This is a genomic window from Streptomyces endocoffeicus, assembly GCF_016741935.1.
GTDB lineage: Bacteria > Actinomycetota > Actinomycetes > Streptomycetales > Streptomycetaceae > Streptomyces > Streptomyces endocoffeicus.
Genome location: NZ_JAERRG010000006.1, coordinates 343,030 through 398,282 on the forward strand (window position 1 = coordinate 343,030; position 55,253 = coordinate 398,282).

Here is a 55,253-nt window from a genome sequence, read left to right on the forward strand (position 1 = left end):
TAGTACGCGGTCCGCTCCATGTAGCCGGGCAGACAGGTGGTGCGCCGGTCGGCGAGGACACCGCGGCCGGTGGCCGGGTCGCGGGTGCGGGCCAGGGCGAGGACGCCGTGGCATATGGCGCCCACCGGGCGGTCCAGCCGCCAGAACTCCGTGATCTTCTCACGCAGGAGGCCGGAGCCGAGGTACTGGCGCATCCCGGGCGCGTGGCCGCCGGGCAGGATCAGCCCGTCGTACGCCTCGGGCCGGAGGTCCGCCCACGCCACGGGGTGGCGGAAGGCGGTCTCGCCGGTCAGCTGCTCGTAGAACTCCTTGGGCTCGCGCTCCGCGCCGAGTTGCCCGAAGAGCACTCCGGTGAGCAGCAGCGGATCGGCGGCGGGTGGACCGTCGCCGTGTTCGGTGGCGAACACCACCTCGTGGCCGAGGTCGGTCAGCAGCTTCCAGGGCACGGCCACCTCGGTGACGTCGAAGTCCCGGTCGGGCAGGGGGAGGAGGATACGCACGAGGACTGCCTACCACAGGACCGGCGCCCCTGCCCGGCGCGACGTCGTACCGGGGCAGGGGGCCAGGGTCGGCAGCTGGATTACTTCCAGATGGAGTCGACCCACTCCGGGTGGTCGATGAACGGGTTCCGGTTGTGCTGGAAGCTGTCGAAGATGACCTCGTTGCGGTTCTTCTCGAAGTCGTCGGGCGGGTCCTCGGCGCTCCACTCCTTCAGTACGGAGAGACGGCCGATGTTGGGCGCGGAGCCGTTGTCGACCTTGTCGTTGGGCTCGAGGTCGGGGAAGCCGTCGTCTCCGTCGTAGCGGACGGCCATGTAGAGGATCATCCGGGCGACATCGCCCTTGACCTGGTCACGCGGTTCGAAGGAGTCGTCGTCGGTGCGGTTGCCCGGGGCGTCGGGCACCTCCTCGCCGCCGTTGTCGAAGTCCTTGCTGCCGCGGGTGCTGTTCACCGTCACATTGGCCGGGCGCAGATGGTGCAGATCGGTGCCGGGCCCGGTGGCCGTGCCGAAGTCGCCGTGCGACTTCGCCCAGACGTGCTCACGGTTCCAGTCGTCGGGGTCGCCACCGTTTTCGTCCTTGGCCTGGGAGCGGCCGGAGTAGAGGAGGATGACGTTCGACGGGTTGTCCGGGTCCTCGTCCGTGGACTTCAGCGCGTCCCACACCTCGTCGTAGGACAGCTTGGTCTGCTCGCTGATGATCGTGTGCAGCGCCGCCTTCAGCTCCGGGCCGCTCTTGCCCGTCGCGTCCTGGTAGTAGTCGTCGGGCGCCTGCACGGCCGTGGGCCGGGTGGTGTCCGCGGTGGCCGGTGTGTTGGCGACGGCGACCGAAGGGGCGGCCACACCGGCCACGGCCACGACGGCCAGCAGAGGAAGGCGCCGTGACCGGCGCGCGCGATGAGTGGACATGATGTGGGGGGTGTCCTCTCCGAGACGAGTACCCGGGCTGCCAACTGGCGCCGCGAGTACGGACGTTCAAGGCACAAGCTCTCGGAGACTCGCATGTGTGACGCCCGAACGCGTGTACGCGATGTGCCCGTTCCGCGTGAATCCGGTGAACGCCCTGGGGCCGCGGAGAGCGCCGACCGACGGGTCTGCCGTCGGGCCGGATCGGCGGAGCTGGCAGTATCGGCGTATGGCTGAACAGATCATCGCCGCGTGTGACGGGGCATCGAAGGGAAACCCCGGGCCCGCGGCCTGGGCATGGGTCATCGCGGACACCGACGGTGAGGTGGAGCGCTGGGAGGCCGGGCCGCTGGGCACCGCGACCAACAACGTCGCCGAGCTGACCGCGTTGCGAGAGCTGCTGGAGTCCACGGACGCGGGCGTGCCGCTGGAGGTGCGCATGGACTCCCAGTACGCGATGAAGGCGGTCACCACATGGCTGCCCGGGTGGCGGAGGAAGGGGTGGAAGACCGCCTCGGGGTCGCCGGTGGCCAACCGCGAGCTCGTGGTGCGCATCGACGAGCTGCTGGACGGCCGGACGGTGGAGTTCGTCTACGTTCCGGCGCACCAGGTCGACGGCGACCCGTTCAACGCGGCCGCCGACCGGGCGGCCAGCCACACGGCCCGTACCCAGCAGCCCGCCGGCACCTCGCTCGGCTCCGCCCTGCCACCGCCCGAGGCCCAGACGGGGACGCGCTCGGCCGGTCGTGGTGGCACGGCGCGCCCGCGCACGGCGGCGGCACAGGGGCAGGGGAGGGTCACCGGCGCAAAGAAGGCCACCGGCTCAAAGGGGAGCACCGGCTCAAAGGGGTCGATCAAGGCGAAGTTCCCCGGCCGGTGCCGCTGCGGTACGCCCTACGCCAAGGGCGAGAGCATCAGCAAGAACCCCGACGGCTGGGGCCATCCGTCCTGCGCCACCTGAGCCACGGGGCGGATCAGGGCGGGGAGAAGAGCGTGGGGAAGCGAGGTGCGAGCCAGGGCTTGCGCCCCCAGGTGAGGACGCGGCCCCTGGCGACGGCGCTCCACGGTCCGAGGCGGCCCAGCGCCATGAGGAGGAAGGCCACGGGCTCGGTGAGGATGGTGCAGTCCGGGCGGCTCGGCGGGCGCGGTGTGACGGTCACCGCGCCGTCGGTGAAGGTGGCGCCGAAGCAGGCGCCACCCCTCAGGTGGATGGCGTAGCGGGCGGTGAGCCCGGCGGCGGCGCTGGTGTCGAGCACCCGTGGCATGGCCGTGGTGAGGAAGGGCAGGGTCAGCTCGACCCGGGCCCGGTCGAGCATATGCGGGCTGCCCAGCGCACGGGCGAGGTCATAGCCGTGGCCGAGCATATGGGTCAGCAGATACGACCCCAGTACCTCGAGGCTCATCGGGCCCATCGGCGTGACCAGTTCGCCGTGTGACGCGTGTGACGCGGGCCGGGCCGCCGACCGGAGGAAGGCGTCGGCCTGCTCCACGATCATGGCGGCCAGCGGCTCGGCCCGGCGCTCGGCGAACGCGGCGAGCGCGCGCTGGTTCGCCTCCGCCAGCCCCTGCGGTGTGCCGTCCCCGTAGCCGCGTTCCTTCCCGTCCGCGAGGTGTGCCATCAGCTCATTGGCCTGCGCCAGATGCGCCGCCGCCTCCCCGACCGTCCACCGCGACCCGGGCACCGGGGCCCCGGTGTCGGACGCGCCGCGCAGCGTGGTGGCGATGTCGGCCGCGGTGGCGCGTATCGCCTCGTCCAGCCCCGTGGGCCACGTGCCGCCGCCGCCCTGCCCGTTCACCGATTCCACGCGTCCTCCCTACACCTGGCCGGGAAGCTCCCCCCAGGGTAGGTACGGTGCCATGTGTCCCACGGTCGCCGGTATCGCATCGTGGGTCACGGTGTCAGCACGATCCTGCCGAACACCTCGCCGGTGTCCATCTTCCGGTGCGCCAGTACGGCTTGCTCCAACGGCAGCAGCTCGTGCACCACCGTGTGCAGTTCGCCACGGCTCGCGGCGTCGAACTGCTCGGTCCGCACGGCACGTCGATCGGACTCGGCCACGGTGTCCGAGCTGAAGGTGGCGAACGACATCGACTTCCGGAACGCCGCCATCATCGTCATGCCGAAGTCCGCCGGTGGCATACCTCCGACCGCGCCGACGGCCACCATGCGACCGTTCGGGTTGAGCTTGGCGAAGAAGGACGGCATGTCCGCACCGGCGATGATGTCGATGATGACGTCGTAGCCGGAGGGAGCGTCGTCGCCTCCCTCGCCGGAGCGGTCCAGCACATGGGTGGCGCCCAGCTTGCGCAGCCGATCGCCACGTTCGGCCGACGACGTGGTGACCGCCACCGTCCCGGCACCGCCACGCGCCGCGAGCTGGACCGTCATGATTCCGAGGCTGCCGGCCGCGCCACGCACCAGCACCGACTCGCCGGGAGCGAAGTGGGCATGGGACAGGCCGAAGTGGGCCACGATTCCGGAGTTCCCCAGCGTCACCGCGTCGACGGCGGAGAGACCCGCGGGGAGGGGGCGGATCTCCTCGACCGGGGCGATGGCCTGCTCGGCATAGCCGCCGCCCACGCCGGTGAACGCCCACACGCGCTGACCGACCCATGATGTGTCGACGCCGTCGCCGACCGCGGTCACGGTGCCCGCCACCTCACTGCCCGGGATATGGCCTTCCTGAAAGCCGTAGGTGGCGAGAGTGCCGCGCCGGATCACGGCGTCGGAGCCGCCGACACCGATCGCCTCACTGGCGATCAGCACCTGTCCGGCGGCGGGAGCCGGGACGGGGAGGTCGATCAGTGCGAGACCTTCGGGAGGTCCGAACGCCTGGATCGCGACTGCCTTCAAGGTCGTCTCCTTGCTCTGGGATGGATGGGGCGGCGGGATGGGTGAGGTCGGTGAGATCGACGGGATCGATCGGAACCGGCCTGAGGGACGCTAACGGACGCCCCCGTCCACTTCGCTAAAGTGAGAGCGGTGACCGACCCTTTGCCTCACCCCCTGCGCTCCGACGCCTCGGACAACCGGGAGCGCATCCTCGATGCGGCCCGCGCGCTCTTCGCCACCGAAGGACTGAAGGTGCCGATGCGGGAGATCGCCCGGCACGCCGGGGTCGGCCCCGCCACGCTGTACCGCCATTTCCCGACCAAGCAGATGCTGGCCACCGAGGCCTTCACGGACGAGATGCGCGCATGCCGCGCCATCGTCGACGAGGGGCAAGCCGAGCCGGATCCGTGGCGCGGCTTCTGCCTTGTGATCGAGAGGACCTGTGAGCTGCACGCCCGCAGCCGGGGCTTCACCGAAGCCTTCATGTCGACCTTTCCCGATGCGATCGACTTCGTCGCGGAGCGCGAATACGCGCTGAGGTCGATGGCCGAACTCGCCCACCGCGCCAAGGACGCCGGCCATCTGCGTCCCGACTTCGTCCTGGACGACCTGGTCATGATGATCATGGCGCACAGGGGCATCCACACCACATCGAAGGGCGCCCGGATCGCGGCTTCCCGGCGCTTCGCCGCGCTCGTGATCCAGGCGTTCCAAGCCTCGCCGCAGCACTCACCGCTGCCGCCGGTGGCACGCTTGGCACCCGCGGCACCAAGCAAGATCACGTAAAGACATGACTCAGGGCCGACCGGCCCGCGCAGTGTCCCGGCGGTCGACCGCCGGAATACCGAACAAACTGGAGGGTCGGGCATGGGCCGGTGGGACAGGGCGCTGGATGCCGCGGGGATCAGCGATCCCCAACTGCGCGAGGACTACACGCGGCAGCGGAAACTCGTCGCGGGCTACCGGCGCAGCTCCTACCTCGCCGTGCGCCTGCTGCTGCCTCCGCCATTGCTGCCGCATGTGATCGCGGCGACCGCCTTCATGCACCGCACCGACACCCTCCTCGACAGCGGCCCCGTCGCGGAGCGCGCCGGGGCCTGCGCGGAGTGGGTGAAGGAGGTACGTGACGGCCTGGCCGGTGGCGAAAGCGACCATGCCGCCGTACGGCCGCTGCTGCACACCGTCTCGGCGCACCCCGGACTGCGCGGCCGCGTCGAGGACTTCCTCGACGCGGCCGCCATGGAGCTGGAGTTCACCGGATTCGCCACCGAAGCGGACTACCAGCGCTACGTCGACGCATATGCGCTCCCGGCGTTCATGCTGATCGCGGGCCTGTTCGCCGGGGAGGACCCCGCGACGGACTACCGCGAGGCGTGCCGTATGTACATCGACGGCAGCCAGCGCCTCGACTTCGTCAACGACCTGGCCGAAGACCTCGCCGACGGGCGCCTGAATCTGGTGCGGGAGACGCTCGACACTCACAGTGTCACCCGCGCCGACCTGGAGAACGCCCGGGACACCCCCGGGATCCAGAGCCTTCTGGCGCACCTGCTCGGCGAGGCCCGCGAGTGCCTGTCCACCAGCCGAGGCCTGGTCGGCCTCGCACCGCCCGAGGGCCGCCCGCTGTTCCGCGCCATGATCGAGATCGAGCTGCTCACGACCACGGCAGCCGCCACCAAGGGCCCCGGCCTCCTCCGCGCCCCCGCCCGTCCGCCCCTACCGGCCACCGCGCGGGTGCTGCTCCGGGAGCGACGCGGCGCCCGTCACCTGCGTTGAACACCGCCCCTCGTCATCCGCGGCGGCTCAGGAAGCGCGCGCCTCGCCAGGCTCGCCCGCATCGGAGGCGGCATCGGAGGCCGCGTCCGTGGCGACAGCCGAATAGAAAACGGACCTCTTCTGCTTGATGCGGTGTGCTTGCCCCTTGGCGACAAGCGATTCGAGAGTGCCGCGCACGACCGTGGGCTTGATCTCGCGCTCCGGAAGAGCCTGGCTCAGCGCGCCGGTCACCTCGGCCGCGGAGCGGGGCTCGCCATGCTGGGCGAGGTCATCACGCACAAGCTCCCGAAGCGTGGGAACCCCCGCTTCCCGCACCCGCTGACGACGCGGACGGCTCCCGCCCGAGTCCGCCCCCTTCCGCTTGCCACCGGCCGCGTCGGCCTTCTTCCTCGCCTTGCGCGTGGCGGACAGCGTCGCGACCTCTCGCCTCGCGGACGAACCATCCCCGGAGCTACTGACGCCACCGTTCTCCGTCGCGCCACCGGCGGCATCGCCACCAAGGGTCTGCCGCATGCTGAGCAGAAGCGCCCGGTTGTTCTCGAGCATCGCCAACCGCTCCCGCAGCGCCGCGATTTCGGAACTGAGACGTTCGTGCTCGGCGGAGTTGCGTTCCAGATCGGCCGTGACCTGGGCCGCGTACTGGGACTTCAGGCTGGCGCTCTCGGCAGGAGTGTCCACTACGAGCTCCCTCATCTGGGCACGTTGCACGTTGGTGCTGGATGGTACATCCGCGTGAATGCCACGTGCGTCCGAAAGCACTATCACGCTGCGACTCCTTCGGTAGTCGCCGTTCGGGCCAACCTTCGTCGACCGCGTCGTCGACACGCTGCTGCGCGACGCGCATCGCTGACCGAGCAGTGGCACACGGGGTGTGCCCATACGGCAGACTGCGTGCGGCATCATGATCACTCGCCGTCCCGGACCGGCGCGGTGATCGGCGCGGTGATCGGCGCGCCGCAAACCGGCCGAGCACGTGAAAGGAACCACGGATGACCTTGGACGCACGACCGATACGCACCGGCACGGACTCAACGGCAGGCGCGGTGGCGGACGACCTCCCGGCCACGATGCGCGCCGCGCGGTTCGACACGGCAGCGGGCACGCTGAAGGTCGAGGATGTGCCCGTGCCCCGGCCGGGAGTTGGCGAGGTCGTGGTCAAGGTGGCCGCGTGTGGCATCTGTCAGTCGGACCTGAGCCAGCTCGACGGCCATATCCCGCCCCGGCTGCCGGTGGTCACCCCCGGGCACGAGGCGTCGGGTGTGGTGGCGGCGGTCGGCGACGGCGCCGGGCACTGGACGACGGGAGACCGGGTGGTCCTGGGCGCGGGGAAGGCGTGCGGTACGTGTCCCGCCTGCCGGTTCGGCGGTGGCACGAACACCTGTGAGGACCTCCAGGTGATGGCCTTCCACTACGACGGGGCCTGGGCCGAGTATGTGCTGACCGACGCCACCACGCTCATCGCCGTGCCCGACTCCGTGCCCCTGGAACACGCCGCCGTGCTCGCCGACGCCGTCTCCACCCCGTACGGCGCCATCGACACCGCCCAACTGCGGTCCGCCGAATCCGTGGGCATCTGGGGGCTGGGAGGTCTGGGCACGCACCTCGTGCAGCTCACCCGCATCTGCGGAGCCTCCCCGATCGTCGCCCTCGACCCCCTCCCCGCCGCCCGCGAGCGCGCCCTCGGCCTGGGCGCCGACTTCGCACTCGACCCCACGGACGGTGACACCAGGGCCAGGCTGAAGGAGATCACGGGCGGCAAGGGCCTGGACGTCGCCTTCGACTGCGTCGGCCGTACGCCCTCCTTCACCCAGGCGGAACGCGCCCTCGGCCACCGGGGCCGCCTGGTGCTCGTCGGCATCTCACCCGACCCTCTGGCCGTGGGCCCGGAGCTCCACTTCGTGCGCAACCGGCACACGGTGATCGGACACACCGGGTATCGCATGGAGCATCTGGAGGACCTGGTCGAGCTCACCGCCCGGGGCCGTCTGGACATCTCCGGGTCGGTCAGCGCGATCCTGCCCCTGGAGGAAGTCAACGAGGGCATCCGGCGGTTGCGTGAGCGGGAGGGCAACCCGATCCGCGTCCTGCTGCGGCCCTGATCGCGAGGCTCGAGCCAACGGCCGGCCTCTGCCGTGGCGCCTCTGCCGTGGCGCCTCTGCCGTGGCGCCTCCGCCGTGGTGCCTCCGCCGTGGGCGAAGGCTTCGGACCCCGCTCAGGCCCCGGCGGCCCGGACGGTCTGATCGACCCGTTCGCGTACCCGGGCCAGGAAGGCCCGTACCTCGGCGGCGGGCAGCGGGAGCGCGGAGGAACGGGGGCGCTCGAAGCTGTGCGTCGCGGCCTCGATGAGCGGCCGGAACTCCTCCTCGGCCAGGGCGACTTCCCGCGCCGCCGTGCGCTTGGCCACCCAGCGGCCCGTACGGCAGAACACCACCGAGCGGCAGCCGTTGAGCACACGGTTGTCCGCCAGGTGACCTTCGCCGTCGCTGTGTTCACGGACGGATGCCCGGATCGCGGCGAGCAGCTCCGGGCGGTCCGGTGCGGCGATCACCTCCCGGGCCGGGCGGCCGAACAGCGTCAGCCCGGTCTGATGGGCGACGGAGCGGTCGATGACGTACCAGAACGCCGGGGACCGCGCCGCGTCGACGTCGGCCCGGTCCGGCAGCAGCGGGCCGGTGTTGAGGTCCAGAAGGTACCCGGCGGCACCGGAGGGGCGGCCGACGAAATCCGTTCCGTAGACCACCAGTTCCAGCCCCGCCGCCGGGCAGCGCAGATGAGGGTGGGCGAGGGCCCCGGCCAGGTCGTGCAGGGCCGATCCGGGCAGTGACGGCTCCACGACGACCGTCACATCGATGTCGCTGCGCCCCTGCCGGTAGTCCCCGAGCGCGAGGGAACCGACCGCGAGGACACTCACCAGATGGGGCCCGCACACCGTGCGGGTGCGCCGGACGAGTTCTTCCAGATAGGGCCGCGGTTCGGTGGGGAGGGACCGCGGATCCTCGCGTGTGTGGGCCACGCGCCCAGTATCCCCGGTGTGAGGTGCGTGGACGGCGGGTCCAGGCGATGCGCTCCGCTGCCTGCGACGCTCCCATGCTCAGCCGGCTCCGTCGACAGCGGTGCGAGCCAGTCGGGCTTGGCGTACTCGCGTTTCTTGGGGCAGGGGGTGCCCGATTCCCGTCATGTGGATTATTCATCCCCTATTGTTCCCTTTGTTGTAGAGCCTTCGTGAGCGGGATGGAGTCGGGACGTGGCCTTCGTGTCCGGCATGGGGTCCCTGGTACCGCTGCTGGCCGTGTGCGCCGGGTACTTCATGGTCATCCTGGACGTCACCGTCATCAACGTGGCCGTACCCGTGATCGGCCGGGAGCTGTCGGCTTCGCTCACCGGCATCCAGTGGATCACCGACGGGTACACGCTGGTCTTCGCCGGGTTCCTGCTGAGCGGCGGCGCGCTGGGGGACAGGCTGGGAAACCGCCGCATCTTCTGCACCGGCGTGGTGGTGTTCACCGCGTCCTCGGCGGCGTGCGCCTTCGCGCCGAGTGCCCCCTTCCTCGTCGCCGCCCGGGTGCTGGAGGGCCTCGGCGCGGCGCTGATCGTGCCCGGCTCGCTGGCCCTTCTCCAGCAGGCCTATCCGGCTCCGGCCGCCCGCTCACGGGCCTTCGGGGTGTGGGGCTCCATCGCGGGGATCGCGGCGTCGGCGGGGCCGCTGCTGGGAGGGCTGCTGGTCTCCACCGTGGGCTGGCGGTGGGTGTTCCTCATCAATCTGCCCGTCGGCGTCGCCTGTCTGGTGCTGACGCTGCGTCGCGTGGCCCCCTCCGACCGGCTCGCCACCCGGCCTCTGGACTGGCCGGCGCAGTGCGCGGTCGTGGCGGCGGTGGCCCTGCTGACCGCCGCGCTCAACGAGGCGGGCCGGCGCGGATGGTCCGATCCGGCCGTCCTCGCCGGGGTGGGCCTGTCGGTACTGGCCGCCACGGCGTTCGTGGTGCGCGAACGGCTGGCCCGCTTCCCCGCCCTGCCGGCGAACCTGCTGCGCTCGCGGGCGCTGGGTGGCGGGGCCGTCATCGGCCTGCTGTTCAATTTCGGCTTCTACGGCATGGTGTTCACCGCCAGCCTGGACTTCCAGCACCAGCGCGGCTACAGCGCCCTCGTCACCGGCCTCGCGCTCTTCCCGGCGGTGGCGATGACCATGTTCGCGTCCATCCTCTCCGGACGGCTGGCCCGCACGACCGGCGACCGTCCGCTGGTGTGCACCGGGATGCTTCTGGCGGCCCTGGGGCTGGCGGGCTGGGTCGCGGCGGGAGCCGAGCCCGCCTACCCGTTGCTGGTGGTCCCGATGATGGCAGCGGGATTCGGCACCTCCTTCGCCCTCACCGGCTCCGCCTCCACCGTCATGGGTGCCGCGCCCCCGGCGTACTCGGGGACCGCCTCCGCGCTGTTCAACACCACCCGTCAACTCGGCAGCGCCACCGGCGTGGCGCTCGGTGGCACCCTGCTCGCCACGGCCGCCGACTACGGCGAGGGGCTGCGCACCAGCATGGCCATCGGCGCCCTCGCCTATCTGACCGCCGCGGGTCTGGCCTGGTTCTGCGTACCGCCCAGGGCATCCGCGTAGGGGGCCGACGAGGGCCGCCACGCCGGCGAGGAACGCCGCGGGTTCTTGGTCCATCGGGTCCCCCGGCTCGCCGACGTACTACTCGGCTCCCCCGGCGAAGCCGTAATGAAGCCCGCGGCCCGGGACCGGCAGTCCCGCGGGCAGCCGGGAACCGGAAAGTTCGGGCACGGCGACGGCGTCCCAGTCCACGCCGCCGTCCGCGAGGTGCGGGCCGAGGTCGGTCGAGTCCACCTCCGCGCCGTCCACCCAGGCGGTCAGGGTGGGTTCACCACCGATGCCGCCCTCGGACAGGGTGAACCACTTGTCGCAGGCCCAGCGGATCTCAGCGGCGTCGGACGCGACGATGGTCGCGCTGTGACGCACGGAACCGCTCCATGCCTCGTCCTCCATGACGTAGAAGCTGTACGCGCACTCGGCCGCGGGCTTGTCGCCGACCCCGAGGAGCATGGCCAACTCGTCCAGCCCGGCCCCCGCGTGGCGGGTGGGACCGGCCGCGCGTATCCGGGCGTACAGCTTCTCCGCCTCGACGTGCCGCCGTTCGACGGTGCTCTCGTCCTCCCCGTACCACTCCATGACGTCGGGGTTCATGTCCAGACACGCCTCCCAGTAGGAGATCTGCTGGGCAAGGCGCCCGGCCAGCAGGGTCAGAGCCTCGACATCATCGGGGTGTGCCGCCACGGCGGCACGCAGCCAGGGCTCTTCGGGCCAGGTCGGCTCGCCGTCCCCGGGCTCGGCCGGGTCCGCTGCCGTCAGGCACAGCAACCGCCCCAGCCGGAGCGCGGCTCGGGCATCGCCCGCGGCCGCCGCCCTCCGCAGCCGTATGAGGGACTCGTCGGTGATCGTCATGGGACGACGCTACGCCCCGCCACTGTGCGATCGGCGTGCTGTGCCCAGCGGGTCAGACCATGGCCGGCAATCCGGGCAACAGCTTCTCCAGCGTGATGGGGAAGTCCCGTACGCGCACTCCGGTGGCGTTGAACACCGCGTTGGCCACCGCCGCACCGGATCCGCAGATGCCCACTTCACCGATGCCCTTCGCGCCGAGGTCATTGGCCTTGTCGTCGTACCCCTCGAGGACGACGGCCTCGATGTCGGCGGGGATGTCGCCGTGGACCGGCACCAGATACCCCGCGAAGTCCCGGTTGACGAAGGCGCCGGACCGCGGGTCGACGACGGCTTCTTCCTCGAGGGCCGCGCCGACACCCCAGATCATGCCGCCGATCAGCTGCGAACGGGCCGTCTTCGGGTTGAACACACGGCCCACCGAGAACACGCTGAGCATCCGCCGCAGACGGATCTCGGCGGTGTCCGCGTCGACGCCCACTTCGGCGAAATGGGCCCCGTAGGTGTTGATCGAGTAGTCCGAGTAGTTCGGATCGTCGCCCATGAAGCGGGTCTGACCCTCCGCCTCCACACCGTCGGGGTGGTGGCGCGCGACGATCTCGCGCAGCGCCTCGGACGCGCCACCGATGGCCACGTTGCCGTCGGAGAACACGGCGTCCGCCGGGTCCCGGCCGTGCAGCGGGGAGCTTGTGTCGCCGCACGCCGCGTCCAGCAGCTTCGTGCGCAGGGCCGCGCACGCCCGGTGCAGCGCGGTGGACGAATTGGTGGCGCCCCACGAGCCGCCCGACCCCCAGCTGGAGGGATGATCCGAACGCCCGAGGTCGATCCGCACCCGTTCCAGCGGGAGCCCGAGTCCCTCGGCACCGACCTGGGTGAGGATGGTGTAGGTGCCCGTGCCGATATCGGTCATGTCGGTCTGGACGACGGCGGTGCCGTCCGGCTCCAACCGCACCCGCACCGTCGTCGGCCCCTGGAAGTGTCCCCGGATGGCGGCCGACATGCCGTAGCCGATCAGCCACCGTCCCTCGCGTACACTCGCGGGCGTGGCCGGGCGGCTCTCCCAGCCGAACCGGCGCGCGCCCTCGCGCAAACACTCCACCAGGTGCCGGTCGCTGTACGGCACGTTCCGCTCGGGATCCACGGTGGGCTCGTTGCGGATGCGCAACTCGACCGGGTCCATCCCGAGCGCGTCGGCCAGCTCGTCCATCGCCGACTCGACCGAGAGCATGCCCGGCGCCTCGCCCGGCGCGCGGACGTCCGTTCCGCGCGGCAGGTCGAGCGCGGTCAGCCGGTGGCTGGTCAGCCGGTGGGGCGCGGCGTAGAGGCTGCGGACGGTGGCGGCGGTCTGCTCCGCGTACTCGACGTCGGGGTTGGTGTGCATGGTGACGTCGTGGGCGATCGCGGCCAGCCGTCCATCACGTCCCGCCCCCAGCCGGACCCGCTGGCTCGACGTGGGGCGCATGCCCACGAGCTGGAAGACCTGCTGGCGGGTCAGCGTGACCTTGACCGGCCGGCCCAGCGTGCGGGCGGCGAGCGCCGCCAGGATCGTCTCGGAGTGGATGCCCAGCTTGGAGCCGAAGCCGCCGCCGACGAAGGGGGTGATGATGTGCACTCGCGCCGGGTCCATCATCAGCGTGCCGGCGACCGAGTCCCGTGCCGCGTCGGTGATCTGGCAGCTGACGTAGACGACCAGGTCCTCGCCGCGCGGTGCCACCATGGACGCGTTCGGTTCGATCGGCATCGAGAACTCGTACGGCGTCGTGTACCGCTGGTCGACCCTGACCTCCGCACCGGCGAACCCGGCGTCGAAATCACCCACCGCGGTGTCGGTGGGGAGACCGGCGTTGACCGTCTTCGGGATGTAGGTGTCGTCCTCGAACTCGCCGAAGTCGAAACGGCCCCGCCCGGCGCGGTATTCGACCTCGACCAGGTCGGCCGCGTCCCGGGCCTGCTCGAGCGTCTCGGCGACGACCAGTGCCACCGGCTCGCCGTGGAAGTGGATGTCCGGGCCGGTCAGCATCGGCTGGGCGCGCCAGTATTCGAAGGGAATGGACTCGTCGCGGGGGCCTTGTGCCGGGGCGTTGAGGTGGGTCATCACCAGCTGGACACCGGGCGCGCCTTCCGCGTCCTCGGTGTCGATGCGGGTGATGCGGCCCTTGCCGATCGTCGCGCCGACGATGAAGCCGTAGAGCGGCTGACCGGCCTCCCAGTGCTCGTAGGCGTAGGCGGCCCGGCCGGTGGCCTTCAGCGGGCCGTCGACGCGGTTCACAGCTTGCCCGATCATCTCGCCTCCTCAGCTCGCCCCGGCCGCTTGCGCCAGCGTGCGGCACAGTGTGCGCTTGGCCAGCTCGATCTTGAAGTCGTTGTCACCCCGCCCGACCGCGCCGCGCAGCGCCACCTCGGCGGCGGCGCGATAGGTGTCCATCGTGGCCGGACGGTCGGTCAGCGCGTCCTCCGCCTCGACGGACCGCCACGGCTTGTGCGCCACACCGCCGAACGCCACCCGTGCCTCTCGGATCGTTCCCCGGTCGGCCGAGACGATGGCCGCCACCGAGACCAGTGCGAACTCGTACGACGCCCGGTCCCGCACCTTGCGGTAGATCTGCCGGCCCGGCAGCGGCGGGGGCAGCAGAACGCCCGTGATCATCTCGTCGTCACCCAGCACGTTCTCGATATGCGGCGTATCGCCCGGCAGCCGGTAGAAGTCCGTGATGGCGACGCGCCGCACCGACCCATCGGCCCGCAGCAGCTCGATCTCCGCGTCGAGCGCGGTCATCGCGACGGCCATGTCCGAGGGGTGGGTGGCGATGCAGGATTCGCTCGCGCCGAGGATGGCGTGGATCCGGTTGAACCCGCCGATCGCCGCGCACCCCGATCCGGGGTCGCGCTTGTTGCAGTCCGCGGCCGTGTCGTAGAAGTAGGGACAGCGTGTGCGCTGCACCAGATTTCCCCCGGTGGACGCCTTGTTGCGCAGCTGGCCCGAGGCGCCCGACACCAGCGCCTCCGACAGCACCGGACAGCGGGTGCGCACACGGGGATCGGCCGCCACATCGGAGTTCCGTGCCTGGGCGCCGAGGCGCAGCCCGCCGTCCGGCAGCTCCTCGATGTCCCGCAGCGGAAGCCGGCTGATGTCCACCAGATGGCTGGGGTACTCGATGTCGAGCTTCATCAGGTCGAGCAGATTGGTGCCGCCGCTGATGAACTTCGCGCCCGGCTGGGCCGCCGCGGCGACGGCGGCCCGTGTGTCCGTCGCCCGCTCATAGGTGAAGGACTTCATGTGGCGTCTCCCTCCGCGCCGCCGCGGATGGCCGCGACGATGTTCGGATAGGCGGCGCACCGGCAGATGTTGCCGCTCATCCGCTCGCGGATCTCGTCATCGGTCAACGCGACCCGGGGCGAGGACACGTCGGTGGTGACATGGCTGGGCCAGCCCGCCCTCACCTCGGCGAGCATGCCGACGGCCGAACAGATCTGGCCGGGGGTGCAGTAGCCACACTGGAAGCCGTCGCATTCGACGAAGGCCCGTTGCATGGGGTGCAGATGGTCGGGGTCGCCCAGGCCCTCGATCGTCATGATCTCGTCGTCCTCGTGCATCACGGCGAGTGTCAGGCAGGAGAGGACGCGTCGGCCGTTGATCAGCACCGTGCAGGCGCCGCACTGCCCGTGATCGCACCCCTTCTTGGTCCCGCTCAGGCGCAGATGCTCACGCAGCGCGTCGAGCAGCGAGGTCCGCGGATCCACCTCGAGCTGCCGCACCTGATCGTTGATGTTCAGCTTGATCGCCGAGGGTGGGGCCATCTCGCCCTGGCCCCGCCTCATGGCGTGCGTATCCGAAGCGCTCATCACGGCCCGCCTTCCTCGCTAGGTGCAGGTGTCACCCCGGATGTGCGGCGCGACTGCCGGGCACGCTCCCTGCCTCCAGGCTCCCGCAAGAGGGCGGGCGTCGCACCACGAGCGTTTCCGGCAGCTCACGGACGGCCACTCTTCCGCCGTATGATGGGAAGAGTCCACCGGGGACGGCGCCTCGAACGGGGTGGCGGACCGGGGAGCCGGCGCGCCGCAGGCGGAAAGGAGCGCATCGGACATGGACCAGCAGAACCCGCACCCTGACCGCACTCCCGGGCCTGCCGGATCTCCCGGGCCTGCCGGATCTCCTGGGTCTCCCGGGCCTCCCGGAAGTCCTGCGACTCCCGGATCTCCCCGACTTCGGCCGAGCGTGGGCGTGCCCCCGGGTGAGACCCCACCGGCCGAGGGCGGCTTGTCGGAAGCGGGTCCCCGCGAGACGTACAACCCCACGAAGGGCTGGTCGAAGGGGCCCACGATCGTCATTTGGCTCTTTGTGGCGCTGTTCGTGACCTTCTGCATCGCGTTCGCGATCGCCGTGCTGTGAGGTGACGTGAACGAACCGGGGCTCGCCGCGGACACCTTGCGGAAGGGCCGGTCCTCACTCCGCGTCCCGCCGAGATCCCGGCTGCCCCACCTCCTCGGACTCCGGGTCGGGTGCCACCGCCCGGGTGGTGCGGCCCGGCAGGGCGAGCAGTGCCACGACCGCGCCGGTCAGGGCGGCCGCCACGCCGACGCTCATGGTGACGGACTGGGCGTCGGTGAAGGCCGAGCGGGCCGCCTCGGCCAGTGCCCCGCCGTCCGCGCGGCCCCGGGCGTGCGACAGGGTGGCGCCGAGCGAGGACATCGCGTCCTCGGGCAGACCGTCCGGCAACTTGCCCCGGTAGACGGTGGCGAGCAGGCTGCCCAGCCCGGCCACGCCCAGGGCGATGCCGAGTTGCTGGTGGGTGTCGTTGAGCGCGGAGCCCATACCGGCCCGCTCGGGTGGCACCGCCCCCAGGACGGTGCTGGTCGCCGAGGGCCCCGCGATACCGGATCCGAGGCCCGCCAGCGCCAGTCCGATGGACACCGCCGCGGAGCCGCCGCTCTCGGAGAGCGAGGCCAGCACCGCGAATCCGGCCGCGGTGACGGTGAATCCGGCGACGATGCAGGCCCGCGCCCCGAATCTGGCCGGGGCCCGGCCGCCGGCGGCCGAGCCCGCGACGACCCCCGCCGCGAGCGGCACCGCGGCGAGCCCGGTCTCGAACGCGCTGTGGCCGAGCACCAGTTGCAGATACTGGCTCAGCACGAAGAGGGTGCTGCCCGTGGCGATGGTCATCACCGCCACCGCGAAGCCCGCCCCGGAGAACCGCCGGTCGCGGTAGAGCCGCAGATCGACCATCGGTGTCGCGGAGCGGCACTGCCGTACGCCGAAGCCGGCCAGCGCCAGTACCGCCACCGCCGCCGCGGCCACCACCGCGGGCGCGGTGTACCCGTACGCCGGGGCCTCGATCAGCGCCCACACCAGGCCGGTCATGCCCGCGGTGACCAGGACGGTGCCGTACGGATCCGGTCCACGGGCGTCGGGCGCCCGGGTCTCGGGCACCAGCCGTACGACCCCGAACAGGGCCACCGCCACCACGGGGACGTTGATCAGGAAGACCCCCGCCCAGCTCCACGCGTCCACCAGGGCACCCCCGAGCAGGGGCCCCGCCGCCATGCCGACGGAGGCGACCGCGCTCCACACCGCGAAGGCCCGCGGGCGCTCCCGCTCGGGGAAGACCACGACGAGCACCGCGAGCGTCGCGGGCATCACCAGCGCCGCGCCCACCCCCATGAGCGCCCGCGTCGCGATCAGCCACCACATCGACGGGGCCGCCGCCGCCAGTGCCGACGCCGCCCCGAAGACGAGCAGCCCCACGACGAGGGTGCGCCGCCTGCCGTAGCGGTCGGAGAGCACCCCCGCGGTGATGAGGAGCCCGGCGAAGACCACGACATAGGCGTCGATCACCGCCTGGAGCTGGTCCGTCGAGGCGTCGAAGGCATCGCCGATGGCGGGCACCGCGACATGCAGGACGGTGTTGTCGATGACGATCACGAGCAGGGCGGCACACAGGGCCACCAGGATCGCCCACCGGCGTGGATGGCCTTCCTCGTCGCTCATGACGCTCCCTTGTTCTCTCTTCTCCTACAGTGTTGGATTCCATCCAGCACTGTAGGAGTGGTGGAGCGGTGACCGCAACGAGGTAGGCTGCGGGCTCGTGAGCGCGAAGCCGGACGGGAACCAGGGAACGGACCCGGACCAGGGGAAGAAGGTGCTGGACAACGCGCCGGGGGCGGTGTGGTTCCGCACCGGGAAGACCTCCCGCCCACGGCCTCAGCTGTCACATGAGCGAATCATCGCCACCGCCGTCGAGCTGCTGGACCGCGACGGTGAGCGGAAGCTGAGCATGCGTCGGCTCGCCGAGCGGCTCGGCGCCCACGCGACCAGCCTCTACTGGCACGTGGCCACCAAGGACGACGTCCTGGACCTCGCTCTCGACGCGGTCTTCGCCGAACTCGACCTCCCCGAGCGGCACAGCGCCTCATGGCAGGAGGACATCGAGGCGTTCATGACCGGCCTGCGCTCGGTCCTGCTGCGCCACCCATGGGCCGCGCCGCTGGCCAACTCCCGCCCCCTCATGGGGCCCAACGCCCTGCGCTGCTCGGAGTTCGCCTACACCGCGCTCACCACCGGCGGCTTCGAAGGGGTCCACCTGTCGTCCGCCGCGGCCACCATCACCCACTATGTGATCGGCTCCGCCTCCTCCGAAGCCGTGTGGCAGCAGCGCTCCGACGAGGCGGCGACCCGCTCGGCCGTGGACGCCCACATCCGCACCCGCATCGACGAATACCCCACCCTCGCCGGCCACTTCCCGCTCCTGGAAGAGGACGACTGGGACTCCCACTTCCACCGCGGCCTGCGCCTGCTGCTGGCCGGTCTGGCGTCCCCCGACGCTCAGGAGCGGCCATGACCGCCCCGGCCACGACGCTGATCGAGGCGGCCCGGCGCCTCGCCCGTGAGGTGCTGGTGCCCGGCGCCGAGGCCGCCGACCGCGAGGGCGTCTCCCCGGCCACGATCGCCGAGGTCAAGAGGTCCGGGGTGCTCGGGGTGAGCGGCCCGGCGGCGTACGGCGGGGCGCGGGCACCGGACGCGGTGGCCCGCGAGATCGCCGAAATCCTGGCCGGGGCGTGCTGCGCCACCTACTTCGTCCAGGCCCAGCACCACAGCCCGGTCCGGATGCTCGCCGCCTCCGACTCCCCGGCGCGCGAGCGGCTGCTGCGGCCGCTGTGCGACGGCACGCTGCTGTCCGGTATCGCCTTCTCCCATCTGCGGGCCTTCCCCCGCACACCGGTGCGGGTCACCCGGGTCCCGGGCGGCAGGCGCTTCGACGGCCGGGTGCCGTGGTACACCGGCTGGGGCCTGAACGATGTGATGCTCCTCGCCGGGGTCACCGACGACGGCGAGGCGCTGTTCGCCGTCACGGACGCCCGTGAGCAGCCCGGTCTGCGGCCCACACCGCGGCTCGAACTCGCCGCGCTGACCGGCACCCGTACGGTCGGCCTGGAGCTGGACGGCCTGGTGGTGCCCGAGGACGCGGTGGTCTGGAGCCGTCCCTACGAGGAGTGGGCGGTCTCGGACCGGCCGAAGAACACCAATCCCAACCCGGCCGTGTTCGGCGTGGCGGGCGCCGCCCTGGACCTGTTGGGGGCCGCCGGGGACGCGGAGGCGAAGGAGACGGCGCAGGTGCTGGGCGAGCGGCTGCGCGAGGTGCGCCGGGAGGCGTACGCGCTGGTGGACGAGGTTCCCCCGGGCGAGCGCCTGGCGGACCGGCTCGCGGTGAAGACCCGGGCCTACGACGTGCTGCGCGCCGCCACCACCGCGGCGATCGTGGCGGGCGGCGGCCGGGCCTTCGGCCTCGGCAGCCCCGCCCAGCGGCTGGCCCGGGAGGGCCTGTTCCTGGTGGTGCAGGGTCAGACCGCGGACGTCCGCAGTGCTCATCTGCGGGCGCTGCGCGGCTGACCCGCCCGTCTATCCCAGGCCGGAGGCGCCGAGGATCCCCCGGGTCGCCGTGTCATCCAGGTCCCGGCCCAGCAGCCGCAGGATCTCCGTGCCGTGCCGCAACGTACCCGCCTCGAGGGAGCGCCGGGCACCGGTGTCCAGCTCGTGCCATAGCAGCGGATCCGCGACCAGGACGCCGAGGTCGAGCGTCACCCGGTGGCCGTGGACGTCCCACAGAAGCAGACGAGTGGCGATCCGGCCGTCCCGCCACACCCCGACCAGGGCGTCGGTGCGCACCCGGCGCACGCGTACGAGGCCTCGTACCGTCAGCCAGCCACCTCCCGCCGTCACCCGCGGTGGCCGCAGCACCGTGCACACCGCCACCGCGAGCAGGGCCCACAGATCGGCCCGTGCCACGGTGAGCCCGCCCGAGGCCCAGTCGAGCACCGTCGTCACCCCGGCGAAGGCCAGCGCGAGCCACACCGCCCACCGCGCGTCCGCACCCCGTCGGCGGCCACGGGGCGTCCGGGCGAGCCGGGCGATCAGCCGTTCCATACGGGCACGCTAGGCCGGGCGCAGGGCGGGTGGAGCGCACCCTGACGCTCCTCTTACGCCGCCCTGACCACCTTTGACGGGATTCTTGCGCCCGGCCGACGTGACTCAGGCCGCGAGCTCCTTGCGGATGCGGTTCAGCATGAAGGCGGAGGACTCCCGGGCCCGTTCCTCCCAGGCGAAGACGCAGGAGGTGGCGACACCGTCGAAGTTCAGCTCGCGGAGGGTGCCGAAGAAGGTGTCCCAGTCGACCTCGCCCTGGCCGATGTCCAGGTGCTGATGGATGCGGGCGGGGGTGCCGGGCGGGTTGAGGATGTAACGCAGCCCGGAGGAACCCTTGTGGTTGAAGGAGTCCGCGATGTGCACATGCTGGAGCTTGTCGCCCGCGTAAGCCATCATCGCCGCGGTGTCCGCCGTCGGCTCGGCGCCGGAGAGGTGGAAGGTGTGCGGAGCGCAGTAGAGGTAGTTCACCCAGGGCTTGTTGATGGCGCGCACCAGGTCGACCGCGGGGGTGTTCTCCTCGCAGAAGTCGTCCGGGTGGGCCTCGAGGTTGAGGGCGATGCCCTCGCGTTCGAAGAGCGGCAGCAGCTCCTCCAGCGAGCGCCAGAAGGCGGCCTCGCTCTCGGCGGCGCGCTCGGGGCGGCCGTTGAACTCCGAGTTCATCAGCGGGCATTCGAGGTCGGCGGTGATCTCGATCATCCGCTTCCAGTAGCGGACGGCGGTCTGCCGCTCGGTCTCGTCGGGTGAGGACCACTTGTACAGCGGCAGCACGGAGGAGAGCTGGACACCGTGCGTGCGCAGAGCCCGCTTCAGCTCCGTGACGCGCGCGTCGTCCGCCCGCGGGTGGCGGAAGAACGGCATGAAGTCGTCGCGCGGGGACAACTCGATGTATTCGTAGCCGAGTTCGGCGACCGTGCGCACCATCTCGTCGAGCGGCAGCGCGCGGAGCATATAGGGGTCGAGTGCGATCTTCACGAGGCGGCTCCGTAGAACGCGGGTCGGGGCTTGATGTCGACGGTGATGATCCGGCCGCCCGACTCCAGGGACTGGACGGCGGCGTCGGTGATGACGGTGGCGGCGTAGCCGTCCCAGGACGACGGGCCGGTGGGTTCGGCGCCCGCCGCTATCGAGGCGATCCACTCGCGGAACTCGGTGTCGAAGGCATCGCCGAACCGGCTCTTCCAGTCCCGCGGCACGGCGGTGCCGTGCAGTCCGGCGGCGCGGATGCCGACGGCCGCCGGGTCCGGCAGCCTGACCAGGCCGTCCTCGCCCACGGTCTCGCACTGGATGTCGTAGCCGTACTGGCAGTTGACGAAGACCTCCAGGTCGATGCGGACGCCGTTCGCCGTCTCGAAGAGCATGATCTGAGGGTCCTTGAGATGGCTGAACCGTTTGCCGGTGGCGCGCGGGGTGATCACCTGGACGGAGCTGATCTCGTCGTCGAGCAGCCAGCGCAGTACGTCGATCTCGTGGACGGCCGTGTCCTGGGCCGTCATCGCGGAGACGTAGGAGTCCGGCACGGTCGGGTTGCGGTGTGCGCAGTGCACCATGAGCGGAGTGCCGACGGCGCCCGAGGTGAGCACGTCCTTCATCTGGCGGTAGCCGGCGTCGAAGCGGCGCATGAAACCGACCTGGACGAGACGGCGGCCGTGGGCGCGTTCGGCCTCCATGACGCGCAGACCGTCCTCGGCGGTGGTGGCGAGCGGCTTCTCGCAGAACACCGGCTTGCCCGAGGCCACCTCGGTGGCGCGCGCCCGGTCGATGTCGGTCACGGCGGTGACCGCGGCACCGGTGATGACCTCGGTGAGCCGCCGGATGTGGTCCTGGCCGATCATTCCGGCGCCGATCACACCTATCTGTACGGTCATGGTGGATTCCTTGGAAAGCGGGGTCAGGAGGGGCCGGTGCCGGCGGTGGCAGGGCTGGGGGCCCGGATCGCGTCGTCCCTGACGTCCATGGCCGTCTCCTACCGGTCGAGGGTCGGGCGCCGGGTTCCGGTGAGGCCGCAGCCGGCCAGGTGCTCACGGGTGCTGACGGCGATGGGCAGCGGCACATCGGGCGCGCACGGGTACAGATCGAGGTTGTCACCGCCGCCGTAGGCCACGTGCCCGGTGTCCAGGCAGAGGTTGGTGTAGCGGCCGTCGGACTCGTTCAGCAGCCGCTCGATCTCCGGCTGGGTCTGGATATGGCTGTCGGCGTGCGGGTGGATCACCAGACGTATGCCGTACTCGTCCAGCAGGAGCTTGCCCAGCCGGTCGGCGGACCGGCCGAAGCCCGCCCACTGCTCGGCGGTCAGCTCGGGCGGCTCGGTGTAGTCGCCGGTCTTCTCGTCCCGGAACATGGGCGGGATCAGGACCAGGTGGTGGGCTCCCGCGGCGGCGGTCAGCTCGGCCACCTCGCGCACGTGGGCGAGCATCTCGTCCCAGGCGTCGGGGCGGTGCAGCGCCCCGAACGCGGTGCCGCCGGAGACCCGCAGACCGCGCGCGTCGAGCTCGGCCTTCAGTCGCCGCGGCTCGGTGGGCAGATAGCCGTACGGGCCGAGCTCCAGCCACTGGTAGCCGGCCGCGGCCAGCTCGTCGAGGAAGCGGGTGTACGCCACCTGGTGCTCGTCCTCGGGGAACCAGACGCCCCAGGAGTCGGGGCCGGAGCCCAGGCACAGGTTGCCCGCGGTGGTGCGGAGAGGGAATGGCGCCGTTGCCATGGCGTGTCCTTCTGCGGAGGGGGGAGGAGGACGGGGCCCTCGGGGCGGTGGGTCGGGGAGAACGGGATTGACTAGCGCGCTCTACTAGCGCGCTCCAGTCGAGTACGATGGTCGCTGTCCGAATGTCATGTCAATAGCTTGTTGCCGGGGGATTTCACGACTGCCCGTAAGGTTGGGCCGCGTCGGAGGGTGGTCACAGGTGGAAACATCGGGCAGGCAGCGGCCCACCATGGCGGACGTCGCCGAGCAGGCGGGCGTGTCCCGGGCCCTGGTCTCGATCGTCTTCCGCGATCAGCCGGGGGCGAGCCCGCGGACCCGCGACCGGGTGCTGCGCGTCGCTGACGAGATCGGCTACCGGCCCGACAGCGCGGCCCGGCTGCTGGCCCGTGGCCGCAGCCGCACGCTCGGCGTGATGTTCACCGTGCGCCAGCCCTTCCACGCCGACCTCGTCGAGGGCATCTACCCCGAGGCCGAGCGGCTCGGCTACGACGTCCTGCTCTCCGCGACCGCTCAGGGGCGGGGCGAGGCCAAGGCCGTCGAGGCGCTGCTCGGCCACCGCTGCGAGGCGGTGATCCTGCTCGGCACCGACGCACAGCCCGTGGACATCGACGCACTGGGACACCGCACGGTCGCCGTCTCCGTCGGCCGCCGGGTGCCCCACGCCCGCGTCGACAGTGTGCATACGGCCGAGGGCAAGGGCGTACGACAGGCCATGGAGCACCTCGTGGAACTGGGCCACCGCGGGATCGTGCACATCGACGGTGGCCGTGGACCGGGCTCGGCCGAGCGCCGCCGCGCCTACCGGGCCGCGATGCGCCGCCATGGCCTGGAGCCGGAGCTGCGGGTGATCCCGGGTGAGCACACCGAGCAGTCGGGCATCGACGCGGGCCGGCTGCTGCTGGACGAGCGGGACCACGGCCGGCCCCTGCCGACGGCGGTCCTCGCGGGCAACGACCGTTGCGCGATGGGGTTGTTGATGACCCTGGCGCGGGCGGGTGTCGAGGTTCCGCGCGATCTGTCGGTGGTGGGCTACGACGACAGCCACCTCTCCCATCTGATGCCGATCGGCCTGACCACGGTCCGGCAGGACGCGGTGCTCATGGCCGAGTGCGCGGTGCGGTTCGCCGTGGAGCGGCTGGAGAACACGGTGTCGGAGCCGAGGGAGGCGGTGCTGGACCCCAGGCTGACGGTACGGGGCACCAGCGGACCGCCCCCGGGTGGGTGAGCGCGGGACGGGCTAGCCGAAGTCGGTGATCAGCTCGTGGAACAGGTCGTGCACGGCATGGGCCGGCTCCGACAGCGGCTGATGGTCGGAGGTGCAGAGGGAGAGCTTGACCTGGATGGCCGGCTCGACGATCCGCCGTACCTCCAGGTTCCGCACATCGAGGATGGCGCGCGCCGCGGACCAGGGCAGCACCGTCGCCCCTAGATCCGCGCCCACGGCGCTGACCAGGGTCAGGACCGATTCGAGCTCACCGATCACCCGGGGCTGGAGCGACGCCTGCTGGAACGCGGCCTCCACCACCTGGCGGATGGTGTGAATACGGCTGGGCAGCAGCAGACCGACGTCGACCAGCTCCTTCAGCGCCACCTCACCGTCCCCACCCGGGATGTCCGCGCCCGGGGCGGCGATCAGGAACAGATCCTCGGTGCGCAGCGGCTCGAACTGCACTCCCCGGAGCGGACCGGCCCCGTAGATGAAGGCCATGTCCATCCGGCCGGTCATGATCGCTTCGCTGATGACCCCGCCGAAGTTCTCGTTGATGTGCAGCAGGATGTCGGGGTAGCGCTCGCGCACGCTCCTGAGCAGGGGAAGCGCGAGCGCCGCGCCCATGCTGTACGGGGCCAGGCCCACCGAGACACTGCCGGCCGGGGTCCGTCCTGAGACATCGACCGCCGCATGTGCCAGATCGACCTGGCGCAGGATGAGCTGTGCGTGCCGGTACAGCGCCCGGCCCGCCTCGGTGGGCGCCACTCCGCGTTTGCTGCGGATCAGCAGTTGCTGTTTGAACTGGGCTTCCAACATGGAGAGTTGCTGGCTGAGCGCGGGCTGGGCGATATGCAGGATGTCGGCCGCGCGCGTGATGCTCCCGGCGTCGACGATCTTCACGAACGAGTACAGACGCCTGGTGTCCATGGAGGGGCCTCCAGCCTCAGCGGAGTCTCATGGTAGGCCCACGGCGTCCGGCGGACGGTGGCGCGTGTGGCCCAGGTCATATCCAGCGGTGATTACGTCAGATCGAACGCGTATTTGCCGCCACCCGACCACGGGATTAGGTTCACCGAAACACGGATTCCGGGGCCACCCGACCACGGGAAACCGTGTCATTCCGCGTCGACCGCGGAAATGCCGACGACGCAGTTGACGCCGTGAACGCGAGTCGGGAGTGGACGCGGACCAGCAGGTCCACGGAGCCGAAAACGAAGAAGCGGCGATGTCGCCTTTTCTTCCCTTGTCTGGAGGACGTCATGAAGCACATGGTCGATCTCGTGGCAGATCTGGGCGAGGGGTTCGGCGCCTACACCATGGGCGACGACGAAGCGCTGCTGGACGTGCTGACATCGGCCAATATCGCGTGCGGATTCCACGCGGGAGACCCGCGGATCATGGACGCGACCGTCCGCCACTGTGTCCGGCGCGGTGTCGCCGTGGGCGCGCACCCCAGCTTTCCCGATCTCGTCGGCTTCGGCCGCCGGGCGATGGAGCTGACCCCGGACGAGGTCCGGACCGACACGCTGTACCAGATCGGAGCCCTGCGGGCGTTCGCCACCGCGCACCACACCCGGGTGCGCCATATCGCGCCGCACGGCCGCCTCGGCAACCTGGTGGCGACCCGGCCGGACTACGCGGAGGCGGTGGCGGACGCGGTCGGAGCGCTCGACCCGTCGCTGGTCGTCCTGGCCCAGGACGGCGCCCTCGCCGACGCCGCGCGCGCCCGTGGCCTGCGGGTCGGCATCGTCGGGATCGCCGACCGGGCCTACCGCGACGACGGCACGCTGGTGCCCAGGAGCGAACCGGGTGCGGTGATCCACGACCCGGGTGAGATCGCCGAGCGGACCGTCCGGATGGTCACCGGAGGAGTGCTGCGCACCGTCGGCGGCCGTGACCTCCCGGTCGAATGCGACACCGTGCTGCTGCACGGCGACACCCCCGGGGCCATCACACTCGCGCACCGGATCCGCGGCGAACTCCTCGCCGCCGGAGTGCGGATCGCCTCGCTGGCCGACGTATTGGACGCCAAGACCGGTGTGAGCGCCTGAGATGGGCGGCGACATCGTGATCGCGGACTGCGGTGACTCGGCCGTCGTGGTCAAGGCCGTGGGCGGGGACACCACCCGCGCCTGGCACACCGTGCACGCCCTGGCCGACGCCTTCGAGGCGGCCCGGCCCGGCGGAGTCCACGGCATCGTACCCACCTACGACTCGCTGCTGATCGAGTTCGACTGCTTCCACACCGATCACACGACGGTACGGCGTGCCCTGCGCCACGAGGCCGACCGGCTCGCCGAGCGGCCTCTTCCGGCCGCACCCTCCCGGTGCTTCGTGGTGCCGGTGGTGTACGGCGGTGACCACGGCCCCGATCTGCCCCTGGTCGCCCAGCAGTTGGGGCTGACCGAGCACGAGGTGGTGGCGTTGCACTCCGCCGCCCCGCTCACCGTACGCTGCCTCGGAGCCCCGGCGGCGGCCCCGATGATGGACGGCCCCGCCTTCCCGGGGCCCGTCCCACGGCTGGCCTCGCCACGCATCAGCGTCGTCCCCGGCTCGATCGCGGTGGCCGGGCGGCAGGCCGTCGTCTCGCCCATGCCCTCGCCCGGCGGCTGGCCACTGCTGGGCCGTACACCGCTGCGCGTCCTCGACCTCGACGCCGAGCCACTGGCCCCGTACCGGCCCGGTGACACCTTCCAGTTCGTGCCGATCACCCCCGGGCAGTGGGACGAGCACGCGGGCACACCCCTGGCGGCCGCGCATGGCTGACACCCTGACAGTTCACCGCGCGGGGCTCGCCACCGTGCAGGACCTCGGCCGCTTCGGCCACTCCCGCTACGGCCTGCCGGTCAACGGAGCACTCGACCAGCACTCCGCCCGGGTCGCCAATGTGCTGGCCGGAAACGACGAGGGCGCGCCGCTGATCGAAATCACCGCACTGGACTTCAGCTGTACCCCCTCCACCGATGTGCTCATCGCGGTGACCGGCGCGCCCGCCGAGGTGACCGTGGGCGGTGTCCGGCGCAACCAGTGGGAACCGGTGTCGGTACGCGCCGGGGAGACCATCGCCATCACCGGTATCCGGCTGGGCCTGCGGGTCTACCTGGCCGTTCTCGGCTCGGTGCGGACCCCGTCCCTGCTCGGCAGCTGCGCCCCCGACACCATCCTCGGCTTCGCACAGACCCTGCGCGGCGACGATGAGCTGGCCTTGCGTACCCACTGCCCGCCGATCGACCACCCGGTGTTCCGGATACCGCTGTTCCGGCTGAACGTGCCCATGGCGCGATTCGCCGACTCCTGGACCATCGATGTGACCGACGGCCCCGACCTGGCGGAATTCGGCGACACCGCCGAGCGGCTGTTCCGGTCGGCGTTCACCGTGACCCCGCGGAGCAATCACATCGGGCTGCGCCTGAGCGGCGATGTGCCACGGCGGGTGACGAGCGGCGAACTGCTCTCCCGGGGAGTGCCCGTCGGCGCGGTCGAGGTGCCCGCGGGCGACGAACTGCTCGTCCTGCACCGCGGCCGTGGCGTCACCGCCGGATACCCGGTGCTCGCGGTGGTGACGGCCACCGGACTGTCCGCGCTCGGACAGGCCAGACCCGGCCAGTCCGTCCGCTTCCGGCGCCGTACGGTCGCCGACGCCGTGAGCGCCCACCGAGCCCAGCGACACGCCATCCACGCGCTCAAGTCCCGTGTGCGCACGGCCTTCGACGCCCTTCGCATCCCCGCCACCCGCTAAGACCTTCTTCTGGCCCGTCCCCTCCCAGCTGTGCGTGATCCGTCCCCATCAGCCCTGCCCCGCCAGCAGAAAAGAGACATCATGACCGCCGTCGCCGCTCAGCCGGCCGCCCATGCCGTCGATCCCAGAACCGCGAGGAAGGTGACGCTCGCCGGGTGTGTCGGCATCTTCGCCGAGCTCTACGACAACGGCATCTTCGGTTTCATGGCGGGCACGTTGGGCGCCGTCTTCTTCCCGGACGCCACCCACGCGGTACAGGTGCAGCTCGTCTTCCTCGGATACGCCGTCTCGTTCTTCTTCCGCCCCCTCGGCGGCATCATCTGCGGCCACCTCGGTGACCGCATGGGCCGGCAGCGGATGCTCGTCTTCGTCATCATGCTGATCAGCGTGGCCACGGCGGCGATCGGCCTCCTGCCGACGTACGCGAGCATCGGTGTGGCCGCGCCCGCGCTGCTGATCCTGCTGCGGGTGCTCCAGGGCTTCTCCGTCGGCGGCGAGGCGTCGGGCGCGATGACCTTCCTCGCGGAGCACGCCCCCGACGGCAAACGCGGCCTGTACACCAGCTACGCGCAGATCGCCTCGTTCCTCTCCCTGCTGACCGGCACGCTGATCGCGGCGGGCATGACCAGCGGCCTCGGGGCGGACGCCATGGAGTCCTACGGCTGGCGCATTCCGTTCCTGCTGGCCATTCCGCTGGGCATCGCCGGGCTCTACATCCGCAAGCGCATCAGCGACACCCCGAACTTCACCCGGCTGAGGGAGGAGGGCGGACTGTCCAAGAACCCGCTCAAGGAGGCGTTCTCCTCCTCCGAGCACCGCCGCGCGATGCTGCTGGCCCTGTTCATCCCGCTCATGAACGGATCGGGCTACTACGTGCTGTTCAGCTATATGCCGACCTTCATGAGCGGTGAGCTGCACTTCGGCAAGGTGCAGAGTCTGCTGGTCACCGCGGCCAGCCTGGTGACCATCTCCCTCGCCATCCCGTTCATGGGCGCGCTCTCCGACCGGATCGGGCGGAAGAAGGTGCTCATGGCCGCCGCCATCGCCATGGCCATCGCCGGTGTGCCCTGTTACCTGCTCATCGGCACGGGCAATGTGGCGCTGGCCCTCATCGGCGCATGCGTCATGGCCGCCATCTTCGCGGGCCACACCGGTGTCATCCACATCCTGCTCGTCGAACTCTTCCCCACCCGGGTCCGCTACTCCGCCTACGGCCTGGGCTACAACATCTCCTCGGCCCTCTTCGGGGGCACCGCGCCCCTGTTGATGGCCTTCCTCATCAGCCGCACCGGCAACGTCACCATGCCCGCCTTCTACGCGGTCATCACCGCCCTCGGCACGCTCATCGCCGTCTCCCGGGTGTCGGACAGGGCCCATCTGCCGCTGCGCGACGCATAACGCCGGGCCGTTCCACGACCCGGACCACCCGCGGGCGCTCCCTCACCCGAATCACCCCCCATCTGCAAGGAGTGAAGGCCACATGCCCTTTTCCGACTACAGGACCGCACTGGTGACCGGCGCCTCCACCGGTATCGGAGCGGTGGTCGTCGAACGGCTGGCGAAGCAGGGCCTCGAGGTCCACGCGCTCGCCCGCGACACCGAGCGGCTGGACGACCTCGCCCGGCGGACCGGTTGCGTTCCCCACACCGTCGACATCACGGACACCGCCGCGCTCACCGGGGAACTGCACGGCATCGACGTCGACCTGCTCGTCAACAACGCCGGGGTATCGCGCTCCGGAAACATCCTCACCGCCGACGAGTTCGCCATCGACGAGCAGATAGCGGTCAACGTCCAAGCCGTTCTGCACCTGGTGCGGCTGGTCATGCCCGGGATGGTCGCACGCGACCTCGGACACATCGTGAACATCAGCTCCATCGCCGCCGTCTACAACTTCGCCGGAAACACCATCTACCACGCCACCAAATCGGCCGTGCACACCCTCTCCCGCCAGCTCCGGGTCGACGCGTACGGCCGCCGCGTCCGGGTCACCGAGATCTGCCCCGGGCGGGTGGAAACGGAGATCTTCGGCCGGCTGCTGGGCGACATGGAGGAGGCGCGGCGGCGGTACTACGACGGCTACGAGTCGCTGAAGCCGGAGGACATCGCCGACGCCATCGAGTACGCGGTCGGATCACCGCGCCACGTGAACATCGGCCATGTGGAGATCCTGCCCACCTTCCAGGTGCCCGGTGGCCTCAACTTCGAGCGGAGGACGGACTGAATGAGCACCGCGCAGCGCGTGAACCGCATCAAGCCCTCACCGAGCACGGCGGCCGCCCAGCGGGTCCGCGAGCTGAAGGCCCAGGGCCTGGACATCCTCGACCTCACCGTGGGCGAGCCCGACTTCGACACCCCCGCCCATGTGAAGGACGCCGCGATCGAGGCCATGCGGCAGGGCGCCACCAAATACACCCCCGTCAACGGCACCCCGCGACTGCGGGCCGCCATCGCGGACCGGCTCCGGCTGCGCCACGGACTGGACTGCCCCGGAGACCGGATCGTGGTCGGCGGCGGCGGGAAGCAGGTCATCTTCCTCGCCCTGATGGCCACCCTGGACGCGGGCGACGAGGTCGTCATCCCCGCCCCGTACTGGGTGTCCTACCCGGACATGGTGCTTGCCAACGACGGCACACCGGTCATCGTGGACTGTCCGGAGGCGGATGGATTCAAGCTGACCCCGGAGCGGCTCGCCCGAGCCCTCACCGACCGCACCCGCTGGGTCGTCCTCAACTCCCCGAGCAATCCGACCGGCGCCGTCTACACCGCCGGGGAACTGAGCGCGCTCGCCGAGGTACTGCTCGACCACCCCCATGTCCAGGTGCTCACCGACGAGATCTACGACGAGATCTGGTACGAACCGGGCCGCGTCCCCAGCATGGCGGGCGTCGAACCGCGCCTGACCGACCGGGTCTTCCTCACCAACGGCGTCTCCAAGACCTACGCGATGACCGGCTGGCGGATCGGATACGGCGCGGGCAACGCCGAACTCGTCGGCGCCATCAACACCCTGCAGTCCCAGATCTCCTCATGCCCCTCGTCCATCAGCCAGGCCGCCGCCACCGCCGCGCTCACCGGCGACCAGAGCTTCGTCCGCGACCGCGTGTCCGTCTACCGCGGGCGCCGCGACGACGTGGTCAAACGGATCAATGACACCCCCGGTCTCTCCTGCACCCCGCCCAGCGGTGGCTTCTACGCCTTCGTCAACTGCGCCGGAGTCATCGGCAGGCGCACCCCGTCCGGCGACGAGATCCGCACCGACGAGGACTTCGCCGCCCATCTGCTGGAGTCACGGCGGGTGGCGGTGATCCACGGCGCCGCGTACGGCTCACCGGGGTACTTCCGGGTCTCCTTCGCGACCTCCCACGACATCCTCACCGCGGCCTGCGAGGGCATCGCCCGCGTTTGTGCGGACCTTTCCTGAACACCTGAAGGAGCCACATGCTGCGCGTCACCACCCGGTTCGACCGGCCCGACTCCGCCCTGGTCGACCAGCTGAGCGGGTACTCCGCCGCCACCGTCCACGAGGCGCAGGGCCGCCTCGGGGCCCTGGACTCCACCATCAAGCCGATCGATCCCGCCATGTCGGTCTGCGGCCCCGCCTTCACCGTGCGCTGCGCGCCACGGGACAACATCATGCTCCAGGTGGCCATCGCCCACGCCCGCCCCGGCGATGTCATCGTGGTCTCCGCGGGCCAGTACGCCGAGGCGGGCTCCTTCGGCGATGTGCTGGCCAACGCGTGTGTGGCCAAGGGCCTCGGCGGCCTCGTCACCGACACCGGCGTCCGCGACACACAGGAGCTGCGGAAGCTGGGCTTCCCGGTGTTCTCGTACGGCGTCAGCATGAAGGGCACGGTCAAGGAGACCGTCGGCCCGATGGCCGAACCCGTCCTGATCGGCGGCGAGATCGTCCGCCCGGGAGATGTGGTGCGCGCGGACGCCGATGGCGTCGTCGTGGTGCGCCGCGAGGACCTGAAGGATGTCATAGCCAGGTCCCGGGCGCGCGTGGAGGCGGAAGACGCGTACATCGCCGCCTACCGCGCGGGGAAGAGCGTGATCGAGGTCAGCCGGCTGGCGGCGGTGCTGGAGGCCAAGGGGCTCGTCATCGACGAGTAGTGCCGGGTGGCGCGCGGCAGGTCTACAGCTTCTCGAAGGGATCATGGTTCGCGAGCAGTTTGTCCACCCGCGCCTGATCGACCCGGCTGACGATCTGCCCGGCCTCCTGCCGGTCCCGGATCACCTTGGCCAGGGTGAAGGCGGAGGTCACCAGGTAGAGCACGGAGATGGCGAGGAAGCCGCGCACCCAGGCGTCGGCGCTCAGCCGGAAGATGCCGATGGCGGTGGCGGCCATGGCGACGGCGAAGGAGGCGATCGCCTGACCGTAGAACGCGGCCGTGCTCTGCTGCTTGACCGGTGTCTCACTCATGCGGACAAGAATGGGCGGATGCGGTCGGCTCCGCATCCGTCCGGATACTCAGGTACGTACTCAGAAATCGGGCGCCGTCAGTGGGGTTGGCGCAGCCCCGCGATGAGGAGTGCGACCAGCCGGCGTGCGTCATAGCCGGGGTCGTGCTCGGCGCCGATGCAGAGGTTCCCGACGCCGCGCATGAGCTCGTACGCCTTCAGGCCGGGCCGGATCTCCCCGGCGTCGGCCGCCGCGTCGAGCAGCTGGGTGCACACGGGCAGGAGGCGGTCGATGAAGTACGAGTGCAGCGTGTCGAAGCCCGCGTTGTCGGACCGCAGCACGGCGGCGAGGCCGTGCTTGGTGACCAGGAAGTCGACAAAGAGATTGATCCACTGGCCCAGTGCGGCATGCGGTGTCGCGCTGCTCGCCAGCAGGGCCGGACCGGCCTCGGCGCAGGCCTCGACCTGGTGCCGGTAGACGGCGATGATCAGGTCCGCCCGGGTCGGGAAGTGGCGGTAGATCGTGCCCACCCCGACACCGGCCTTGGCCGCGATGTCGCGCACCGGCGCCTCGGCGCCCGAGGCGACGAACACCGAGGCCGCCGCGTCGAGCAGGGTCTCCTGATTGCGCCGGGCGTCCGCCCGCTTGGACCGGGCCGAGGGCCCCGCGCCCTTGTCGCCTTCGCTCACCGCGCCGCTCCCTCCACTGCCGGGCTTGCCAGGCGGAACGACGTTCCGTATCGTTACCGGAGCCAGGTTCCGTTTGCCCATGATGCCAGAGCGGGGGCCCGGCAGCCAAACCGCGCATTGCCGCAGTGGAGGGGCACGGTCATGCGGTACCGCACCTTGGGCCGCACCGGTGTGCAGGCCAGCTCCCTCGCGCTCGGCGCGCATGAGAAGCACGACACTCCGCCCGCGCTGCTCGACCTGTCACCGCGGCGCCGCTGACCGGGCGGTCAGCAGCTCGATCACCCGGCGCACCACCTCGGCCTGGGCCGGCGAGTAGTCCTCCAGCAGCGCCTGCTCGAAGCCGGTCGCCGTCGGGCCGCCGTCCGGGATGGCCGCCAGCACCTCGTCCGGTACGGCGGCGGACAGCTCATCGGCCAGCGGCCCGATCCGGGGGTCGTCCGCCGTGGCTCCCTCCAGTTCGTCCAGCCGTTCGTACAGCGGGAGCACGGCGCGGTCCTCGGCCAGCGGCCGCAGCGCCGCGTACACCGCGTCCCCGCCGATGATCCCCTCGAGCAGCATCAGGTGCTCGCGGTCCTTGGCGGCGGTCGGCGAGGAGGTGGCGGGCGCCACCTTCAGGAGCTCGACGAGCGCCGGGGAGAGCGGCGCGTCCGGTGTGAGCGGGCCGTCCAGCAGCGCCGCCAGCACCTTGCGGCGCTGCTGGATCTCGTGCTCCTGACGGGCGAGATCGGTGTCCAGCTCGCCCAGCACCTCGGCCAGCTCACGCCCGGCGTCATCCGCGAGGACGTCCCGCACCTCGTCCAGGGCGAGCCCGAGCTCGGTCAGCCGCCGGATCCGGGCCAGCAGAACGGCGTCCCGGAGGGTGTAGAACCGGTATCCGTTGGCGCGCCGCTGGGGCTCGGGCAGCAGACCGATGTGGTGGTAGTGCCGCACGGTCCGGGAGGTGACCCCGACCAGCGCGGCGATTTCTCCGATGCGCATATGGCCAGTAGAAACCCTGCCGCTGCGACAAGGTCAAGCGCGTCCGGCCGGCGGTCCCTCGACGGCGCCGATATCGGGGCGGCCGCGGTAGAGCGGGGCGCCACGGTAGTCACGGCCGCCGTTGTCCGGGATGACGGTGCCGTTGCCGATCAGCGGTGAGCCCGGCCGGGGAGCGAAGCCCAGCGCGGTGCCCAGCCGCGGTCCGCTGCCGGCCGTGCCGTACGGCCCGGACACCTCGGGGTTCACCAGCAGCGGGTCGCCCGTGCGCGCGGTGGGGTCGGTGGCGGGAACGGGCAGCGGGGCACCGCCGTAGAAGTTGTTGGCGTAAGCGATGGTCGGGCTGGTGGTCAGGCTCGCGCCGGCGACCGCCGAGGAGAAGGCGTTGTCGTGCAGGTCGTAGCGCGCGTTCAGGGAGGAGCCGTAGCCGTAGACCACATACCGGCTCGCCGGGTTGTGCACCGTGTTGTTGTAGACCTCGGCCGAAGCGGCACGGTCGGAGTGCAGATAGAGCGGATACCGGGAATTCCCGCTGAGGATGTTGTACCGCACCACGACATCGCCGAAGGAGAACTGGCACAGCAGAATGCCATCGCCGTTGTCGTGTACGAAGTTGTACTGGATCCGCACCCGCGTGGTGCCCTTGTCGGCGTCGATGCCGTTGGAGTCGGCGCCCCCGGCCTTCTGCTCCGTCCGGTACACCTCATTGCGCTGGATCACCACATCGTCCGCGTAGTACGCCTCGATGCCGGAAGTCCCCGCCTGGTCCACCACATTGTGGTCGACCCGAGCGCCGCGCACATTGGTCAGATACATCGCGTTGCAGCCGTAGCGCGTCCCGCCCTGGGAGATGAAGTTGTTCCGGATCGTGATGTCCGTATGCGGGGTGAAGACGGTGTCATCGGGTGAGGTCCGGGTGCCCCAGCCGGTCGGCACCGCCACGGGGGCGCCGTTCGCGTCCTTCGCGTCGCCGGTGTACTGCTTGACGACGATGCCCGCGAACGAGGTGTCGCGCACCGTGGAGTTCCGCACCTGGATGTCGTGGAGCACGGTCGCGGCGGACGGCGGTGCGGTGAGATCGGGGACGGTCGTGTCGAACACGATGCCCCCGGTGCGCTTCGACCGGTCCCATCCGGTCTTGAAGCGAACCCCCGGGGCGTTGCCGGAGACGTCCCCGCCGATCCAGTTGACCTCACCGGTCACATCATGGACGTCGACACCGTCGATGACGAAGTGGTCCAGCCGCCGCGCGTTGTCGCCCGAGACATGGATACCGCGCAGATCCCGCAGGTTCCCGCCCGGGGTCCCGGTCGCGGGCGCCTCGTTGCTGACGTCCAGACCGCGGATCTCCCAGTACTCCTGGTTGAACAGCCGCACCGCGTCATCGACGGTGCCCTCCCCGCGGATGCGCGGCTTGGGCCCCGTGCCATAGCCGCCGATGACGATCGGACGGTTCCTCTCGCCCGAGCCCTTCGGCCACAGTTGGCCCTTCCAGGAGCCACCGGCCTTCAGCAGGATCCGGTCCCCGGCCCGGAAGGTGGTCCGGCCGACGCGGTCGAGGCTGCGCCAGGCCCCGGCGGCGCTGGTGCCCGGGGCTCCGTCGTCCCCGGAGCGGGAGTCGACGTAGTAGGTGGTGCCCTTGGCCGCCGGGGCGGTCCGCGTGGTCGGTGCGGTGTCTGCGGCGGCGGGGTGCGCGACCAGTGTGGCCGCGCCGAGGGCGGCGGCCGCGAGAAGGCCGAGCGGCCGTCGGCTGCGTCTGACGGAGCGTCGTCCAGGTGTCATTCGTCGAATAGAAAGCGCTGTCATGCGAGGTGTCAAGAGTCCCTCGCTCCCGTCGCGGTCGTCCGGCGGCGACCCGTGTAGGGGGCAACGGGACGGTAGCGTAAGGAGGTCCGAATACGGTCGGGTGCGGCGAGAGCGCAGATCCGGGAACAGTTGAGGGAGCCTTATGCGGCACGAGATCAGCCCCGAGCCCATTCTTGCGGTCGGGCTCGGCTTCATGGCGTCGAAGGCGCTGCTCACCGCGGTGGAACTGGATCTCTTCTCCCGGCTCGCCGACGGTCCCCGCACCGGCGCGGACCTGGCCGAGACGCTCGGACTGCACCCGCGCGGTGCCGCCGACTTCCTGGACGCGCTGGTGGCCCTCGGATTCCTGGAGCGGTCCGAGGGCGTGTACCGCAACAGCCCGTCCGCCGACACCTTTCTCGACCGTAGGAAGGCCACCTATGCGGGCGGCATCCTGGAGATGGCCAACAGCCGGCTGTATCCCTTCTGGGGGTCGCTCACCGAGGCGCTGCACACGGGGAAACCGCAGAACGAGCACAAGCACGGCGGCGACGTGTTCGACGCCATCTACCACGACCAGGAGGGCCTCGAGCGATTCCTGCACGGAATGACCGGGCTCAGCATGGGCAAGGCGATGGTGATAGCCGAGCGGTTTCCCTGGGCCGACTACCGGACGGTGCTGGACGTCGGGGGAGCGGTGGGCTGCGTCCCGGTGGCGGTGGCCCAGCGCCACCCCCATATGAGCGGCGGTGTCTTCGAGCTGCCCCGGGTGCGGCCGGTCTTCGAGAAGTACGTGGCGTCCTTCGGCCTGGAGGACCGGCTCACCTTCCACGGCGGCGACTTCTTCACCGATGACCTGCCCGGCGCCGATGTGATCGTGCTGGGCCAGATCCTGCACGGCTGGGGCCTGGAGGAGAAGCGGCTGCTGCTGAAGAAGGCGTACGACGCGCTGCCGGACGGGGGAGCGGTCCTCATCTACGACGCCATCATCGACGACGACCGCAAGGAGAACACCTTCGGTCTGCTGGCCAGTCTGAACATGCTCATCGAGACCCGGTCCGGCTTCGAGTACACGGCCGCCGACGGGCGGGTCTGGCTGGCGGAGACGGGGTTCAGCGGCAGCCGGATCGAACCGCTGACGGACGGTTACTCCATGCTGGTGGGCATCAAATAGCCACCCGGCCGCTCGGCCCGGCGCCGGGACCAACCCGGCGCCGGGCCGGAGCCGCTGAGCGCTCCGCGGGAAGTGCCGCGATAGGTCGTCGGCCGACCGCGGCGCCGTCGTGGCTGGTCGCGCCCGCGCGGCGGAGCCGCACATCGACACAGCCCCGCACCCCTTCGGGGCGCTGCCCGAACCGTAGCGGGCTTCCTCCGACCTGCTTAGAAGCGGTAGCGCAGAATCCGGCCCACGTCCCGGAAGCCGGGCAGACGCGCCATCACCCGCATGCTCATCCGGCCGGAGGCCGGCATCTTCTCCACCCCCGGCATGTCCACACTGCGCACCGCGTCGAGGCAGGTCAGCCCCGGGTGCCAGGTCTCGACCTCATGCGGGTCGTCCAGGCCCCAGTGGAGGGTGGCGCCCGCGTTGCGCACCGCGGGGACCATCTTCTGGAGCCGGATGCCCAGCGGCCCGTAGACGTCGAAGAGCAGCTGGCCGCTGGGGAACCGCTCGGTGATCCGCTGGATCAGCCGCTTGCCCTCCTCCTTGCGCAGATACATCGTCAGCCCCTCGGCGACGACCACGGTGGGCCGGTCGTCCGGCACCGCGCGCAGCCATGCCTCATCGGTCACCGAGGCGCCGACCATCTCGTAGTTCCCCGACGGCTCGGGAAGCAGCCGCCGCCGCAGATCGATCACCTCGGGGTAGTCGACATCGAGCCAGCGCACCGACGACGGCGGGTCGAGGCGCTGCACCCGGGTGTCCAGACCGCATGCGAGATGGAGCACGGTCGCCTTCTGATGCTCGGCCAGGAACTCCATGGCCCAGTCGTCGAGCTGTTTCGCCCGCAGGGCGATGCCGACCGCCGTCGTTTCCGTCATCCCCGTTTTGCCGAAGTCGTAGGCCACGCGCTCCACGGCCTCCCGGGCCGCGTGGTCGTGCAGGACGGAGTCCGGTGCACGGCTGTCCACCGCCCTGCCGTAGAGCGTGGCGAGCAAGGTCTCCTGAGCGCCGCTGAGAGTGATCTTTTCGCGATCCATGGTTCCTCGTCGATGTGGGGGTACCGGACGGACCATTCCGTACGGTTGCGCATGGAATGGGCAGAACCCGTGTCCGTACGGTCCCACGTTCCCCCCGGCAAAAGCGACCGGCCTCTGGGCCATTCGAGTTCATCCGGCCACCATCGGGCGGACGGGCGCCGGTGCGCGTCAGCGGCCCTCGCCGTCGTCCCGCGTCAGCCACAGATCGGGGCCGAAGACCTCGTAGTGGATCGCGGACGGGCGCACACCCCGCTCCAGCAGCTGGGTCCGCACCGACCGCATGAAGGGCATCGGCCCGCACAGATACGCCTGGACGCCGTCCGGGATCTCGATGCCGGACAGGTCGACGTGGCCGGTGCGCTCGGCCGGCCAGTCGCCCTCGGGCCGCTCGTACCACGTGTGGGCGGTGCCCCGGGCCAGCTTGGTGACCAGCCGCTCCTGGTCGGCGCGCAGGGCGTGGTCGGCGGGGGAGCGGTCGGCGTGGACGGCGATGACCGGGGCCTGATGTCCGCCTGCCGTCAGCTCCTCCAGCATGGCCACCATCGGGGTGCAGCCGATCCCGGCGGAGGCGAGCAGCAGGGGTGTGTCCGTGCCGTCGAGCACGACGTCGCCGTAGGGCGCGGAGACGGCGAGCTCGTCGCCCTCGTGGACATGGTCGTGGAGGTGGCCGGCGACCTCACCGGCCGGGCCCTCGCCCGCGTCCTCGCGCTTGACCGAGAAGGAGCGCACGGTGGTGCCGGGGCCGCTGGTCAGGCTGTACTGGCGGATCTGCCGTGCCCCGTCGGCCAGTTCCACCCGCACCGAGACGTACTGGCCCGCCGTGAACGCCGGGGCGGGACGGCCGTCCGCGGGCCGGATCCGGAAGGTGACCACATCCGCCGTCTCCCGGACCCGCTCGACCACCTCCCACTGCCGCCAGGTCCCGCCGGCGAGCACGCCCTGCGCCGCGTACAGCCGCCGCTCGATCTCGATCAGGGCGTTGGCCATCAGCCAGTAGACCTCGTCCCAGGCGGCGGTCACCTCCTCGGTGGCCGCGTCGCCGAGCACCTCCGCGATGGCGGCGGACAGATGACGGTGCACCACGGGATACTGCGCGGCGCTCACCCCGAGCGACGCGTGCTTGTGGGCGATCCGGCTCAGCAGGGCGTCGGGGCGGGTGCCCGGCCGCTCCACCAGGGCGGTGGCGAACGCGGCGATCGCGCCCGCGAGGGCCTGCCGTTGGGTGCCCGCGGCCTGGTTGGCCCGGTTGAACAGATTCCGCAGCAGTTCGGGGTGGGCCTCGAAGAGCTTCCGGTAGAACAGCTCGGTGATGGTGCCGATGGCCTCACCGACGGCGGGAAGCGTGGCGCGGACGGTCTCGGCGGACTTCTGGGAGAGCATGAGCGGGCCTAACTGGTATCTCAGATTCGTATTCAACGGCATGAGTGAACCGGACATGGTGACCTCCGTGTCGGCACGGCTCGGCGGGACGGGATCCGGGCTCCGCAACCCGGACGGCGGCCTCATGGAGACAGCCCGGGTGCGCGCCCGACCAGCCCCAGCAGCACCGGACCGGTCGGGGACGCCACCAGGTCGTCGACCGTGAGGGGATCGAGCGAGGCGAGGAACGCCTCCTGCGCCCGGCGCAGCGCCATCCGCAGCCGGCAGCCCTGCCGCAGCGGGCACGGCACGTCCCCCTCGCAGTCGACGACATCGCCGACCCCCTCGAGCTCCCGGACCAGCTGGCCGACCGAGGCGGTGCGACCGGTCGCGGTGAGCGTCAGCCCGCCGCCCCGTCCGCGCCGCGTCTCGATCAGGCCCAAGTGCTGCAGCCGGGCCGCCACCTTGGCCAGGTGGCTGTAGGGCACCTGCATCTCCCCGGCGACCTGCCGGGCGGTGCAGGGCTCGGCGCCGGTGACCGCCAGCCGCATGATCGTGCGGAGCGCCAGATCCGTTGACTTCGTCAGCCGCATGGCGGCAGATTGCGTTAATGCGAATCTTAGATGCAATTTATAGGGGCATGTTCCGGCCGCAGGCGTACGGGTGTTCCCGCCGCTGAAGCGATGCCGCTTGCGCACGGGTGTCCCGGCCACGGCGCCGGTCAGGCTTCGCCCGGCGGCCGCCCGCGCAGCGCCCGCGTCACCGACCAGGCGACGGACACCATGGGCACGGCCACCACCGCCCCGACCACCCCCGCCACGATGGTCCCGGCGATGACCGAAATCGCCACCACCACCGGATGGAGCCGCACCGCCCAGCTCATCACCAGCGGATGCAGGACATGGCCCTCGAACTGACCGACCGCCACGATCAGCAACAGCACCACGGCCGCGATGGCCGGACCCCGCCCGGCCAGGGCCACCACCGTCGCCACCGCCAGCGCGATCGGCGAACCGATCAGCGGGACGAACGTCGCGAAGAAGACCAGCAGCGTCAGCGGCAGGGCCAGCGGCACCCGCAGCAGGAACAGGGCGATGCCGACCAGCGTCGCGTTGGAGGCGGCCACGACGATGATGCCCCGGGTGTACCCGGCGAAGGTGGTCCACGCCGCCCGCGCCGCCCGGTCCCACGGGGACCGGGCGCGCTCGGGGAGCTGGCCCCGGAACCACTGCCACATCCGGTCGCCGGAATGGACGAAGAAGATCGAACAGAACAGGGCCAGGAACAGCGCCGTGCCCGCCTCCACGACCCGCCCCGCACTGCTGAGCGCCCTGCTGATCAGAGCCGCGCGATGCTGTGACACAAAGGCGGTGATCTTGTCGTGGGCCCCCGACAGCGCACCGTGCCGCACATGGAACGGCGGCCCCTCCAGCCACCGCTCGATCCGCCCGATCCCGCCGCGCAGCTCACCCACCAGCCGGCCCGCCTCCGCGGCCGCCGCGGTCCCCACCAGCGCCAGCAGCCCCAACACCGCGAACAGCGTGCCGAACACCGCCAGCGCCACCGCCAGCGGCCTGGGGCACACCCGCGCCAGCAGATCGGCCAGCGGGCGCAGCAAGGCGGTCGCCACCAGCGCCAGGAACACCGCGATCGCGACGAGCTCGAACCGCCCCAGCACCGTGAACGCCAGATAGACGGCCACCCCGATGACCATCAGACGCCATGCGTACGCGGCGGCCAGCCGCAGCCCGGGATGGACCCGTCCGTTCTTGTCCCCCGCCCGGCGCACCGCCGCCGTCAGGGCCGCGGAGCCGGAACGGCGGGCCCGCGCCACCGCCCGCGAGGCCCGCCCCGCCGATCCGCCGGTCATGCCACGCCGAGGGCGTACGCCCCGCCCTCCCGGTCGCTCGCGCGGGGGAGGAGAGTCGCTGCTCACGTCGGCGCCACCGCCTTCTGCGTCCGGTCCTGCGCGGCGGAAGAGGATGGTGATTCATCCTCATACGCACAGATTCAATCAGGGTGGCCGTCCGGGCGCCGGACACCTCTCCCCGGCGCGGCGGCCCGTCCTCGCCCCCTGCCGTTCCGCACCCGCGCCCGCCTAAGATCGCCCTGGTCACCCGCTCGCCAAGGCACTCTGCAAGGAGCCGCTCGTGACATACGACATCACCGCCATCCGCGCACAGTTCCCCGCGCTGAAGGCCGGGTCGGCCCACTTCGACGGCCCGGGAGGCACCCAGACCCCGCTCCCCGTCATCGAGGCCGTCTCCGACGCGCTGGCCAACCCCCTGGCCAACCGCGGCCACCTCACCGCGGGGGAGCGCAACGCCGAGGCCCTGGTCCGGTCGGCCCGGCAGGCCATGGCCGATCTGCTCGGCGCCGACCCGGCCGGGATCGTCTTCGGGCGCAGCGCCACCGCCCTCATCTACGACTTCTCCCGCACCCTCGCCAAGACCTGGTCACCGGGCGACGAGGTGGTGGTGTCCCGGCTGGACCACGACTCCAACATCCGCCCCTGGGTCCAGGCCGCCGAGGCCGCCGGGGCCACCGTGCGCTGGGCCGACTTCGACCCCGCCACCGGCGAGCTGACGCCCGATGACATCAGTGCCCAGCTCGGCGACCGCACCCGGCTGGTGGCGGTCACCGCCGCCTCGAACCTGATCGGCACCCGCCCGGACATCCCGGAGATCTCCCGGCGGGTGCACGCGGCCGGGGCGCTGCTCCACGTCGACGGCGTGCACTACGCCGCCCACGCCCATGTCGACATCCGGCGGCTCGGAGCGGACTTCTTCGTCTGCTCCCCCTACAAGTTCCTCGGCCCCCACCTCGGGGTGCTGGCAGGCGGCCCCGAGCTCCTGGAGACCCTGACCCCGGACAAGCTGCTCCCCTCGACGAACGCCGTCCCCGAGCGCTTCGAATTCGGCACCCTGCCCTATGAATTCCTCGCCGGGACCCGTGCCGCCGTCGACTTCCTCGCCACCCTCGACCCCGGCGCCGAAGGCAGCCGCAGGGAGCGGCTGGCGTCGTCGTTCGCGGCCCTCGAAGAGCATGAGGCCACGCTGCGCGGGCGCGTCGACGAGGGGCTGGCCGCCCTCGACCCGCTCACCATCCACTCCCGGGCCGCGGACCGCACCCCGACCGTGCTGCTGACCATCGACGGCCGTGACACCACCGACGCCTACCGCTACCTCGCAGGCCGTGGCGTCGACGCCCCCTCCGGTTCGTTCTACGCGGTGGAGGCATCCCGCAGGCTGGGCCTGGGCGACACCGGGGGACTGCGCATCGGCCTGGCCCCCTACACCAGCACCGAGGACGTGGACCGGCTGCTGGAGGCGCTCTCGGACTTCCTGCGCACTCCGGCCCCGCGCGGCTGACTCGCCCGGCGCTCATCGGCCGGTCTCACCTCTCGGCGGCGCTCCCTTCGAGGAGCCCCGCCACGAGTCCGCGGGCATGCGCGGCGTCCAGCCCGGCGGGGCGGAAGAGGATGCGGTACATCAGAGGCGCCACGACGTGGTCGACGACCGACTCGACGCCGGGGGTGCCCTCCCCGCGTTCGGCCGCGCGGGCCAGGATGACATCGACCTGGTCGGCGGCGTAGGCCGAGCACTGGCCGGCGTTGCTGCCGTCCGGGTCGCCGAGCAGGGCGTCGCGGATGTAGGCACGTCCGGCCGGGGAGGCCATCTCGTCGAGGAACTGCTCGGCCCAGGCCGTCAGATCGGACTCCAGACCGCCGTGGTCCTGGGGCGTGGTCTCGGGCCGCAGGCGCTCGACCGCCACGTCCGACAGCAGTTGGGTGAGGTCTCCCCAGCGGCGGTAGATCGTGGAGGGGGTGACGCCCGCGCGCTGGGCGATCAGCGGCACCGTCAGAGCGTCGCGGCCCACCTCCGCCTCGAGCTCGCGCACGGCGGTGTGCACCGATGCCTGGACCCGGGCGCTGCGCCCCCCGGGGCGCACCATCTGCCTGCTCATTCATCCCACCTTAAAGCAAATCCGTTGCTTCTGGGGAGGTGGTGCGCCCCGGGGCTCCTCAGTGGACGCGTCGGGCCGCGGGCGCCGGCTCGCGGGCGGGCCGCGTCCGCTCGTAGGCGTGACCGACCCGCAGGAGCACGCGCTCCCCGAGCGGACGCCCGAGCAGCTGCATGCCGATCGGCAGGCCCGCCGTGTCGTGGCCGACCGGGACGGACAGCGACGGCACCCCGGTGAGGTTGGCGGGGGCCGAGAGGCGCACATAGGCGTCGGAGACGGCTTCGACGGTGCCGTCCGGCCAGGTGATCGTCTCCTGGCCGGACGGCACCGCGGTCGCCGGGACCGTCGGGGCGGCGATCACATCGACGTCCTCCAGCATGCGCGCCCACTCGCGCCGCATCAGCGTCCGGGAGCGCTGGGCGCGCAGATAGTCCCCGGCGGGCATCAGCTCGCCCGCCTCCAGCAGGATGCGCACATCCGCCTGGTACAGCTCCGGTGCCGCGCGCAGGGTGCGCTCGTGGTAGGCGGTGGCCTCCGGCACCATCAGGCCCCACTGAGTGGCCTGGATATAGCGGGTCATGGGGATCTCGACCTCGACGAGGCGGGCGCCGAGGGCCTCCAGCCGGTCGACGGCCCGCCGGACCACGGCCTCCACCTCCGCGTCGACGTGCTCGAAGTAGTAGTTGCGCGGCACGCCGACGCGCAGTCCCGTCAGATCCTCGGCCGCGCCCGGCCGATAGTCCTGGGCAGGGACGGCCAGGGAGGCGGGGTCGCGGGGGTCGTGCCCGGCCAGGACCGCCAGGACCAGGGCCTGGTCCTCGACGGTGCGGGTGAGGGGGCCGACGTGGTCCAGCGACCACGACAGGGAGGTGACGCCGTGGCGGGGGACGAGGCCGTACGTCGGCTTGAGTCCGACGACCCCGTTGAGCGCGGCGGGGACGCGGATGGATCCGCCGGTGTCGGTGCCCAGAGCGAAGGCCGCGGTGCCCGCGGCGACGGCCACGGCGGATCCGCCGCTGGAGCCGCCCGCGACCCGGCCGGAGTCCCAGGCGTTGCGGGTCTGCGGAGTGGTCAGCCCGTAGGCGAACTCATGGGTGTGGGTCTTGCCGACCAGGACCGCGCCGGACGCGCTCAGGCGGGCGGCGACCGTGCTGTCCGCCTGGGCGCGGTGGTCGGCGCGGACCCGGGAGCTCGCGGTGGTGGCCACACCCGCGACGTCGATCAGGTCCTTCAGGCCCATCGGGATGCCGTGCAGCGGGCCGCGGAGGCGGCCGGCCGCGGCGTCGTCCGCGGCCTCGCGCGCCGTCCGGCGCGCCTGCTCCGCCGTCACCGTGGCGTAGGCGTTCAGCCGCGGTTCCAGCCGCTCGACGCGGTCCAGGACGGAGTCCACCAGCTCGACGGGGGACAGCCGCCCGGTCCGGATCGCGTCGGCGGCCGCGGTGAGGGACAGCTCATACGGCCGCATCGTGCCGCTCCTCTCCGGCGCGGTAGGCGGGGGCGGGCGGGGTGTCGCCGAAGTCCAGCTCGCGCAGGACGGCGACGACGGCGTGGATGTGGTTGGCGGTGGCCGCCGCGGCGGCGTGGCGCTCGGCCGGCAGCGGGAGCCCGGCGCGTGCGGCCCAGTGGGCCGCCTCCGGAGGGGTGAGTTCTGCGGCGGACAAGGCGTCTCCCTCGACGAGATCCCATGGGGATAAAAGCTAACTGTTTGCGTTAGTCGACTGTAGGGCCTACCGTGCCTTAAGGCAAACAGATTGCGTTTGGAGAGAGCAGGCCATGCACACACCCCAGGCCATCGGCATCCCCTTCTGGACCGTGGGCGACATCGCCGTCCACCGCATCGACGAGGTGCTCCTGCCGCCGCGGACCGGGCCGTGGCTGCTGCCCGACGCCACCGCGGACGTGGTCTCGCGACAGGACTGGCTGCGCCCCGACTTCGCCGACCAGGACGGCACCCTGCGCATCGCGAGCCACAGCTTCGCCTTCGAGGTGGGCGGGGCGCGGGTCCTGGTCGACACCGGCATCGGCAACGGCAAGACGCGGGCCAACCCGGCCTGGCACGGTCTGCGGACCGACTACCTGGAGCGCCTGGCCGCCGCCGGGTTCCCCCGGGAATCCATCGACCTGGTGATCCTCACCCATCTGCACACCGATCACGTCGGCTGGAACACCCATGAGGTGGACGGTGCGTGGGTGCCCACCTTTCCGCACGCGCGCTACCTCACCTCCCGCACCGAGCGGGAGTTCTGGGCGACCTACGACATGGACGAGCCGCGCACCCAGATGTTCCTCGACTCCGTGATCCCGGTCGAGGACGCGGGACGGCTCGACCTGGTCGACGTCCCGGACGAGGGCACCGAGGTCATCCCCGGACTGCGGCTGATCCCCACCCCCGGGCACACCCCCGGCCATATCGCCCTCCAGCTCGACAGCCGCGACGAGCGGGCGCTGATCACGGGCGACTGCGTCCACCACCCCGTCCAGCTCGCCCACCCCGCCATCGGCTCGTGTGTCGACATCGCCCCCGAGCAGTCCGAGGCCACCCGCCGCAAGCTGTTCGGCGCCCTCGCCGACACGGGCACCCTTCTGCTGGGCACCCACTTCCCGCCGCCCACCGCCGGTCATGTGATCACCCACGAGAACGCCTACCGGCTCTCGCCCGTGCTCCCGGGCGCGCGCTGACGCGCCCCTCCGCGGGTGGTGGTGTTCGCCTGGATGTTCCCGTAGTGGCGGTATTGGGGCCGGGGCGGTGCGACGGGCAGGCTCGTGGGTGCTGTGGCTGTTCCGTATGGGAAGGGGTCTCCCTTGGCCGGTGTGTTGCCGCGTGGCGATCGGCTGCCGTCGTTGACGGGGCTTCGCTTTCTGCTGGCCGGTGTGGTGTTGGCGGGCCATGTGCTGACGCTGGGCAGATTCTTCGAGGACCAGGGGGTCTATGAGGCCGCCGACGCCTCGTCCATGGCGAGCGCGGCGGCGGTCTCCTCGTTCTTCCTGCTCAGCGGTTTCGTACTGGCGTGGAACGCCTCTCCGGCCGACACCGCGGTCCGGTTCTGGCGCCGCCGGCTGGTGAAGATCTTCCCCAACCATGTGGTGACCTGGTCACTGATGCTGGGCCTGCTCATGGCGACGGGCACCGCCGCGTTGCTCCCGGTGCCGGACCCGGGGCTGGGGGAGGCGGTCCGGAATCTGCTGCTGGTGCACGCCTGGGTGCCGGACATGGCCGACTTCAGCAGTGTCAATCCGGTGACCTGGTCCATCTCCTGCGAGGCGTTCTTCTACCTCCTCTTCCCGCTGCTGATCCGGCCGGTGCGCGCGCTCCCGGAGCGGCTGCTCTGGCCGGTGATCGCCCTGGTGGCGGGGCTGGTGGTGACGATGCCGCTGGTGGCGATGGCCGTCACCGACGAGGCGGCGCCCGGGGGTTGGTCGCCGCTCTCGACGGAGCGCTGGTGGCTGATCTACTTCTTCCCGCCGGTGCGGCTGCTGGAGTTCATCCTCGGACTGGTGCTCGCGCGGGCGGTCCAGCTCGGCCGCTGGCCGACGCTGCGTCCGCGGTGGCCGCTGCTCGCCCTGGCGGGAGTCTTCGCGGCGCGGACGGAACTGCCCGAGGAGTACCTGTGGGGAGCCGCGACCTGTCTGCCGATGGCCGCCCTCATCCCGGCCATCGCCACCCGCGATATCGAAGGGCGGCAGAGCCTGCTCGGGCGCCGTGGCCCGGTGCTGCTGGGCGAGGCGTCCTTCGCGCTGTACATGGTCCACTTCCCGCTGCTGTACGAGATCCGGGTGCTGCTGGACCGGCGGACGTTCGACACGGTGACCGCCGCACTGTTGTCCGTGGTGGTGTCGGCGTTCTGCGTGGCGGTGTCGCTGCTGCTGTGGCGCGGCGTCGAGGTGCCGATGATGCGCCACTTCGCCCGCCCCCGTGGCCGTCCCGTACCGACCGCCGGCCCCGCGTCCGGCGACCGGACCACACCGCTGCGCCAGCAGGACCCCGCGCCCTGACTCAGGCGGCCCGTTGGCGTCGCTCAGCCTGACGACGTGGCGACGCGCACGCGGTGGCTCTCGCCGTCGGAGAGGAACGACGCCAGTTCCCGGCCCTCCTCGCCGACGGCGGCGCGGTCGGCCGAGGAGAGGCGGCCCAGCGGGGTGACGACCACGGTGGCGGCGTCGACCCTCCAGGTCGCGGCGACACGGCCGTCCACCAGCACCACGCGCTCCCCGGCCACCGAAAGGCCGCGGTGGGCGTCGTCGATGATCCGGCCGCGGTCGTGGAAACCGAGGATCGCGTTGTCGAACGCGGGCAGGAACCGCACCGGCGCCGGTGTGTCGGGGTCGGGACGTGGCGCGCCGGGGAGGTCGAACAGCTCCCGGCCGCGTTCATCGCGGAAGGTGACCAGTTCCTCCCGTAGCGCGGCCACCGCGGCCGGGAGCCCGGCGAGGCCGCACCAGGCGCGCAGATCGGCCGAGGCCGCGGGGCCGAAGGCGGCCAGATAGCGCCGTACCAGCGCCTGGCCGACCGGGTCGGAGCCGTCGGGGGCGGGCGCGTCCACCTGTCGGCCCAGCCAGGAGGAGAGCAGGACGTTGCGCACCCCTCCCCGGGAGCGCCACAGCCCGCGCGGCGGCGTCTGCGCCACCGGGACGAGGGCGGCGATCAGCATCTCGCCCAGTGCCCGCGGTGCCGGGGCGGGCCAGCGGTCGGAGAGCGTCCGCACCAGCTCGGCCATCGAGCGGGGCTCGCCGTCGGCCATCACCGCCCGGCCCGCGGCGGCGAGTTCGCCGAGATCTATCCCCTCCAGCTCGCGGCGGTAGGTCCCGAGCACCCGCTGGCGCAGCATGGCGTCGTGGCGGGCGCGCCAGGCCACGATGTCATCGGCGGTGAGGAGATGGACCGTGCGGCGCATGAGGTGGGTGCGCACCACGCTTCGCCCGGTCAGCAGGTCGGAGAGGGCGCCCGGGTCGAACGCGCGCAGCCGTGACCAGAGCCCGGTGAACGGCTCCTGCGGCTCTTGCGCCTGCATACCGCACAGGTGCGCGACGGCGTCGACGACCGGCACATCGGCACGGTCGAGCAGCAACTGCCGGGCGAGCGTCGCACGGCCCAGCGCCCGGTTGCCGAGAACGGTCATCGTGCCACCCCGGCGCGCTCGTCGGCCGGTCGCCGCCGTAGCGCCGGGCGTTGGACGGATGGCGGGGTATAGGACACATCGAGCGGGCCGATGTCGGTTCCGGGCGCCACGATCCGGTCGATCCGGTCGAGGACGTCGTCATCGAGGGCGACCGCGGCCCCGGCCAGGAGGTCCTCCAACTGCTCCATGGTGCGCGGCCCGATGATGGCCGAGGTGACGCCGGGGTGGGTGATGGCGAAGGCCATCGCCAGGTGGGTCAGCGACAGACCGGCCTCCTCGGCCAGCGGGATGAGCCGCTCCACGGCGTCGAGTTTGCGCTCGTCGGTCAGATGCCGGGGCACCCACTTCATCCGCGCGTTCCGCACCGTGGGCCCGCCCTTGCGGTAGCGGCCGGTGAGCAGGCCCATCGCCAGCGGACTCCACACCAGCACGCCCATGCCGTAGCGCCGGCAGACCGGCAGGACCTCCCGCTCGATGGCGCGGTTGAGGATGGAGTACGGGGGCTGCTCGGTGCGGAAGCGGTGCAATCCGCGCCGGTCGGCGACCCACTGCGCCTCGACGATCTCCGAGGCCGGGAGGTTGGAGGACCCGATGGCGCGCACCTTGCCGCTGCGCACCAGATCGGTCAGGGCGGAGAGCGTCTCCTCGATATCGGTGTGCGGGTCGGGATGGTGTACCTGATAGAGGTCGATGTGGTCGGTCCCCAGACGCCGCAGCGACTGCTCGACCTCGGCGATGATCCAGCGCCGGGAGCTGCCGCCTCGGTTGGGGCCGTCGCCCATCGTGCCGTTGACCTTGGTGGCCAGCACGATGTCGTCACGCCGCCCCTTCAGCGCCTTGCCCACAATGTCCTCGGACTCCCCGTGGGGTCCGTAGACATCGGCGGTGTCGACGAAGTTGATCCCCGAGTCCAGCGCCCGGTGGATGATCCGGACACAGTCGTCATGATCGGGGTTGCCCGCCCGGCCGAACATCATCGTGCCCAGGCAGTAGGGGCTGACCCGGATACCGGTCCGCCCCAGCTCACGCGTCTTCACAGTCGCGCCGTTCCCTTCGGTTCCGTGGCTCTCGGGTTCCGGAACCGTGCCGGTGACGGCCGTCACCGGCACGGTTCCGAGGAGATCCGGTCGGCGGTCAGCTTGATTTCTGTCCGTCGAGCGACTCGCGGATGATGTCCGCGTGCCCGGCGTGCTGGGCGGTCTCGGCGATGACGTGCATCAGCACCCGGCGCACGCTGTGCACCGCCCCCGGCTCGTTCCAGGGCGCATCCGGCAGCGGATGCGTCGCGGACAGATCGGGGATGGTGGTGATGATCTCCTCGCTCCGGGCGGCGACCTCCGCATAGCGCTGGAGGATCCCGGCCAGCGTCTCACCGGGCAGCAGCTGGAAGTTGTTCTGGTTGTCGATCGCCCACTGCGGGATCTCACGTGCGGTACCGGCCGCGAGGTCGGCCCAGGTGACACCGTCGGGCAGGTCGAAACGCAGTGCCGAAGGGCCTTCGAGTACGAAGCGCAGCCATCCCTCCTCGATGGCCGCGACGTGCTTGATCAGCCCGCCCAGGCACAGCGCGCTGGCCGTCGGACGCTCGCCGGCCTGTTCGTCGCCGAGCCCGCGCACCGTGGTGGTGAGGGCGGATCGCGCGGTGGCGAGCTCGGCGAGCAGATCGGCCCGCTCGCTGTCGAGCTCGGAGGAGGACATGGTGGTGGCGGTCACGGTGATCGGGTCCTTCTGGTCGTTCTGGTTGTTCTGACGGAGAGAACAGTCGCAGGGGAAGCGGACAGGTTGTGGCCGCTACCCGGAGCAGAATGGGAGTCATGCCGAAGACCTCAGCGCGACTGCTCTCCCTGCTCTCGCTGCTCCAGGCGCGCCGGGACTGGCCCGGGCAGCTGCTGGCCGAGCGGCTGGAGGTCAGCCCGCGCACCGTGCGCCGCGATGTCGACCGCCTGCGCGAGCTCGGCTACCCCATCGTGGCCGCCAAGGGCCCCGACGGGGGCTACCGGCTCGGCGCCGGTACGGAACTGCCACCGCTGCTGTTCGACGACGACCAGGCCGTGGCCCTCACCGTGGCGCTTCAGACCGCCACCGCCACCGGGGCGGGCATCGAGGAAGCGGCCGCGCGTGCGCTGAGCACCGTCCGGCAGGTGCTGCCCGCGCGGCTGCGCCATCGTATTGACGCCCTCCAGGTCACCGCCGTGGAAGCGGCCGGGACCCGGCCGAATCCGCAGGTCGACCCGCGGGTGCTCATGGGCCTCAGCGCGGCCGTCCGCGCCCGCGAGGTGCTGCGCTTCGACTACGCCCCCGTGTCCGCACCGGGCGCCCCCGACGACGCCCCCGCCGCCACTCCGCCGCGCCGGGCGGAGCCGCACCACCTCGTCACCCGGGGCGGGCGCTGGTATCTCGTCGCCTGGGACCTCGACCGCGAGGACTGGCGCACCTTCCGCGTCGACCGGATCACCCCGCGCACCCCGACGGGCCCCCGCTTCACCCCGCGCGATGTGCCCGGCGGGGATGTGGCCGCCTTCGTCGCGAGCAGGTTCCAGGGGTCCGACGGGCCCGGCGGCTGGCCCTGCCGTGGCGAGGTGATCCTCGACCTCCCCGCCGCCGATGTCTCCCCCTTCGCCCACGACGGAGTCGTGGAGGAACTCGGCCCGGACCGCTGCCGACTCGTCCTGGGCGCGTGGTCATGGCCCGGACTGGCCGCCACCATCGGCAGGTTCGACGCCGGCATCGAGGTCATCGGGCCGGCCGAACTCAAAGCCGCCTTCGCCCACCTGGCCCGCCGCTACACCGACGCGGCGGCGGGCGGACCCGCCGGGCCCACCACGCCGCCCCCGGGCCGCTGAGCGCCACGTGCCGCGCATCGTGTCTCAGGGCGCGGCGTCGAGATCCACCTCGAGGTTCTCGGTCTCGGTCCAGAACCCCTCGTCCGCGTCGTGCAGCCGGGACGCCGCGTGCCTCAGGTGGAGCAGCGCCGCGTCGCGGGCCGCCTCGGCGTCGCGGGCCTCGATGGCGGCCAGGATGGCGTGGTGCTCCTGCCGGACCGCTTCGAGGAAGTCGCCGCGGCGTGCCTCGTTCGCACGCGTGACGCGGATTCCGCCGCGCAGCACCTCTCCGAGGTAGCGCAGCGTGGAGAGCATCACCGCGTTCCCGGTCGATTCGGCGACGGAGCGGTGGAAGGCGAGATCCTCGTCCACGCCGTCGCCACCGGCCGCCACCGCCATGTCGATGGCCTCCAGGGCCTGACGCATCCGGGCGAGGTCGGCCGGGGTGGCCCGGGTGGCCGCGAGGTACGCCGCCTCGCCCTCGATGGGGCGGCGCACCTCCACGATCTGCCGCACCTTGGACTTGGTGTCCTCGGCGGTCTCGGCCTCCAGGTCCAGTGGCCGGGTGCGGCGCGGCATCACGAACACGCCGAGCCCCTGACGGGGTTCGACCAGGCCCGCGTTGCGCAGCCGGGACACTGCCTCGCGTACGACGGTCCGGCTGACGCCCAGCTGCTTGACCAGCTCCACTTCGGTCGGGAGCTTGTCGCCCTCGGCCAGCCGTCCGGACTCGATCTCTTCCGAGAGTATCGCCGCGACCCGATCCGCGAGCCGCACGGGACCGCTCACCTTGGAGAACATGGTCTTCAGTTTATCGGCACCGTCCCGGTCGCCCCGGCCGCTACGGGGTGTCCGCGGCGTGGCAGGGGCTCCGCAAGATCCGTCGGACATCCCTAAGGGTGCGCTCCGTCCACGACCGCGTCGGCGTGGTCTTCGGCGTAGGCGCGCACCACCGAGGCGAAGTCCGGGTCGGGGGCCAGCCCGAGCGCCGCGGCCCGTGCGTTGTCGAACTCGGCGGGCCACGAGCCGACGAGGGCCTCGACATCGGGGTCGGGCGCGATCGTCACCAGGCCGGCGACGGCGTCGCCGGCCACCTGCCGCAGCGTGTCCAGCATGTCGGCGACCGAGACCGTGAGCGCCGGAAGGTTGACCGGCACCCCGCCGTCGATCCGGCCCGGCCCGGCACCGCGCTCTGCCTCCGCGACGCGGAGGATGCCCTCGACGGTGCGCCGTGGCGAGGCCAGGGCCACCTTCAGCTCGGGGTGGACCGGGCAGGTGGCCGGGAGGCCCGCGAGCGGTTCGCGGATGATGCCGGACAGGAAGCCGGAGGCGGCCGCGTTCGGCTGGCCCGGCCGTACCGACACGGTCATCAGACGGGCGACGCGCCCGTCCAGGAAACCGCGGCGGGTGTAGTCCGCGATCAACTGCTCGCAGACGAGCTTCTGGATGCCGTAGCTCGACCTCGGGGTGGGCAGGGTGGACTCGCTGACGACCGGCGGCAGCGGTAGCGCGGGATCGGAACCGTAGACGGCGACACTGCTGGAGAACACCAGCCGCGGCGTCGGCCCGCCGGCCGCCGACTGGGCCCGCGCGGCCTCCAGCACCGCGCGTGTGGTGTCCACATTGGCGCTCATACCGAGGTCGAAGTCGGCCTCGCACTCGGCCGAGACCGCGGAGGCGAGATGGATCAGCACATCCACCGGCTCCGCGAACACCTCGTCCAGCCGGTCGGCCAGCTCGCCCTGGACGACGTCCACGAGGGGGTCGTCCGTCGCCGAACCGGGCGGCACCACGCGGTCGGCGAGCACCAGCCGGTCGATCGGCACACCGCGGAACGTCCGTGACGTGAGCAGTGCGGCGGCGACCCGCCGGCCCAGGAAGCCGAAGCCACCCGTGATGACGATCCTCATGCGTTGTCTCCTCGGTAGTCGGGTCGCCAGCCGAGCCCCTCACTCGTACCGGCGCGGGGGATGTACTCACAGCCGATCCACCCGTCGAAGCCCAGGTCGTCGATGACGCCGAACAGATGGCGGATGTTCAGCTCGCCCCGGTCGGGCTCATGGCGATCGGGTACGCCCGCGATCTGCAGATGGCCGACCCGGCCGGTCGGCAGGTCGCGGCGCAGGGTCGTGGTGAGGTCGCCCTCGACGATCTGGCAGTGGTAGAGGTCGAGTTGCACCTTGAGGTTCGGGGCCGCCACCTCCCGTACCACGGTGTGCGCTTCGGACTGCCGGTTCAGGAAGTAGCCGGGCATGTCGCGGCCGTTGATCGGCTCGATCAGGATGTCGACGCCCGCCGCGGCGGCCCGTTCCGCGGCCCAGGCGAGATTGGCCAGATAGGTGTCGCGGTGCTCGGCCGAATCGCCCGATCCCACCAGCCCGGCCATCACATGCACGCGCGGGCAGCCGAGCTCCGCCGCGTACTCCAGGGCCCGGCCGATGCCGGAGCGCGCCTCCGCCTCGCGTCCGGTCAGCGCCGCGATCCCGCGCTCGCCGGACTCCCAGGCGCCGGGAGGCGCGTTGAAGAGCACCTGCCGCAGACCGTGGTCATCGAGCCTGCGCCGCAGCTCGGTGGCGTCGTACGGGTAGGGGAAGAGGTACTCGACGGCCTCGAAGCCGTCCGCCGACGCCGCGGCGAAGCGGTCGAGGAAGTCGTGTTCGGTGTACATCATGGACAGGTTCGCGGCGAACCTCGGCATGCTGGCTCCTGCGTTCGGGCCGGGACGTCCCGGTCAGCGGTTGACGACCTGCTTCTGGGTGGTGAGCACCGCGACGGCGCCCACGACCAGAGTGAGGGCCAGGACGTACATCGGGATCGACGCCGAGCCGGTGGCGTCCTTGAGCGCGCCGATCATGTAGGGGCTGACGAAACCGGCGAGGTTGCCCACCGAGTTGATGATGGCAAGGCCCGCCGCGGCGGCGGTGCCGCCCAGGAACGCGGTGGGGAGCGACCAGAAGAGCGGAGCGCAGGTCAGCACCCCGGCCGCGGCCACCGACAGCGCGATCAGGGACAGCGTGGTCGACCCGTTCCACACGGCGGCCAGCGAGAACCCGACGGCGCCCATCAGGCTCGGGATGACCAGGTGCCAGCGTCGCTCGCGGCGCTTGTCCGCCGAGCGGCCGAACAGGTTCATCGCGACGAGCGCGGCCACGAACGGCACGGCGCTGAGCACACCGATCGCCACGTTGCCCTCGATGCCGGTGGACTCGACGAACGTGGGCATCCAGAAGGTCAGGGCGTACTGGCCCATCACGAAGCAGAAGTAGATGAGGCACATCAGCCACACCCTGGGCTCACGGAAGGCGTCCAGGACCCGGCCGTGCACCGTCCGGTGCGCGCTGTCGTCGGCGACCGCCCGCTCGACGACGGCCTTCTCCTCATCGGTCAGCCACTTCGCGTCCCGCACGCCGTCGTCCAGGTAGAAGAGCGTGACGACACCGACCAGGAGCGCGGGGACCGCCTCCAGAAGGAACATCCACTGCCAGCCCTGCCAGCCGTTCACCCCCTGGAAACCGTCGATGATCCAGCCGGAGAGCGGATTGCCGAAGATGCCCGCCACCGGGATGGCCGACATGAACATCGCGATCACCCGGGCCCGGCGGTGCGAGGGGAACCAGTAGGTGCAGTAGAGGATCACCCCGGGGTAGAACCCCGCCTCCGCGGCACCGAGCAGAAACCTCAGCACATAGAACGTCGCCTCGTTGGTGACGAACATGAACGCCGCCGAGACCAGGCCCCAGCTGATCATGATGCGGGCGATCCAGGTGCGGGCTCCGACGCGTTGCAGCATCAGGTTCGAGGGCACCTCCAGGAGGAAGTAGCCGATGAAGAACAGGCCCGCCCCCAGGCCGTACGCCGCCTCGCTGAACCCGAGGTCATCGGACATCTGCAGCTTCGCGAAGCCGACGTTGACCCGGTCCAGGTAGGAGGCCACGTAGCACAGGATGAGGAAGGGGACGATGCGGCGTACGACCTTGCGGTAGACGGCGTTCTCGCGGGCAAGAGCGGGCGTCTCGGCCGCCACTGCGGGCATGGGCATGACGGAATCCTTTTGCGGCTCAGGGATTCTGCGACGGGGAAGGGGACGGGGAGGGAACGGGGACGGGGGAGCGGCAGGTCACCAAGCGGCGCCGAACGTGGTCCTCAGTTCGTCGATCGCGTCGGTGGTGAGAGGCCCCGGTCGACGGTCGGTCAGGAGCCAGAGACGCGCCGTCTCCTCGAGTTCTTCGAGGACGGCGAGGGCGGCGGCCGCGTTCGGGCCCCAGACCACGGGGCCGAGCCGGTCGAGCAGGACGGCCCTGATCGGCGTGTGGCTCGCCAGGCGGTCGGCGATCCGGGCGGTCACCAGGTCGGCCACGCGCGGGTCGCCGGGCCGGTGGTAGGGGATGAGCGGAACGTGCCCCACCT

56 protein-coding genes (2 of these 56 only partly in view) are annotated in these 55,253 nt (G+C 71.4%); 21 read left to right on the forward strand and 35 right to left on the reverse strand.

Annotated elements, in window-relative coordinates:
* Positions 1–500: the 5' portion of a type 1 glutamine amidotransferase domain-containing protein gene (locus JK364_RS18145; protein ID WP_201852137.1), read on the reverse strand. 241 nt of this gene lie to the left of the window's left edge; the window shows 500 of its 741 coding nt (coding positions 1–500); its start codon is at positions 498–500; its stop codon lies off the left edge, out of view.
* Positions 501–580: 80 nt separating this feature from the next.
* Positions 581–1,408 (reverse strand): endonuclease I family protein, encoded by an 828-nt coding sequence (locus JK364_RS18150; RefSeq protein ID WP_201852138.1) that lies wholly within the window; start codon positions 1,406–1,408, stop codon positions 581–583.
* A gap of 226 nt (positions 1,409–1,634) precedes the next feature.
* Between JK364_RS18150 and JK364_RS18155 the strand changes: the two genes are divergently transcribed.
* Positions 1,635–2,366 carry a ribonuclease H family protein gene (locus JK364_RS18155; protein WP_201852139.1) on the forward strand — a complete coding sequence of 244 codons (732 nt, stop codon included), beginning with the start codon at positions 1,635–1,637 and terminating at the stop codon, positions 2,364–2,366.
* A gap of 13 nt (positions 2,367–2,379) precedes the next feature.
* On the opposite strand, the gene JK364_RS18160 is transcribed toward JK364_RS18155, so the two are convergent.
* Together JK364_RS18160 and JK364_RS18165 are read right to left on the reverse strand one after the other, a co-directional pair.
* Positions 2,380–3,210 carry a maleylpyruvate isomerase family mycothiol-dependent enzyme gene (locus tag JK364_RS18160; RefSeq protein ID WP_201852140.1) on the reverse strand — a complete coding sequence of 277 codons (831 nt, stop codon included), beginning with the start codon at positions 3,208–3,210 and terminating at the stop codon, positions 2,380–2,382.
* Between the two features lie 86 nt (positions 3,211–3,296).
* Positions 3,297–4,259, reverse strand: a complete 963-nt coding sequence (locus JK364_RS18165; protein ID WP_201852141.1) for a zinc-dependent alcohol dehydrogenase family protein — start codon at positions 4,257–4,259, stop codon at positions 3,297–3,299.
* Between the two features lie 129 nt (positions 4,260–4,388).
* On the opposite strand from JK364_RS18165, the gene JK364_RS18170 reads away from it, so the two are divergent.
* Both JK364_RS18170 and JK364_RS18175 read left to right on the forward strand, forming a co-directional pair.
* The gene (locus JK364_RS18170; RefSeq protein ID WP_201852142.1) at positions 4,389–5,024 is read left to right on the forward strand and encodes a TetR/AcrR family transcriptional regulator; all 636 of its coding nucleotides are present in this window, start codon (positions 4,389–4,391) and stop codon (positions 5,022–5,024) included.
* A gap of 81 nt (positions 5,025–5,105) precedes the next feature.
* Positions 5,106–6,014: a phytoene/squalene synthase family protein gene (locus tag JK364_RS18175; RefSeq protein WP_201852143.1), complete on the forward strand. Its 909-nt coding sequence runs from the start codon at positions 5,106–5,108 to the stop codon at positions 6,012–6,014.
* Between the two features lie 27 nt (positions 6,015–6,041).
* Here JK364_RS18175 and JK364_RS18180 read toward each other — a convergent pair whose 3' ends face one another.
* The gene (locus JK364_RS18180) at positions 6,042–6,692 is read right to left on the reverse strand and encodes a hypothetical protein (protein ID WP_307841318.1); all 651 of its coding nucleotides are present in this window, start codon (positions 6,690–6,692) and stop codon (positions 6,042–6,044) included.
* A 311-nt stretch (positions 6,693–7,003) separates the two neighbouring features.
* On the opposite strand from JK364_RS18180, the gene JK364_RS18185 reads away from it, so the two are divergent.
* Positions 7,004–8,113: a zinc-binding dehydrogenase gene (locus JK364_RS18185; RefSeq protein WP_201852144.1), complete on the forward strand. Its 1,110-nt coding sequence runs from the start codon at positions 7,004–7,006 to the stop codon at positions 8,111–8,113.
* 113 nt (positions 8,114–8,226) lie between these two features.
* Here the strand turns inward: JK364_RS18185 and JK364_RS18190 are convergent, their stop codons facing one another.
* Positions 8,227–9,027: an aminoglycoside adenylyltransferase domain-containing protein gene (locus JK364_RS18190; RefSeq protein ID WP_201852145.1), complete on the reverse strand. Its 801-nt coding sequence runs from the start codon at positions 9,025–9,027 to the stop codon at positions 8,227–8,229.
* A 249-nt stretch (positions 9,028–9,276) separates the two neighbouring features.
* Between JK364_RS18190 and JK364_RS18195 the strand changes: the two genes are divergently transcribed.
* Complete coding sequence (locus tag JK364_RS18195) at positions 9,277–10,623, forward strand: MFS transporter (protein WP_230992155.1); 1,347 nt, start codon at positions 9,277–9,279, stop codon at positions 10,621–10,623.
* Between the two features lie 78 nt (positions 10,624–10,701).
* On the opposite strand, the gene JK364_RS18200 is transcribed toward JK364_RS18195, so the two are convergent.
* Genes JK364_RS18200 through JK364_RS18215 form a run of 4 tightly spaced genes read right to left on the reverse strand, consistent with a single transcriptional unit; the run spans position 10,702 to position 15,309 of the window.
* Positions 10,702–11,469 (reverse strand): hypothetical protein, encoded by a 768-nt coding sequence (locus tag JK364_RS18200; RefSeq protein ID WP_201852146.1) that lies wholly within the window; start codon positions 11,467–11,469, stop codon positions 10,702–10,704.
* A 52-nt stretch (positions 11,470–11,521) separates the two neighbouring features.
* On the reverse strand, positions 11,522–13,750 hold the full coding sequence (locus JK364_RS18205) for a xanthine dehydrogenase family protein molybdopterin-binding subunit (RefSeq protein ID WP_201852147.1): 2,229 nt from the start codon (positions 13,748–13,750) through the stop codon (positions 11,522–11,524).
* A gap of 9 nt (positions 13,751–13,759) precedes the next feature.
* Positions 13,760–14,743: an FAD binding domain-containing protein gene (locus JK364_RS18210; protein ID WP_201852148.1), complete on the reverse strand. Its 984-nt coding sequence runs from the start codon at positions 14,741–14,743 to the stop codon at positions 13,760–13,762.
* Positions 14,740–15,309, reverse strand: coding sequence for a 2Fe-2S iron-sulfur cluster-binding protein (locus JK364_RS18215; protein WP_201852149.1), 570 nt, complete (start codon positions 15,307–15,309; stop codon positions 14,740–14,742). Before JK364_RS18215 ends, JK364_RS18210 begins: the two co-directional genes overlap by 4 nt.
* Before the next feature lie 241 nt (positions 15,310–15,550).
* Here JK364_RS18215 and JK364_RS57560 point away from each other — a divergent pair, with 241 nt between their 5' ends.
* A complete protein-coding gene (locus JK364_RS57560; protein WP_307841319.1) occupies positions 15,551–15,856 on the forward strand; it encodes a DUF6480 family protein in 306 nt (101 codons plus the stop codon).
* Between the two features lie 54 nt (positions 15,857–15,910).
* On the opposite strand, the gene JK364_RS18220 is transcribed toward JK364_RS57560, so the two are convergent.
* Complete coding sequence (locus JK364_RS18220; RefSeq protein ID WP_201852150.1) at positions 15,911–17,452, reverse strand: MFS transporter; 1,542 nt, start codon at positions 17,450–17,452, stop codon at positions 15,911–15,913.
* 97 nt (positions 17,453–17,549) lie between these two features.
* Here JK364_RS18220 and JK364_RS18225 point away from each other — a divergent pair, with 97 nt between their 5' ends.
* A complete protein-coding gene (locus tag JK364_RS18225; RefSeq protein WP_201852151.1) occupies positions 17,550–18,302 on the forward strand; it encodes a TetR/AcrR family transcriptional regulator in 753 nt (250 codons plus the stop codon).
* The gene (locus JK364_RS18230; protein WP_201852152.1) at positions 18,299–19,351 is read left to right on the forward strand and encodes an acyl-CoA dehydrogenase family protein; all 1,053 of its coding nucleotides are present in this window, start codon (positions 18,299–18,301) and stop codon (positions 19,349–19,351) included. Before JK364_RS18225 ends, JK364_RS18230 begins: the two co-directional genes overlap by 4 nt.
* 9 nt (positions 19,352–19,360) lie before the next feature.
* On the opposite strand, the gene JK364_RS18235 is transcribed toward JK364_RS18230, so the two are convergent.
* The 4 genes from JK364_RS18235 to JK364_RS18250 form a co-directional block, all read right to left on the reverse strand.
* The gene (locus JK364_RS18235; RefSeq protein WP_230992104.1) at positions 19,361–19,885 is read right to left on the reverse strand and encodes a hypothetical protein; all 525 of its coding nucleotides are present in this window, start codon (positions 19,883–19,885) and stop codon (positions 19,361–19,363) included.
* Between the two features lie 105 nt (positions 19,886–19,990).
* A complete protein-coding gene (locus tag JK364_RS18240; RefSeq protein ID WP_201852153.1) occupies positions 19,991–20,857 on the reverse strand; it encodes a sugar phosphate isomerase/epimerase family protein in 867 nt (288 codons plus the stop codon).
* Positions 20,854–21,750 (reverse strand): Gfo/Idh/MocA family oxidoreductase, encoded by an 897-nt coding sequence (locus tag JK364_RS18245; RefSeq protein ID WP_201852154.1) that lies wholly within the window; start codon positions 21,748–21,750, stop codon positions 20,854–20,856. Before JK364_RS18245 ends, JK364_RS18240 begins: the two co-directional genes overlap by 4 nt.
* Before the next feature lie 98 nt (positions 21,751–21,848).
* Positions 21,849–22,583, reverse strand: coding sequence for a sugar phosphate isomerase/epimerase family protein (locus JK364_RS18250; RefSeq protein ID WP_201852155.1), 735 nt, complete (start codon positions 22,581–22,583; stop codon positions 21,849–21,851).
* 229 nt (positions 22,584–22,812) lie between these two features.
* On the opposite strand from JK364_RS18250, the gene JK364_RS18255 reads away from it, so the two are divergent.
* Positions 22,813–23,808 carry a LacI family DNA-binding transcriptional regulator gene (locus JK364_RS18255; RefSeq protein ID WP_201852248.1) on the forward strand — a complete coding sequence of 332 codons (996 nt, stop codon included), beginning with the start codon at positions 22,813–22,815 and terminating at the stop codon, positions 23,806–23,808.
* A gap of 12 nt (positions 23,809–23,820) precedes the next feature.
* On the opposite strand, the gene nac is transcribed toward JK364_RS18255, so the two are convergent.
* The gene (nac, locus tag JK364_RS18260) at positions 23,821–24,720 is read right to left on the reverse strand and encodes a nitrogen assimilation transcriptional regulator NAC (protein WP_191062892.1); all 900 of its coding nucleotides are present in this window, start codon (positions 24,718–24,720) and stop codon (positions 23,821–23,823) included.
* 332 nt (positions 24,721–25,052) lie between these two features.
* Here nac and JK364_RS18265 point away from each other — a divergent pair, with 332 nt between their 5' ends.
* The 7 genes from JK364_RS18265 (at position 25,053) to JK364_RS18295 (ending at position 31,648) form a co-directional block, all read left to right on the forward strand.
* The gene (locus JK364_RS18265; protein ID WP_201852156.1) at positions 25,053–25,844 is read left to right on the forward strand and encodes a LamB/YcsF family protein; all 792 of its coding nucleotides are present in this window, start codon (positions 25,053–25,055) and stop codon (positions 25,842–25,844) included.
* Between the two features lies 1 nt (position 25,845).
* Positions 25,846–26,559, forward strand: coding sequence for a 5-oxoprolinase subunit B family protein (locus JK364_RS18270; RefSeq protein ID WP_201852157.1), 714 nt, complete (start codon positions 25,846–25,848; stop codon positions 26,557–26,559).
* Positions 26,552–27,532, forward strand: a complete 981-nt coding sequence (locus tag JK364_RS18275) for a 5-oxoprolinase subunit C family protein (RefSeq protein ID WP_201852158.1) — start codon at positions 26,552–26,554, stop codon at positions 27,530–27,532. The genes JK364_RS18270 and JK364_RS18275 overlap by 8 nt, the downstream gene beginning before the upstream one ends.
* An 81-nt stretch (positions 27,533–27,613) precedes the next feature.
* Positions 27,614–28,930, forward strand: coding sequence for an MFS transporter (locus tag JK364_RS18280; RefSeq protein ID WP_201852159.1), 1,317 nt, complete (start codon positions 27,614–27,616; stop codon positions 28,928–28,930).
* Positions 28,931–29,012: 82 nt separating this feature from the next.
* On the forward strand, positions 29,013–29,756 hold the full coding sequence (locus tag JK364_RS18285; RefSeq protein ID WP_201852160.1) for an SDR family oxidoreductase: 744 nt from the start codon (positions 29,013–29,015) through the stop codon (positions 29,754–29,756).
* Positions 29,757–30,956, forward strand: coding sequence for an aspartate transaminase (locus JK364_RS18290; RefSeq protein WP_201852161.1), 1,200 nt, complete (start codon positions 29,757–29,759; stop codon positions 30,954–30,956).
* A gap of 17 nt (positions 30,957–30,973) precedes the next feature.
* Complete coding sequence (locus JK364_RS18295) at positions 30,974–31,648, forward strand: 4-carboxy-4-hydroxy-2-oxoadipate aldolase/oxaloacetate decarboxylase (protein ID WP_201852162.1); 675 nt, start codon at positions 30,974–30,976, stop codon at positions 31,646–31,648.
* A 22-nt stretch (positions 31,649–31,670) separates the two neighbouring features.
* Here JK364_RS18295 and JK364_RS18300 read toward each other — a convergent pair whose 3' ends face one another.
* From JK364_RS18300 to JK364_RS18315, 4 genes are all read right to left on the reverse strand, one after another.
* Positions 31,671–31,958: a YiaA/YiaB family inner membrane protein gene (locus tag JK364_RS18300; RefSeq protein WP_201852163.1), complete on the reverse strand. Its 288-nt coding sequence runs from the start codon at positions 31,956–31,958 to the stop codon at positions 31,671–31,673.
* 77 nt (positions 31,959–32,035) lie between these two features.
* Positions 32,036–32,626 (reverse strand): TetR/AcrR family transcriptional regulator, encoded by a 591-nt coding sequence (locus JK364_RS18305; RefSeq protein WP_307841320.1) that lies wholly within the window; start codon positions 32,624–32,626, stop codon positions 32,036–32,038.
* A 240-nt stretch (positions 32,627–32,866) separates the two neighbouring features.
* Positions 32,867–33,604 (reverse strand): MerR family transcriptional regulator, encoded by a 738-nt coding sequence (locus JK364_RS18310; protein ID WP_201852165.1) that lies wholly within the window; start codon positions 33,602–33,604, stop codon positions 32,867–32,869.
* Positions 33,605–33,637: 33 nt separating this feature from the next.
* Complete coding sequence (locus tag JK364_RS18315; protein WP_201852166.1) at positions 33,638–35,383, reverse strand: right-handed parallel beta-helix repeat-containing protein; 1,746 nt, start codon at positions 35,381–35,383, stop codon at positions 33,638–33,640.
* 166 nt (positions 35,384–35,549) lie between these two features.
* Here JK364_RS18315 and JK364_RS18320 point away from each other — a divergent pair, with 166 nt between their 5' ends.
* On the forward strand, positions 35,550–36,560 hold the full coding sequence (locus JK364_RS18320; RefSeq protein ID WP_201852167.1) for a methyltransferase: 1,011 nt from the start codon (positions 35,550–35,552) through the stop codon (positions 36,558–36,560).
* A gap of 206 nt (positions 36,561–36,766) precedes the next feature.
* Here the strand turns inward: JK364_RS18320 and JK364_RS18325 are convergent, their stop codons facing one another.
* From JK364_RS18325 to JK364_RS18340, 4 genes are all read right to left on the reverse strand, one after another.
* Positions 36,767–37,585 carry a class I SAM-dependent methyltransferase gene (locus JK364_RS18325; RefSeq protein WP_201852168.1) on the reverse strand — a complete coding sequence of 273 codons (819 nt, stop codon included), beginning with the start codon at positions 37,583–37,585 and terminating at the stop codon, positions 36,767–36,769.
* Between the two features lie 168 nt (positions 37,586–37,753).
* A complete protein-coding gene (locus tag JK364_RS18330) occupies positions 37,754–38,965 on the reverse strand; it encodes a globin domain-containing protein (RefSeq protein WP_201852249.1) in 1,212 nt (403 codons plus the stop codon).
* A 122-nt stretch (positions 38,966–39,087) separates the two neighbouring features.
* Positions 39,088–39,537 (reverse strand): RrF2 family transcriptional regulator, encoded by a 450-nt coding sequence (locus JK364_RS18335; RefSeq protein ID WP_201852169.1) that lies wholly within the window; start codon positions 39,535–39,537, stop codon positions 39,088–39,090.
* A gap of 128 nt (positions 39,538–39,665) precedes the next feature.
* Positions 39,666–40,814 (reverse strand): AI-2E family transporter, encoded by a 1,149-nt coding sequence (locus JK364_RS18340; RefSeq protein WP_230992105.1) that lies wholly within the window; start codon positions 40,812–40,814, stop codon positions 39,666–39,668.
* 280 nt (positions 40,815–41,094) lie between these two features.
* On the opposite strand from JK364_RS18340, the gene JK364_RS18345 reads away from it, so the two are divergent.
* Entirely contained in the window at positions 41,095–42,315 is a 1,221-nt protein-coding gene (locus tag JK364_RS18345; RefSeq protein ID WP_201852170.1) for a cysteine desulfurase-like protein, read from the forward strand.
* Positions 42,316–42,340: 25 nt separating this feature from the next.
* On the opposite strand, the gene JK364_RS18350 is transcribed toward JK364_RS18345, so the two are convergent.
* Genes JK364_RS18350 through JK364_RS18360 form a run of 3 tightly spaced genes read right to left on the reverse strand, consistent with a single transcriptional unit; the run spans position 42,341 to position 44,568 of the window.
* Positions 42,341–42,910: a TetR/AcrR family transcriptional regulator gene (locus JK364_RS18350; RefSeq protein WP_201852171.1), complete on the reverse strand. Its 570-nt coding sequence runs from the start codon at positions 42,908–42,910 to the stop codon at positions 42,341–42,343.
* A gap of 58 nt (positions 42,911–42,968) precedes the next feature.
* Entirely contained in the window at positions 42,969–44,372 is a 1,404-nt protein-coding gene (locus JK364_RS18355) for an amidase (RefSeq protein WP_201852172.1), read from the reverse strand.
* Positions 44,359–44,568 carry a hypothetical protein gene (locus JK364_RS18360; protein WP_201852173.1) on the reverse strand — a complete coding sequence of 70 codons (210 nt, stop codon included), beginning with the start codon at positions 44,566–44,568 and terminating at the stop codon, positions 44,359–44,361. The genes JK364_RS18355 and JK364_RS18360 overlap by 14 nt, the downstream gene beginning before the upstream one ends.
* A 112-nt stretch (positions 44,569–44,680) precedes the next feature.
* On the opposite strand from JK364_RS18360, the gene JK364_RS18365 reads away from it, so the two are divergent.
* Both JK364_RS18365 and JK364_RS18370 read left to right on the forward strand, forming a co-directional pair.
* A complete protein-coding gene (locus JK364_RS18365; protein WP_201852174.1) occupies positions 44,681–45,586 on the forward strand; it encodes an MBL fold metallo-hydrolase in 906 nt (301 codons plus the stop codon).
* A 132-nt stretch (positions 45,587–45,718) separates the two neighbouring features.
* Positions 45,719–46,900, forward strand: a complete 1,182-nt coding sequence (locus JK364_RS18370; RefSeq protein WP_307841324.1) for an acyltransferase family protein — start codon at positions 45,719–45,721, stop codon at positions 46,898–46,900.
* Positions 46,901–46,923: 23 nt separating this feature from the next.
* Here the strand turns inward: JK364_RS18370 and JK364_RS18375 are convergent, their stop codons facing one another.
* The 3 genes from JK364_RS18375 to JK364_RS18385 form a co-directional block, all read right to left on the reverse strand.
* Complete coding sequence (locus tag JK364_RS18375; protein ID WP_201852176.1) at positions 46,924–48,024, reverse strand: winged helix DNA-binding domain-containing protein; 1,101 nt, start codon at positions 48,022–48,024, stop codon at positions 46,924–46,926.
* A complete protein-coding gene (locus JK364_RS18380) occupies positions 48,021–49,061 on the reverse strand; it encodes an aldo/keto reductase (RefSeq protein WP_201852177.1) in 1,041 nt (346 codons plus the stop codon). The genes JK364_RS18375 and JK364_RS18380 overlap by 4 nt, the downstream gene beginning before the upstream one ends.
* 97 nt (positions 49,062–49,158) lie before the next feature.
* A complete protein-coding gene (locus tag JK364_RS18385; protein WP_201852178.1) occupies positions 49,159–49,737 on the reverse strand; it encodes a DinB family protein in 579 nt (192 codons plus the stop codon).
* A gap of 101 nt (positions 49,738–49,838) precedes the next feature.
* On the opposite strand from JK364_RS18385, the gene JK364_RS18390 reads away from it, so the two are divergent.
* Positions 49,839–50,867, forward strand: a complete 1,029-nt coding sequence (locus tag JK364_RS18390) for a helix-turn-helix transcriptional regulator (protein WP_201852179.1) — start codon at positions 49,839–49,841, stop codon at positions 50,865–50,867.
* Between the two features lie 24 nt (positions 50,868–50,891).
* Here JK364_RS18390 and JK364_RS18395 read toward each other — a convergent pair whose 3' ends face one another.
* The 5 genes from JK364_RS18395 to JK364_RS18415 all read right to left on the reverse strand — a co-directional run.
* Positions 50,892–51,647 (reverse strand): FadR/GntR family transcriptional regulator, encoded by a 756-nt coding sequence (locus JK364_RS18395; RefSeq protein WP_201852180.1) that lies wholly within the window; start codon positions 51,645–51,647, stop codon positions 50,892–50,894.
* A 92-nt stretch (positions 51,648–51,739) separates the two neighbouring features.
* Positions 51,740–52,756, reverse strand: coding sequence for a D-erythronate dehydrogenase (gene denD / locus JK364_RS18400; protein ID WP_201852181.1), 1,017 nt, complete (start codon positions 52,754–52,756; stop codon positions 51,740–51,742).
* On the reverse strand, positions 52,753–53,544 hold the full coding sequence (gene otnI / locus JK364_RS18405; RefSeq protein WP_201852182.1) for a 2-oxo-tetronate isomerase: 792 nt from the start codon (positions 53,542–53,544) through the stop codon (positions 52,753–52,755). The genes denD and otnI overlap by 4 nt, the downstream gene beginning before the upstream one ends.
* A gap of 33 nt (positions 53,545–53,577) precedes the next feature.
* Positions 53,578–54,885 carry an MFS transporter gene (locus JK364_RS18410; protein ID WP_201852183.1) on the reverse strand — a complete coding sequence of 436 codons (1,308 nt, stop codon included), beginning with the start codon at positions 54,883–54,885 and terminating at the stop codon, positions 53,578–53,580.
* Between the two features lie 78 nt (positions 54,886–54,963).
* A protein-coding gene (locus JK364_RS18415) for a class II aldolase/adducin family protein (RefSeq protein WP_201852184.1) crosses the window boundary here: on the reverse strand, positions 54,964–55,253 show its 3' portion. 385 nt of this gene lie beyond the right edge of the window; 290 of the gene's 675 nt are visible here — the last part of the coding sequence; its start codon lies off the right edge, out of view; the stop codon is at positions 54,964–54,966.

What these genes read in the sequence shown, in the direction of transcription:
- JK364_RS18150 (WP_201852138.1), bottom strand. Translation starts at nt 1,408, where the DNA reads ATGTCCACTCATCGCGCGCGCCGGTCACGGCGCCTTCCTCTGCTGGCC.
- JK364_RS18155 (WP_201852139.1), top strand. Translation starts at nt 1,635, where the DNA reads ATGGCTGAACAGATCATCGCCGCGTGTGACGGGGCATCGAAGGGAAAC.
- JK364_RS18175 (WP_201852143.1), top strand. Translation starts at nt 5,106, where the DNA reads ATGGGCCGGTGGGACAGGGCGCTGGATGCCGCGGGGATCAGCGATCCC.
- JK364_RS18185 (WP_201852144.1), top strand. Translation starts at nt 7,004, where the DNA reads ATGACCTTGGACGCACGACCGATACGCACCGGCACGGACTCAACGGCA.
- JK364_RS18195 (WP_230992155.1), top strand. Translation starts at nt 9,277, where the DNA reads ATGGGGTCCCTGGTACCGCTGCTGGCCGTGTGCGCCGGGTACTTCATG.
- JK364_RS18200 (WP_201852146.1), bottom strand. Translation starts at nt 11,469, where the DNA reads ATGACGATCACCGACGAGTCCCTCATACGGCTGCGGAGGGCGGCGGCC.
- JK364_RS18205 (WP_201852147.1), bottom strand. Translation starts at nt 13,750, where the DNA reads ATGATCGGGCAAGCTGTGAACCGCGTCGACGGCCCGCTGAAGGCCACC.
- JK364_RS18210 (WP_201852148.1), bottom strand. Translation starts at nt 14,743, where the DNA reads ATGAAGTCCTTCACCTATGAGCGGGCGACGGACACACGGGCCGCCGTC.
- JK364_RS18215 (WP_201852149.1), bottom strand. Translation starts at nt 15,309, where the DNA reads ATGAGCGCTTCGGATACGCACGCCATGAGGCGGGGCCAGGGCGAGATG.
- JK364_RS57560 (WP_307841319.1), top strand. Translation starts at nt 15,551, where the DNA reads ATGGACCAGCAGAACCCGCACCCTGACCGCACTCCCGGGCCTGCCGGA.
- JK364_RS18220 (WP_201852150.1), bottom strand. Translation starts at nt 17,452, where the DNA reads ATGAGCGACGAGGAAGGCCATCCACGCCGGTGGGCGATCCTGGTGGCC.
- JK364_RS18230 (WP_201852152.1), top strand. Translation starts at nt 18,299, where the DNA reads ATGACCGCCCCGGCCACGACGCTGATCGAGGCGGCCCGGCGCCTCGCC.
- JK364_RS18235 (WP_230992104.1), bottom strand. Translation starts at nt 19,885, where the DNA reads ATGGAACGGCTGATCGCCCGGCTCGCCCGGACGCCCCGTGGCCGCCGA.
- JK364_RS18245 (WP_201852154.1), bottom strand. Translation starts at nt 21,750, where the DNA reads ATGACCGTACAGATAGGTGTGATCGGCGCCGGAATGATCGGCCAGGAC.
- JK364_RS18250 (WP_201852155.1), bottom strand. Translation starts at nt 22,583, where the DNA reads ATGGCAACGGCGCCATTCCCTCTCCGCACCACCGCGGGCAACCTGTGC.
- JK364_RS18255 (WP_201852248.1), top strand. Translation starts at nt 22,813, where the DNA reads ATGGCGGACGTCGCCGAGCAGGCGGGCGTGTCCCGGGCCCTGGTCTCG.
- nac (WP_191062892.1), bottom strand. Translation starts at nt 24,720, where the DNA reads ATGGACACCAGGCGTCTGTACTCGTTCGTGAAGATCGTCGACGCCGGG.
- JK364_RS18265 (WP_201852156.1), top strand. Translation starts at nt 25,053, where the DNA reads ATGAAGCACATGGTCGATCTCGTGGCAGATCTGGGCGAGGGGTTCGGC.
- JK364_RS18270 (WP_201852157.1), top strand. Translation starts at nt 25,846, where the DNA reads ATGGGCGGCGACATCGTGATCGCGGACTGCGGTGACTCGGCCGTCGTG.
- JK364_RS18275 (WP_201852158.1), top strand. Translation starts at nt 26,552, where the DNA reads ATGGCTGACACCCTGACAGTTCACCGCGCGGGGCTCGCCACCGTGCAG.
- JK364_RS18280 (WP_201852159.1), top strand. Translation starts at nt 27,614, where the DNA reads ATGACCGCCGTCGCCGCTCAGCCGGCCGCCCATGCCGTCGATCCCAGA.
- JK364_RS18285 (WP_201852160.1), top strand. Translation starts at nt 29,013, where the DNA reads ATGCCCTTTTCCGACTACAGGACCGCACTGGTGACCGGCGCCTCCACC.
- JK364_RS18290 (WP_201852161.1), top strand. Translation starts at nt 29,757, where the DNA reads ATGAGCACCGCGCAGCGCGTGAACCGCATCAAGCCCTCACCGAGCACG.
- JK364_RS18295 (WP_201852162.1), top strand. Translation starts at nt 30,974, where the DNA reads ATGCTGCGCGTCACCACCCGGTTCGACCGGCCCGACTCCGCCCTGGTC.
- JK364_RS18300 (WP_201852163.1), bottom strand. Translation starts at nt 31,958, where the DNA reads ATGAGTGAGACACCGGTCAAGCAGCAGAGCACGGCCGCGTTCTACGGT.
- JK364_RS18310 (WP_201852165.1), bottom strand. Translation starts at nt 33,604, where the DNA reads ATGCGCATCGGAGAAATCGCCGCGCTGGTCGGGGTCACCTCCCGGACC.
- JK364_RS18315 (WP_201852166.1), bottom strand. Translation starts at nt 35,383, where the DNA reads ATGACACCTGGACGACGCTCCGTCAGACGCAGCCGACGGCCGCTCGGC.
- JK364_RS18320 (WP_201852167.1), top strand. Translation starts at nt 35,550, where the DNA reads ATGCGGCACGAGATCAGCCCCGAGCCCATTCTTGCGGTCGGGCTCGGC.
- JK364_RS18325 (WP_201852168.1), bottom strand. Translation starts at nt 37,585, where the DNA reads ATGGATCGCGAAAAGATCACTCTCAGCGGCGCTCAGGAGACCTTGCTC.
- JK364_RS18330 (WP_201852249.1), bottom strand. Translation starts at nt 38,965, where the DNA reads ATGCTCTCCCAGAAGTCCGCCGAGACCGTCCGCGCCACGCTTCCCGCC.
- JK364_RS18335 (WP_201852169.1), bottom strand. Translation starts at nt 39,537, where the DNA reads ATGCGGCTGACGAAGTCAACGGATCTGGCGCTCCGCACGATCATGCGG.
- JK364_RS18340 (WP_230992105.1), bottom strand. Translation starts at nt 40,814, where the DNA reads ATGACCGGCGGATCGGCGGGGCGGGCCTCGCGGGCGGTGGCGCGGGCC.
- JK364_RS18350 (WP_201852171.1), bottom strand. Translation starts at nt 42,910, where the DNA reads ATGAGCAGGCAGATGGTGCGCCCCGGGGGGCGCAGCGCCCGGGTCCAG.
- JK364_RS18355 (WP_201852172.1), bottom strand. Translation starts at nt 44,372, where the DNA reads ATGCGGCCGTATGAGCTGTCCCTCACCGCGGCCGCCGACGCGATCCGG.
- JK364_RS18365 (WP_201852174.1), top strand. Translation starts at nt 44,681, where the DNA reads ATGCACACACCCCAGGCCATCGGCATCCCCTTCTGGACCGTGGGCGAC.
- JK364_RS18375 (WP_201852176.1), bottom strand. Translation starts at nt 48,024, where the DNA reads ATGACCGTTCTCGGCAACCGGGCGCTGGGCCGTGCGACGCTCGCCCGG.
- JK364_RS18390 (WP_201852179.1), top strand. Translation starts at nt 49,839, where the DNA reads ATGCCGAAGACCTCAGCGCGACTGCTCTCCCTGCTCTCGCTGCTCCAG.
- JK364_RS18395 (WP_201852180.1), bottom strand. Translation starts at nt 51,647, where the DNA reads ATGTTCTCCAAGGTGAGCGGTCCCGTGCGGCTCGCGGATCGGGTCGCG.
- denD (WP_201852181.1), bottom strand. Translation starts at nt 52,756, where the DNA reads ATGAGGATCGTCATCACGGGTGGCTTCGGCTTCCTGGGCCGGCGGGTC.
- otnI (WP_201852182.1), bottom strand. Translation starts at nt 53,544, where the DNA reads ATGCCGAGGTTCGCCGCGAACCTGTCCATGATGTACACCGAACACGAC.
- JK364_RS18410 (WP_201852183.1), bottom strand. Translation starts at nt 54,885, where the DNA reads ATGCCCATGCCCGCAGTGGCGGCCGAGACGCCCGCTCTTGCCCGCGAG.